At 70.1% G+C, this 57,204-nt stretch carries 52 protein-coding genes and 2 pseudogenes (1 of these 54 only partly in view); 23 read left to right on the forward strand and 31 right to left on the reverse strand.

The features are described from left to right. The first annotated feature begins 95 nt into the window (after positions 1-95). Positions 96-959, forward strand: coding sequence for a hypothetical protein (locus tag AB0K12_RS37775; RefSeq protein WP_364572115.1), 864 nt, complete (start codon positions 96-98; stop codon positions 957-959). Here the strand turns inward: AB0K12_RS37775 and AB0K12_RS37780 are convergent. The 14 genes and pseudogenes from AB0K12_RS37780 to AB0K12_RS37845 form a co-directional block, all read right to left on the reverse strand. Beyond that, positions 949-2,133 (reverse strand): ISAs1 family transposase, encoded by a 1,185-nt coding sequence (locus AB0K12_RS37780; protein ID WP_364572117.1) that lies wholly within the window; start codon positions 2,131-2,133, stop codon positions 949-951. The two genes, AB0K12_RS37775 and AB0K12_RS37780, sit on opposite strands and share 11 nt — an antisense overlap. 420 nt (positions 2,134-2,553) lie before the next feature. Further along, complete coding sequence (locus AB0K12_RS37785) at positions 2,554-2,958, reverse strand: hypothetical protein (RefSeq protein WP_364572119.1); 405 nt, start codon at positions 2,956-2,958, stop codon at positions 2,554-2,556. Between the two features lie 377 nt (positions 2,959-3,335). Further along, a complete protein-coding gene (locus AB0K12_RS37790; RefSeq protein WP_364572121.1) occupies positions 3,336-4,538 on the reverse strand; it encodes a Wadjet anti-phage system protein JetD domain-containing protein in 1,203 nt (400 codons plus the stop codon). Further along, positions 4,538-7,981 (reverse strand): SbcC/MukB-like Walker B domain-containing protein, encoded by a 3,444-nt coding sequence (locus AB0K12_RS37795; protein WP_364572123.1) that lies wholly within the window; start codon positions 7,979-7,981, stop codon positions 4,538-4,540. The genes AB0K12_RS37790 and AB0K12_RS37795 overlap by 1 nt, the downstream gene beginning before the upstream one ends. Then, complete coding sequence (locus tag AB0K12_RS37800; protein ID WP_364572125.1) at positions 7,978-8,655, reverse strand: DUF4194 domain-containing protein; 678 nt, start codon at positions 8,653-8,655, stop codon at positions 7,978-7,980. Before AB0K12_RS37800 ends, AB0K12_RS37795 begins: the two co-directional genes overlap by 4 nt. After that, entirely contained in the window at positions 8,652-10,118 is a 1,467-nt protein-coding gene (locus tag AB0K12_RS37805; RefSeq protein ID WP_364572127.1) for a DUF3375 family protein, read from the reverse strand. Before AB0K12_RS37805 ends, AB0K12_RS37800 begins: the two co-directional genes overlap by 4 nt. A 1,242-nt stretch (positions 10,119-11,360) precedes the next feature. Next, positions 11,361-11,960 (reverse strand): annotated as a pseudogene (locus AB0K12_RS37810) (transposase family protein); the annotation flags it as partial. A 25-nt stretch (positions 11,961-11,985) separates the two neighbouring features. Continuing rightward, a protein-coding gene (locus AB0K12_RS37815) for an IS3 family transposase (RefSeq protein ID WP_364572427.1) occupies positions 11,986-13,211 on the reverse strand; the annotation gives its coding sequence in 2 pieces (ribosomal slippage) (positions 11,986-12,899 and positions 12,899-13,211; 1,227 coding nt in all). Between the two features lie 69 nt (positions 13,212-13,280). Then, positions 13,281-13,454, reverse strand: a pseudogene (locus tag AB0K12_RS37820) (IS5/IS1182 family transposase); the annotation flags it as partial. A gap of 565 nt (positions 13,455-14,019) precedes the next feature. Beyond that, positions 14,020-14,508, reverse strand: a complete 489-nt coding sequence (locus tag AB0K12_RS37825) for a cupin domain-containing protein (protein ID WP_364572129.1) — start codon at positions 14,506-14,508, stop codon at positions 14,020-14,022. A gap of 74 nt (positions 14,509-14,582) precedes the next feature. Beyond that, positions 14,583-16,118 (reverse strand): MFS transporter, encoded by a 1,536-nt coding sequence (locus AB0K12_RS37830; protein ID WP_364572131.1) that lies wholly within the window; start codon positions 16,116-16,118, stop codon positions 14,583-14,585. Continuing rightward, a complete protein-coding gene (locus tag AB0K12_RS37835) occupies positions 16,115-16,702 on the reverse strand; it encodes an alpha/beta fold hydrolase (RefSeq protein WP_364572133.1) in 588 nt (195 codons plus the stop codon). Before AB0K12_RS37835 ends, AB0K12_RS37830 begins: the two co-directional genes overlap by 4 nt. A 496-nt stretch (positions 16,703-17,198) precedes the next feature. Beyond that, the gene (locus AB0K12_RS37840) at positions 17,199-17,459 is read right to left on the reverse strand and encodes a hypothetical protein (protein ID WP_364572135.1); all 261 of its coding nucleotides are present in this window, start codon (positions 17,457-17,459) and stop codon (positions 17,199-17,201) included. A gap of 24 nt (positions 17,460-17,483) precedes the next feature. Next, positions 17,484-18,452 (reverse strand): NmrA/HSCARG family protein, encoded by a 969-nt coding sequence (locus AB0K12_RS37845; RefSeq protein WP_364572137.1) that lies wholly within the window; start codon positions 18,450-18,452, stop codon positions 17,484-17,486. Between the two features lie 94 nt (positions 18,453-18,546). Here AB0K12_RS37845 and AB0K12_RS37850 point away from each other — a divergent pair, with 94 nt between their 5' ends. Next, positions 18,547-19,020 (forward strand): MarR family transcriptional regulator, encoded by a 474-nt coding sequence (locus AB0K12_RS37850; protein WP_364572139.1) that lies wholly within the window; start codon positions 18,547-18,549, stop codon positions 19,018-19,020. 257 nt (positions 19,021-19,277) lie between these two features. Here AB0K12_RS37850 and AB0K12_RS37855 read toward each other — a convergent pair whose 3' ends face one another. Next, the gene (locus tag AB0K12_RS37855; protein WP_364572141.1) at positions 19,278-19,628 is read right to left on the reverse strand and encodes a hypothetical protein; all 351 of its coding nucleotides are present in this window, start codon (positions 19,626-19,628) and stop codon (positions 19,278-19,280) included. A 57-nt stretch (positions 19,629-19,685) separates the two neighbouring features. Between AB0K12_RS37855 and AB0K12_RS37860 the strand changes: the two genes are divergently transcribed. The 6 genes from AB0K12_RS37860 to AB0K12_RS37885 all read left to right on the forward strand — a co-directional run bounded on the left by AB0K12_RS37860 (position 19,686) and on the right by AB0K12_RS37885 (position 25,387). Beyond that, on the forward strand, positions 19,686-19,883 hold the full coding sequence (locus tag AB0K12_RS37860; RefSeq protein ID WP_364572143.1) for a hypothetical protein: 198 nt from the start codon (positions 19,686-19,688) through the stop codon (positions 19,881-19,883). A gap of 126 nt (positions 19,884-20,009) precedes the next feature. After that, positions 20,010-21,215 carry a low temperature requirement protein A gene (locus AB0K12_RS37865; RefSeq protein WP_364572145.1) on the forward strand — a complete coding sequence of 402 codons (1,206 nt, stop codon included), beginning with the start codon at positions 20,010-20,012 and terminating at the stop codon, positions 21,213-21,215. 9 nt (positions 21,216-21,224) lie between these two features. Further along, entirely contained in the window at positions 21,225-22,955 is a 1,731-nt protein-coding gene (locus AB0K12_RS37870) for an FAD-dependent oxidoreductase (protein ID WP_364572147.1), read from the forward strand. Positions 22,956-23,170: 215 nt separating this feature from the next. Beyond that, positions 23,171-23,401, forward strand: coding sequence for a hypothetical protein (locus tag AB0K12_RS37875; protein ID WP_364572149.1), 231 nt, complete (start codon positions 23,171-23,173; stop codon positions 23,399-23,401). Next, a complete protein-coding gene (locus AB0K12_RS37880) occupies positions 23,394-24,404 on the forward strand; it encodes a ferritin-like protein (RefSeq protein ID WP_364572151.1) in 1,011 nt (336 codons plus the stop codon). The genes AB0K12_RS37875 and AB0K12_RS37880 overlap by 8 nt, the downstream gene beginning before the upstream one ends. Before the next feature lie 23 nt (positions 24,405-24,427). Then, entirely contained in the window at positions 24,428-25,387 is a 960-nt protein-coding gene (locus AB0K12_RS37885; RefSeq protein ID WP_364572153.1) for an alpha/beta hydrolase, read from the forward strand. Positions 25,388-25,455: 68 nt separating this feature from the next. On the opposite strand, the gene AB0K12_RS37890 is transcribed toward AB0K12_RS37885, so the two are convergent. Further along, positions 25,456-25,848: a helix-turn-helix domain-containing protein gene (locus AB0K12_RS37890; RefSeq protein WP_364572155.1), complete on the reverse strand. Its 393-nt coding sequence runs from the start codon at positions 25,846-25,848 to the stop codon at positions 25,456-25,458. 99 nt (positions 25,849-25,947) lie between these two features. On the opposite strand from AB0K12_RS37890, the gene AB0K12_RS37895 reads away from it, so the two are divergent. From AB0K12_RS37895 to AB0K12_RS37905, 3 genes are all read left to right on the forward strand, one after another. Beyond that, positions 25,948-26,355 carry a RidA family protein gene (locus AB0K12_RS37895; RefSeq protein ID WP_364572157.1) on the forward strand — a complete coding sequence of 136 codons (408 nt, stop codon included), beginning with the start codon at positions 25,948-25,950 and terminating at the stop codon, positions 26,353-26,355. A gap of 219 nt (positions 26,356-26,574) precedes the next feature. Continuing rightward, a complete protein-coding gene (locus AB0K12_RS37900) occupies positions 26,575-27,501 on the forward strand; it encodes a glucosyl-3-phosphoglycerate synthase (RefSeq protein ID WP_364572159.1) in 927 nt (308 codons plus the stop codon). Positions 27,502-27,590: 89 nt separating this feature from the next. Next, complete coding sequence (locus AB0K12_RS37905) at positions 27,591-28,799, forward strand: acyl-CoA dehydrogenase family protein (RefSeq protein WP_364572161.1); 1,209 nt, start codon at positions 27,591-27,593, stop codon at positions 28,797-28,799. Positions 28,800-29,007: 208 nt separating this feature from the next. Here AB0K12_RS37905 and AB0K12_RS37910 read toward each other — a convergent pair whose 3' ends face one another. Continuing rightward, positions 29,008-30,378 (reverse strand): glutamine synthetase family protein, encoded by a 1,371-nt coding sequence (locus AB0K12_RS37910; RefSeq protein WP_364572163.1) that lies wholly within the window; start codon positions 30,376-30,378, stop codon positions 29,008-29,010. Between the two features lie 101 nt (positions 30,379-30,479). Between AB0K12_RS37910 and AB0K12_RS37915 the strand changes: the two genes are divergently transcribed. Continuing rightward, the gene (locus AB0K12_RS37915) at positions 30,480-32,183 is read left to right on the forward strand and encodes a GAF domain-containing protein (protein ID WP_364572165.1); all 1,704 of its coding nucleotides are present in this window, start codon (positions 30,480-30,482) and stop codon (positions 32,181-32,183) included. Here AB0K12_RS37915 and AB0K12_RS37920 read toward each other — a convergent pair whose 3' ends face one another. Both AB0K12_RS37920 and AB0K12_RS37925 read right to left on the reverse strand, forming a co-directional pair. Continuing rightward, positions 32,184-32,618, reverse strand: coding sequence for a pyridoxamine 5'-phosphate oxidase family protein (locus AB0K12_RS37920; protein ID WP_364572167.1), 435 nt, complete (start codon positions 32,616-32,618; stop codon positions 32,184-32,186). A 179-nt stretch (positions 32,619-32,797) separates the two neighbouring features. Beyond that, complete coding sequence (locus tag AB0K12_RS37925; protein WP_364572169.1) at positions 32,798-33,838, reverse strand: PP2C family protein-serine/threonine phosphatase; 1,041 nt, start codon at positions 33,836-33,838, stop codon at positions 32,798-32,800. Between the two features lie 294 nt (positions 33,839-34,132). Between AB0K12_RS37925 and AB0K12_RS37930 the strand changes: the two genes are divergently transcribed. The 6 genes from AB0K12_RS37930 (at position 34,133) to AB0K12_RS37955 (ending at position 38,853) form a co-directional block, all read left to right on the forward strand. After that, complete coding sequence (locus AB0K12_RS37930) at positions 34,133-35,134, forward strand: hypothetical protein (RefSeq protein WP_364572171.1); 1,002 nt, start codon at positions 34,133-34,135, stop codon at positions 35,132-35,134. Continuing rightward, the gene (locus AB0K12_RS37935; protein ID WP_364572173.1) at positions 35,131-36,432 is read left to right on the forward strand and encodes a hypothetical protein; all 1,302 of its coding nucleotides are present in this window, start codon (positions 35,131-35,133) and stop codon (positions 36,430-36,432) included. Before AB0K12_RS37930 ends, AB0K12_RS37935 begins: the two co-directional genes overlap by 4 nt. Next, complete coding sequence (locus AB0K12_RS37940) at positions 36,429-36,815, forward strand: hypothetical protein (RefSeq protein WP_364572175.1); 387 nt, start codon at positions 36,429-36,431, stop codon at positions 36,813-36,815. Before AB0K12_RS37935 ends, AB0K12_RS37940 begins: the two co-directional genes overlap by 4 nt. 106 nt (positions 36,816-36,921) lie before the next feature. After that, entirely contained in the window at positions 36,922-37,863 is a 942-nt protein-coding gene (locus tag AB0K12_RS37945; protein ID WP_364572177.1) for a sulfite exporter TauE/SafE family protein, read from the forward strand. A gap of 18 nt (positions 37,864-37,881) precedes the next feature. Next, on the forward strand, positions 37,882-38,289 hold the full coding sequence (locus AB0K12_RS37950) for an Rrf2 family transcriptional regulator (protein ID WP_364572179.1): 408 nt from the start codon (positions 37,882-37,884) through the stop codon (positions 38,287-38,289). A 21-nt stretch (positions 38,290-38,310) separates the two neighbouring features. Continuing rightward, positions 38,311-38,853 carry a hypothetical protein gene (locus tag AB0K12_RS37955; RefSeq protein ID WP_364572181.1) on the forward strand — a complete coding sequence of 181 codons (543 nt, stop codon included), beginning with the start codon at positions 38,311-38,313 and terminating at the stop codon, positions 38,851-38,853. Here AB0K12_RS37955 and AB0K12_RS37960 read toward each other — a convergent pair. From AB0K12_RS37960 to AB0K12_RS37970, 3 genes are all read right to left on the reverse strand, one after another. After that, entirely contained in the window at positions 38,837-39,898 is a 1,062-nt protein-coding gene (locus AB0K12_RS37960; RefSeq protein ID WP_364572183.1) for an endo-1,4-beta-xylanase, read from the reverse strand. The two genes, AB0K12_RS37955 and AB0K12_RS37960, sit on opposite strands and share 17 nt — an antisense overlap. A gap of 126 nt (positions 39,899-40,024) precedes the next feature. After that, positions 40,025-41,131, reverse strand: a complete 1,107-nt coding sequence (locus AB0K12_RS37965; RefSeq protein WP_364572185.1) for a DUF418 domain-containing protein — start codon at positions 41,129-41,131, stop codon at positions 40,025-40,027. Positions 41,132-41,220: 89 nt separating this feature from the next. Then, a complete protein-coding gene (locus tag AB0K12_RS37970; protein ID WP_364572187.1) occupies positions 41,221-42,195 on the reverse strand; it encodes an aldo/keto reductase in 975 nt (324 codons plus the stop codon). A gap of 164 nt (positions 42,196-42,359) precedes the next feature. On the opposite strand from AB0K12_RS37970, the gene AB0K12_RS37975 reads away from it, so the two are divergent. The 5 genes from AB0K12_RS37975 to AB0K12_RS37995 all read left to right on the forward strand — a co-directional run bounded on the left by AB0K12_RS37975 (position 42,360) and on the right by AB0K12_RS37995 (position 49,478). Next, a complete protein-coding gene (locus AB0K12_RS37975; protein WP_364572189.1) occupies positions 42,360-43,967 on the forward strand; it encodes a S8/S53 family peptidase in 1,608 nt (535 codons plus the stop codon). Then, a complete protein-coding gene (locus AB0K12_RS37980) occupies positions 43,967-44,572 on the forward strand; it encodes a sigma-70 family RNA polymerase sigma factor (RefSeq protein WP_364572191.1) in 606 nt (201 codons plus the stop codon). Before AB0K12_RS37975 ends, AB0K12_RS37980 begins: the two co-directional genes overlap by 1 nt. Further along, positions 44,572-45,069: a hypothetical protein gene (locus AB0K12_RS37985; protein WP_364572193.1), complete on the forward strand. Its 498-nt coding sequence runs from the start codon at positions 44,572-44,574 to the stop codon at positions 45,067-45,069. Before AB0K12_RS37980 ends, AB0K12_RS37985 begins: the two co-directional genes overlap by 1 nt. 46 nt (positions 45,070-45,115) lie before the next feature. Further along, positions 45,116-47,698, forward strand: a complete 2,583-nt coding sequence (locus AB0K12_RS37990) for a CHAT domain-containing protein (RefSeq protein WP_364572194.1) — start codon at positions 45,116-45,118, stop codon at positions 47,696-47,698. 91 nt (positions 47,699-47,789) lie between these two features. Continuing rightward, positions 47,790-49,478 (forward strand): RyR domain-containing protein, encoded by a 1,689-nt coding sequence (locus tag AB0K12_RS37995; protein WP_364572196.1) that lies wholly within the window; start codon positions 47,790-47,792, stop codon positions 49,476-49,478. Positions 49,479-49,545: 67 nt separating this feature from the next. On the opposite strand, the gene AB0K12_RS38000 is transcribed toward AB0K12_RS37995, so the two are convergent. The 9 genes from AB0K12_RS38000 to AB0K12_RS38040 all read right to left on the reverse strand — a co-directional run. Then, positions 49,546-49,947: a hypothetical protein gene (locus tag AB0K12_RS38000; protein ID WP_364572198.1), complete on the reverse strand. Its 402-nt coding sequence runs from the start codon at positions 49,945-49,947 to the stop codon at positions 49,546-49,548. A gap of 38 nt (positions 49,948-49,985) precedes the next feature. Continuing rightward, positions 49,986-50,348: an STAS domain-containing protein gene (locus tag AB0K12_RS38005; RefSeq protein ID WP_364572200.1), complete on the reverse strand. Its 363-nt coding sequence runs from the start codon at positions 50,346-50,348 to the stop codon at positions 49,986-49,988. A gap of 138 nt (positions 50,349-50,486) precedes the next feature. After that, a complete protein-coding gene (locus tag AB0K12_RS38010; RefSeq protein ID WP_364572202.1) occupies positions 50,487-51,344 on the reverse strand; it encodes a class I SAM-dependent methyltransferase in 858 nt (285 codons plus the stop codon). A gap of 41 nt (positions 51,345-51,385) precedes the next feature. Continuing rightward, the gene (locus AB0K12_RS38015) at positions 51,386-51,982 is read right to left on the reverse strand and encodes a TetR family transcriptional regulator (protein ID WP_364572204.1); all 597 of its coding nucleotides are present in this window, start codon (positions 51,980-51,982) and stop codon (positions 51,386-51,388) included. Between the two features lie 59 nt (positions 51,983-52,041). Further along, positions 52,042-52,485, reverse strand: coding sequence for a CBS domain-containing protein (locus tag AB0K12_RS38020; protein ID WP_364572206.1), 444 nt, complete (start codon positions 52,483-52,485; stop codon positions 52,042-52,044). Positions 52,486-52,565: 80 nt separating this feature from the next. Further along, complete coding sequence (locus AB0K12_RS38025) at positions 52,566-53,228, reverse strand: TrkA family potassium uptake protein (protein WP_364572208.1); 663 nt, start codon at positions 53,226-53,228, stop codon at positions 52,566-52,568. After that, entirely contained in the window at positions 53,221-54,573 is a 1,353-nt protein-coding gene (locus tag AB0K12_RS38030) for a potassium transporter TrkG (protein ID WP_364572210.1), read from the reverse strand. The genes AB0K12_RS38025 and AB0K12_RS38030 overlap by 8 nt, the downstream gene beginning before the upstream one ends. Positions 54,574-54,735: 162 nt before the next feature. Beyond that, complete coding sequence (locus AB0K12_RS38035; protein WP_364572212.1) at positions 54,736-56,868, reverse strand: ATP-dependent RecD-like DNA helicase; 2,133 nt, start codon at positions 56,866-56,868, stop codon at positions 54,736-54,738. Positions 56,869-56,903: 35 nt separating this feature from the next. Then, on the reverse strand, positions 56,904-57,204 hold the end of the coding sequence (locus AB0K12_RS38040; RefSeq protein ID WP_364572214.1) for an acetate/propionate family kinase. The gene runs 968 nt beyond the window's last position; only the last 301 of its 1,269 coding nucleotides appear in the window; its start codon lies off the right edge, out of view — the gene reads right to left on this strand; the stop codon is at positions 56,904-56,906.

Genomic DNA, 57,204 nt, shown 5'->3' on the forward strand with positions numbered 1-57,204 from the left:
GCCACGAGCGTAGGTCCTAGCGTTGTGCGAACTTTGGTCGGTTCAGCACGGCAACCTACGCTCGTTCACTTTTACACCGCATCTCGGACGCGACCATGAAGGAAATCGTCCGATACGACTTCGTCAGCCGCACATGGTCGTCGATATACGCGATGCCTGATGCCGCGACCGACCAACAGGTGGACGGGGCGTTCGATGGACAAAGAATGGTCTTCGCCCTTCAACATTCGTTGACGACCTATGACGACTGGTCTGTTCACGTCTGGGATCAGCATACGAACGAGGTCCGCGTTCTCGATCAGGACGCTGGTTTCCGAGGTCCCCTGATCTACGTGGACGCAGCAGCAGGAAAGGCCGTCTGGAGCAAGGCTGTCGGAAAGAACATCGTCGAAGTGCACCTCTTCGATCTGGCGGCCTCCCGAGACCGAGTGATAGCCCGCGGTCAGATCGGAACCGCATGGATCGTCGGCGATCTCGTCATCTGGCCTCAGATCGTCAGACCGGGCTCTCAAGCCGTCTTCCAGGCGGCTTCGCTGACCTCAGGAAACCTTGTGGAAACGCCCGCAGGGCTTTCGAAGGTCGGACCATTGACCCAGATCGCGGCAAGTGGCTCGACGCTCGTGTGGATCGAGGGAAACTTCCGGGCCATTCGCGCGTGGCGAATCGGCTGGCCGGAGCCGCGGACGGTCTTCGACTCGGGCCGTGACCGCGGCATCGATGACGTGAACGTCGCCGGCGATATCGTCTCCTGGCATTCGCTCGAACCGGGTCAGCCTGTCTATCTCGGAGACATGCGGACGGGCTCGTGCACCCAGGTTACTGAGCGCAACGGATACACCGTCTCCAACAAGGACGCCATGGTGGTCATATATCCCGAGTCGAAGAGTTCCTTCGGAGCCTTCGTCGTACGGCCCTCGCAGCTTCCTCCCCTGCAGGGCCGAAGCGTTCTCAGGTCATGAGACCGAGTAGGTGCATGCCATCGGCGGGGTGGCTGCGGTAGTAGTCGGCGGCGGAGGCGATGTTGGTCCAGCCGAGCAGGCGGGCCAGGCCGATGGCCAGGTTGCGCAGGCTGGCCATGATCCGGGGTGCGGTGCCGGTGCGGACGCGGGAGGCGTCTTCGCGGTAGGTGACGTCGCGGATGTGGTGCAGGGCCTCGATGCTCCAGTGGCCGCGGATCAGCGCGGCGAGCTGGGCGTGGGTGACCCGGCCCGGTGGCAGGCTGGTGATCGCGTAGATCGTGACGATGGTGGTCTTGCCGGTTTTGTGGTCGGTGCGGCGGCGTTTGACCTGGATGGCCTGGGCGGCGTGAGGAAAGGGCAGGCCGGGCCGGGCGGTGCAGATCTTCATGCGGCGGATCTCGCGGCGGCCGTGGGCGGTCTCGTCGGTGCGGTCGTTGAGGATGGCCTCGCGCCAGGGCAGGGCCTTGAGCCTGCGCAGGAGCGTGGGCTGGTTGCCTTTGACGATGAAGAGGTAGTGGCCGCCGGCGGCGGTGATCTGGTGGGCGTGGTCATGCTGGGTGTGCAGGGCGTCGGCGGTGATCGCCACGCCGGTCAGGTTCAGGCTGCGCAGCAGGGGCGTGAAGGCGGGGATTTCGTTGCTCTTGGCCTCGATCTGGCGTTGGGCCAGGACGGTTTGGGTGTCGTGGCGGATGGCGGCCAGCAGGTGGACGACGCCGTCGCGGGAACGGCTGCCGCGCAGGGTTTTGCCGTCCACGGCCAGGCCGAGCAGGGGCGTTCGGGTGGGGGTTGCCTGTTCGGGTGGTTGGCAGGCGGCCAGTGAGGCGAGGTAGCCGCAGGTCGCGGTGTCGAAGGCGTCGCCGTCCAGGCGGGCCAGCAGCCGTCCGAGGGTGGAGGCGGCCGGTCGCGTCGTGGCCGGGAGGCCGAGTTGGACGCGCAGGCCGGGGTCGTACCCGGCGATGAACCTGGCGAGCTGCGCCAGCGATGTCGCTCCGCCGAGAACGGCGAGCAGGGTTAAGGCGAGGAGTGGTCCAAGCCGGTAGCGGCGTCCCCTGCGGCTGCGGGGGTCGGGCACGGTGTCCAGTACCGCGGCCAGGGTGGGCAGATCGATGGACGGGTCGGTGAGGGTGACGTGCTCCAAGTGGCGAGAGAGCACGTCGATCGGGGATGATGGCACGCGAACGCGGCCCCTGTTCTTGATCGACTGGCTAGACACCGACGATCATCAGGGGTCGCGTTTGTCATCTCCGCACCGGGGCGCCCTTACTCGGCCACTCGCTCCAGGGGTGCAGCAGTCTCACCAACCGAGAACGCAACGGCCTTGACCCGCTTTAGGAGAGCTCGACTCATTTCGAGTCCAACTTATCTACTCGTGGGCGATATGCGGCTGCTGTCCGACGTGTATTGGCGCCTCGACAACGACCTCTCGTTGTCCATTGCTCGACGGGTGTTTGGCCTGGTCTGTCAAAGCGATACTCGCGGCTGGAATCTTACAAGGCGTTCCCGCTCTTCATGTGCGGGTATCTGATCCGCTCGCGCGGTCGTTCGGGATTGCCTTGGCGCAGAAGAATGTCAGCAGTGCATCCTTGCTGCCCAGTCAGCTGTCTTGTACCGAATCGACATCAGCTGGCGCGCTATGGATCCCACGTGTGTACGCAAGATTCTTGTAACCGCGCGACTCCAGGGCCTTCTTCATCTCATCGGCGGCGATGATCATGTGCTCAGCGAGCTCATGCCGGAGCTGATCAGCAAGGTCAAGAACCTCGTCATCATCGTGGGCTCCTGCCACCTCCGATCCGTTCTTCAGAACTTTGAGCAGATACATCCGAGCGGCTTCAAGGCGCTCATGGGGAGTCTCGGCACGCCGAAGTGCCACGAGACGGTACTCGTCGTCGATCACGACTTCAGCCGCCATGCCAGAGAATCCCAGCTCACGGCCAGTGGCTATATCGTGACGATGAGACCGATTCTGAAAGAACAGGCGGTGGATCCAGGTTGTCAAGGACGAACGGTCACGTTGAGGACGCGGAGACGCAGGCATCGCAGAACCTCCCAAGCAACAGGCTCGGCCACATCGTAGAGTGCGACGCCGACAGAACGCGGCCGACTTCGTATCCCAGCATCACGTGCAGATTGAGAGTTTCCTGGCCGTGGAGAGCGTCACCGTAGCTTCGAAGAAGCCGGAAGACTCAACGGATCGAGAGCTGGGGCCCGGATTGGGTCGTACTGGCCGTCCCAGCCACAGCAGCAGCGGCCTCAACGCCAGCTCGGCGGTGTTATTCCCGGCGCACTGGGCACTCGCATATATGGAGTTCGTGCAGCAATGCAGCCACAGCAGCCTTGCGGACATCAGAGCCTCGGAACGCTGAGCGCTGGGCACTACCGCTCTTGATCAAGAGCGCTTTCGTCCATGGTGCGGCTCAGCTGGTCGAGGACGAACGGCGACGGGAGACGTTCCTGCTCTAGGCGCAGGTAGGCGCCGTGCTCCGCAGACAGTGCCGTCAGCGCGGAGATTTCGTCGTCGGTCAGGTTCGCATCGGGCTGATCGGCTCGTGTCTCGTCCGCTACGGCAAGAGCCCTGTGCTCTTCGAGCGTGACAGGGTCCATGAGGACGGAGGCGAGACGGGGCAGCCGGGTGCGTGCACGTGATAGCAGGGTGAATCCGGCTCGGTCGAGGTCTCCCCAGTACAGATGGCGCGCTCTGGCGAGCCACGCAATCTCGTTTAGGACATTGAGGTGATTCCCCAGTGAGTGAACGACGGCCGTTCGGGGCCGGTCGGGGATCAGGTACGCGGATTCCTTGTTTTCCACAATTAGGACTGTGTCGGGGCGGAGTGGCAGGGCGTCGATCTCCGGCAGGGGAGCTCTAAGATGTCTCAAGCCACCCACCAGTGCGCGGTCGGCAGGGTCGGCCAGGATTACATCGATATGAACGGGCAGCGCCTTCAGCCCGAGCGGGTCCAGGTCGCCCTGTTCAAGATCCTCGCCTGGCTCGTTGGCGGATGTTTGTTCGATGATGTTGAGGCAGGCCAGGACGAGCCGGCGGTTCCGGGCAAGCCACTTGGTTCCCATGCCGAGGACGGGCACCTGCCGGATTGTCAGTCCGGACTGTGGATTCTCGGTGAACCATTTGACGGCTTTGATCAGAATCTCGAAGTCGGCATTGTCCAGGTCAATTATCTGCTGGATATGGGAGCGCAGCCGCTTCTGGGCCACACCGGCTGGCAGGGCGCGAAGCTCGGCCCACCTTGCGTTTGCTCGCTGCCAATGATCAGTGAGACCTGGATCTAGGATGACGAGATCATCGATGGTGGGAAGGCATAGATGGGTGAATACCTCCTGGGCGCCTACGGTGGTGCGACGCGTGACCTTGCGTAGCTGGGCGGTGGGGTGATTTCTCGACCAGTCTCGCCAGCTCCGCATCCACCGGCCGACAGCGTCGAACTCGCAGACGATCGTCTCCGCTGACGGTGCGGAGAGGGGGAAGGAGAACTGGGCGTCGGCTTCGTTCAGCAACCACTCGCGCCAGTTCTTGCGGTACCGGATGCGCCCTTGGTTCCTGACATAGTCGGGATTGTGCATCAGTGATCTTCTTCCTCCAGTCGCAGGGCCTCGGTCATGGTCATCGGGTAGATGCGGACGCGGTTGGGGTTGTCGACATCGATATTGATGTAGGCGACGGACTCCACGTAATCCTCGAAGGCGGTCGCTTTCTCGCGGGGAGCGCCCACGATCAACTGGAAGCCGAGCGCTTGCAGGGCGGACAGGGACCGGCCGGTGTAGTCGCTGTCGGCTTTGACGAATCCTTCGTCGAGGATGATCGACGCATAGCTGGGTGGGCCTTCGCGTCCGTCGCCGAGTCGGAACCGCAGGGCGGCGCCGAGGATGAACGCGATGAGTTCCTGGCCTTCACCGCCGCTCATTCCGGAAACACCGTCATGGACGACCTTGACCCCGTCGGGACGGGTCTCGATGGCTCGGAACTCGACGTGCTCGCGAGCGTCGAATACGCGCCGCCGCCATGTGTCCCCGGCTCGTGACTGATCGTCGAGCTTGGCCAGCTGCTTGCGCAGGCGGGTGAACGATCTCTCCACCTGCTCGGCGTCCCGTTCCAAGTCCATGCCGACTGTGTTGTCGGTGTACCGAGTGATGACCTGCCGGAAGTCCCTGAGATCGCTACTCGGCCGCTCGACTGGTTCGATGCTCAATGTGGCATCCGCCCGGAACCTGACAGCGCGCAGCACTTCGTTGATCGGGTCCAGCCCTCGCTTGATGCTCCGTGCGTCATCATCGATCTGCACGAGCACCGCGCGCAGTTGCCGGTTCATGTCCTTGTCTACCTTCGCCAGCCAAGCGTTCTTCGCGCGCGGCAGGTCGTCGGTCACCAGTTGCCGATAGATCGCCAGCAACGCTGGCAGGGACTCGATCGTTCCATCTGTCTCACGCGCGGTTCGTTCGTCCAGATTCCGGTACGCGGCGATATGGGCTTTCACGGCAACCTCGAGCTTCTCTCGGTCCTCCTTATGCCGCTTGATCTGACTGTTGAGGTCGGCCACCGCGACGGCAAAGCTTTCCGCTACGCCGTCGATACCGGTCGGTGCCTTGAACGGGAGGGCAGCCAGCGCCGCACGCTCGTCGCCATCCAGCGTCGGTGCCGCGTCGACTATGTCCTTGGCGGCATCCATGATCGAGACGAGGTCGCCCCACTGCTTGTCGAGTTTCTCCTGATCTTCCTGGAGTCGCGTCACCTTGGTGCTTGCTGCCACCGATTCCTTGCGTTGCGTCTGGAGCAGGCCTATCAAATGTGTGACCTGAGGAGAGTTCGCTTGGGCGAGCTGGGTTTGGAGCTTGCCTATCCGCTCGTCTATGGCTGAGGTGTCGATGCGATCCCACGTGAGATCCGCGCGAAGCGCCTGCAGTTCCTTCAGCCTATCGCGGGTGTAGTCGCGTTTTCGGCTGACCGCATCCGCTGACGCATTGATGACGTGGAGCTCGCCCTTAATGGACTCGAGTTCGTCGTCCAGTTCCTTTAGCAGCCGACGAGTGTCCCACCCTATCCAGGGATATTGGAAGCGACGGTCGTCCTTCGTGAAGCGGCTCCGAGAGCCGGTTCGCATGCCAGCTGGGGTGATCGCGCCTCGCGCCCATGCGGGAGGACGGTTGTCGAGTTCTGCCTCTGTCTCGACGCACAGATAGTTCGCTGTCTCGTTCAACTCGCCTGCGAGCCATCCCTGAAACGGGTGGTCGGCGATGTCGAGCAGTGCCGGGATCCCATCGTTCACCGGGGCGGGACGTGACATGCCAGAAACCGCTGGAGTGATGGTGACCAGGCCTTCCATGTCGTGATCATGCACGTACTGGCGCACACGCGAGAAGTCGAGGCTGTCAACCAGCAGTGTGCTCGACAACGGCAGCAACAGTCCGACGACCGCCTTCTCCCATCGACGATGCTCGGGCTTGAGTTGGAGCAGTTCGCCCGCGTACACGAGCTTGTCGATCTTGAGATCCAAATTGGAGGCGATCCGCTGGCGGCGTGCGTCAGCGTTCTCCGGCACGAGGCTACGTCGCCTCCGTAGCCTGGCGATCTCGTCGCTCTTCGCCGCAGCGTCCTCATGGAGACGCGAGAGCCGGCCGGCGGTCTCGAGGACTGCCTCGGCGGCTTCCTTCAGCGCCCTCGTTTCCCGGGTGACGAGGTCGTCGAGACTTGCGTGCGTGAGCGTCACGTCGCCCGCTGACGTGGGCAGGGACAGGCCGAACTCAGAGAGACGGTTCTCGAACCTCCGCCGTTTGTCAGTGACGCGTTCCAGCTCTTTCTTCGCGTGATCGAGCTTCAGCCCGATGCTCTCGGAACGGTCGCCTCCCGCAGCGGTGACCTGTGCGAGGGTTTCCTGCTCGCGCTCCGCGGCGGCTTCGGCGTCCTTCGCGGCGGCCGCATGTTTCTCGTCCACTTCCGCTTTGGCGAGGCGGTTGTCGTCAACGGCGGTCTCTGCCCACTCGGCGGCCTTCTCCGCATGCCACACCTGTATCCGAGGCGGGCCGTCACTGTCACTTGTCAGCAGCCTGGTCTTGGCCGCATGGTCGGCGCCCGCAGCATGGTACTTCTCGGCGGTCACGGGAAGTGGCGCGAGCGTCTCGGTGCGGCGGCGCGCCGTCTCGAACTCGTCGTACAGCCGTGAGGCCTCGCGGTATGCCTCTAGCGCGACGTCCCATCGGCTCAGCGCGAGCGGCTGGGTCAGTACGAAGTCCTTGAACAGGGCGTTGATGGAGAAGATGCCTTTGGAGGCCTGGGCGCGCCGCAGCAACTGCAGGGCCAAGCGTTGTGACTCGTCGCTGGAGCCCATGCCCATGATCGTGCGCATCTTCGCGTGCACCCGCGCCTGCGAAGAGTCCACTACGTCGCCCCGGGACGGGTCGACGAGACGCTCCAGGGATGTCTTCGACAGCGGGGAGGCGCCCTGACGGACGGCGGTGATCCCGTCGAGTCGTGCAAGGTCGAAGTGATCGTTGATGAATCCGTACACTGTGGTGGCATTGATCGCCTCAGGCCCGTCGGCGTCGGGGCCGACCCACGCGAGGCGGAACGAGGTGGCGCGGCGCCCATCACCAGTCTCCCAAGTGATCGCGACACCGCTGGGAAATCCTGGCCCGCCCGGTGGCCGCAGGTAGTTCGTCGTCGCGGAACGCCGTTTCTCGTCCTGCCTCTGGTCGGTATGACCGCGCGCGTACGAATAGACGGTTCGCTCGCGCTTCTTGCCGCGGTCGTCGCGGGCGGCCTGATTGAACTCCTGCGGGTTCGGCAGGATCACCGAGGCCATCGCGTCTAGCAGGGTGGACTTGCCGCGCCCGGACGGTCCGAGGATCGCAGTGCCCGAACGAGCCACGGTCATGGTCTGCAACCCGGAGTATGCGCCCCAATTGAGTACCTGCACCTGACTGATGCGGAACTGGGCCGATTCGCTCTCGTGGGCGATGGCCCAAGGGAGGAAATCCTGTTCGGCCGGTGCGGTTGCCCGGATAATAGTCACGCGAGGTCCTTCTCAGCTTCGTCTTCCGCCGGATCTTCAGCCGCGTTGGCTGACTCGGCGGCGCGGATGAAGTAGCGCTCGAAGCGCAGCATCTCGTCGGCACCGAGCAGGGGCACGACGGCGGGCGAAACGGTGAACAAGTAGTCGGCGTCGGAGTCCTGTGTAAGCAACTGCAGCTCGATCACGGCACGGATGGCGCTGTCCACGCGTTGCTCGAATTTGGCCTCGTCGCCGTCGCCGTCCTCCCGGAACGGGCGGAGGAACTCCGCCACCTGGGCCCGGGTGATCATTACTGGGTCGTCCGTCGCGTCCGCGTACGCATGCTCCTTGCGAAGGTGTATCAGCAGCAGGGATGCATCCCGGGACAGCGGCTTGTCACGACGCAGCACCCTCGGTGCATCCTCGGCCGGGTCCTGTCGTTTGAACGCCACCTCATAATCCCTGTCGATGACGAGAAGCAGGAACATGTCCGCGAGGCGCTCACGGATCTCGTTCTCGTACGCCAGCAGGTCATCCCATACGGAACGGTTACGAGATCGGGTGATGAACCTCTTGGTCAGCAGCGTTGCCAGCGCCCGGCGTGCGGCAGCCGGCAGCTGAGACCCGCCGGGGGCTTCCGATTCGTCATTGTCGAGGTGGGACTCGTTCAGGTCGTCGTCGTTGTGCACGCTCACGGCATCTCCTTGGTGGGAACTGGGGCATCGAAGACGAGATGGGGAAGCGTGACCATCAGAGTGGCGGTCCGGTCTCTGGTCCGGTCTCCGGACAGTCGCACGGTCTCGTCGACGTGGAGGTTCACCTGCCCGTGCATGACCGCGAGGTCGAGCAGGCTCACCAGGGCACCCAGGCGTTGGAACTCGGCCGGGGTTGCTTCGATCACCTCGGCACCGGTCACCACCGATTGGTGGGCGAGTAGCTTGTTGATGGTCCGCCCGATCGCACGTGGGCTGGTGCCGGCGGCAAGCCGGAGGGCGGCTCGGTCTTCGACGGGCAGAGTTGTGTGCTGCTCGGTGACTTCCACGACCACCTCCTGCGGGCCGCGGTCGCGCCAAAGCTGGGTCTGGGAGACGTCAATGACGGCCAGGGGGCCGACGCCGAGCACATTCTGGGGCACATGCCGCTGTCCCGGCTCGGCCTGCACCCAGGTGGCGGCAGTGTGCAGAGTGCGGTCGGCAAGGTTGAGTAGCCGCTGGTGGCGGCCGTGAGCAGCTCGTGTCATGAAGCGACGCAGCGACGCGGACCAGCGCAGATAGCTGTTCTGCACGTCGAGTTCCGCAGCGAGGAGGGTTGAGAGCATGCTGTCGAGTTCCTGACGCTGCGTGGCTGTCATGTGCTCGCGTGCGAAATCCTGCGCGAGGATCTGCTCGATGTCCGCGCGGAGTTGTTCGGTCTGTCTGGACGACAGCAGTCGCGAGAACCCGAGGTAAGCCGCGCCCTGGCTCGTCTTCGACAGCAGATCGTTTTCACGGAGGTATTCCTCCACGAGGTCTGCTTTGGGCGGTCCATCAATCATTGCGCGGCGCGCGATCTCCTGGTGGCGATCCTCGACCATGGTCCGCAGTTGCTGGAAGTCTGCAGGCAGGGACCGCGTCATACCGAGAATCTCTCGTAGCTGCTGCGTCATCTCCTCAAGGGTGGCCAGTCGGACTCGTCCGGAGGCGATGTCGTCGCGCTTCTTGCTTAGCTCGGCGATCTGCTGGTTGATACGCCGTACCTGGGCGTCTCGGTCGGGATTTGTCATGTCAGCCAGGAGTCGTACCGCGTGCGCGATAGAGCCGAGGCGGGCGCTGCTCACCGTCGTTTCACCCTCGACGAGCTCGCGGATAAAGCGCAGCGCCCGCAGTGAGTGGGGCGACAGTCGGTACCTGAGGCGCCCACTGAGTGTTTCTGTCTCCAGCCAGCGCTTCTCGACCCAGTCGCGGCAGTGCTCAGCAGGTGTTACGTTGCTGCGCCACTCGGGGATCTGTTCGCGGGCCTCGGCGACTCGTTCATGGAACCACTCGGCCGAAACCGATCCGTCAGCTTGTTCGAGATGCGTGGCGAATAGGGGTAGCACCCAATCTCTCGAATATGCTTTGAGCAGCGTTAACGTGGGATTTGAGATCAGCGCCGCTTGGATTCGTTCGCTTGTTCCCATGATGTCCCAATCGCATTGCTCGCCATGCTTGCATTGCTGAGTTTGCCGCGACCCACTGACAATTTTCGGCTGGCTGCATGCCGGATTGATCGCTGTACGCGGGTGTGGCGGATTGACAGTTAGAGGCCCCGCAGTCGCGGCGAACCTGCCTCAGTCCAGCGACGAGACTCCGTTCAGGGCAAGGAACACTTGGTTGGCTATTTTCGAGAGTATTTTCGATAGCGAATTGCTTCGTTAGGTCTGAGAAGGGGTGCGCTCGGCCGTGGATGTCTTGTTTGGGTTATTGCTGCAGAAAAACACGTAATGCGTCGACTTTTCCGACTGGCGGGTACGGCAAGAGGCGATGGCCGACACGTTCGCTGAGAGCCATGTCAGCGGAAGCGCCCCACAGGTCGAGTACACTCTCGCCCGGCCGGGCCAGCCGTGCCGGTGCGAATCTGATGTCTGGCTGGACCCGCCCCAGTACTTCAGTCACTCGAGATCGTCTGCCACGTCTTCGACGCCTGATGCAGCAGAACTTGCGTGGGATGCCGGAGGGGGTTAGGCGTTGCAGAACCAGCCTTCTCGACCCAGCCGTGTCCCTTGACGCGGCTGTACGCGAAGCGGTACACCCACCCCTTGTGGCTGCCGTCGAATCTCTTCACGGTGAACGTTTCGCCATACCGCAGCCGTCCACACCTGTCTGAGCCCAGCAGCCCGCGCTCGATCTGGAAGTCGTGACACAGTGGCTCTTGTGCGGGCTGATCGCGTCAGCTGGTTGTTGACGAGCGCCGTTGTCGCGGGCACGGCCAGCGCGCTGGGCAGGTGGTTGTGCCCCAGCTGGCGCTTACGCACGCATTTGGCAGGATCGTAGGCATTGTTCGGTGCGTCCTGGGCGGTTGTAGTGGGTCGCCGGAGGCCTGGATAGCCTAGAACCAGGGTTTGACCTGGGAATACTTCCCCAAGATCATCCCCCATATATCCCCTGATCATGGTCGTACGGCTGCATGCGGGCACCGTCGGCTGCCTACCAAGGTCCAAAAAAGCAAAAGACCTGCGGCTGAGAAACCGCAGGTCAGGGGTCGAAAATGCCTATGTAGCCGAAGTGCCCCCGGCAGGATTCGAACCTGCGGCACCCGCTTTAGGTGAGCGGGGGCGCCTTGCACGCCTCCTGTCACGAATATCGTCCCGACCAGGCCGAGCAGTGGCTGAGTGATGGGCGTCGGGCGGTCATCATCGACGAGCAGACACACTGAGTGCTTTTCATCCCGCCTCGCGGCGCTGAAGGACGAGGATCGCTTTGACGAGCTGACCTGCGAGGAGTGGGCAACAGCGGAGTTTGCGCAGGATACGCCAGGTCTTCAGCTGTGCGATGGCCCGTTCTCCCGGTCCGCGGAGCTTGGCGTGGGCGGCGTTGGCAACTTTCTGTGAGGCGGGCTTGTTGCGGCCCTTGTAGGGGACGCGTACGTGCTCGCCGGCACCGACGTAGCCCTTGTCGGCGAGGGTGACCAGGTCGGCGGCCTTGAGGCGGCGCACGATTCCCCAGATCCGGGCGGCCTTGAGGTCGTGGACCGAGCCGGGCAGGGAGCCCGACGTCCACAGGGGTGTGCCGTCGGGAGCGGCCAGGACCTGGATGTTCATGCCGTGTCTGCGGTGCTTGCCGGAGTAGTAGGGCCGGTCGGCGGCCACGCGGTCGATGGGGATGAGGGTGCCGTCCAGCACCAGGTAGGGGTGGCCGGCCCGCTTGGCGGCGCCTAATGCCTGCTCCAGGCGGGGTGAGCGGCGGGCGAGCAGGGTGATGGCTTCGCGGATGTAGCGCCAGGCGGTCGCGATGCCGATGCCGAAGCCAGCGGCGACGGGGCTTCCCCCATGAACGTGAACACCGATTTCAGGCGGCAGACTCCAGGTTATCCGCCGTCTTCTCGTAGTCGATCGGGCTGAGCTGGCCGAGGCGGGAATGCCGCCGGATCGTGTTGTAGCGGGTGATCCAGCGAAAGACGGCCAGGCGGGCGGTGCGGGCGTCGGGCCAGCGATGTGCGCCCTGCAGCGTCTCGCGTTTCAGGCTCGCGTTGAAGGACTCGGCCGCCGCGTTGTCGGCGCTGATGCCGACCGCACCGCGCGAGCGGGTGACACCGAGCCGGTGACAGGTCCGCGCGAACTCCCGCGAGCAGTACTGCGCCCCGTTGTCGCTGTGAAACACCGCCCCGTCCAGACGGCCGCCCCGGGTCCGGGCCGCGGCCTGCAGCGCATCGACGACGAGCTCGGTGCGCATGTGATCGGCGATCGACCAGCCCACCAGCCGACGCGACCACAAGTCCACCACGGTGGCCAGGTAGAGAAACCGGCCACCACCCACGGGCAGATAAGTGATGTCGCCGACGTAGCGGGTGTTCGGCCGCTCGGCGGTGAAGTCACGCTGGAGCAGATCCGGCACCGGCGCCGCGTCCGGCTCCGGGATCGTGGTGCGGACCTTCTTACGCAGCCGCAGCCCCACGATGCCGTGCTCGCGCATCACCCGCTCCACCCGCTTGTGGTTGACCTTCATCCCGGCCGCGCGCAACGCGGCCGTCACCCGGGGCGAGCCGTAGGTGCCGTCATGCTCGACATGGATCCGCCGCGCCTGCTCGGCCAGTTGCTCATCGGCCTGGCGGCGGGCCAGCCGCGCCGCGGCGCCCTTCAACCATCGGTAGAAACCCGAGCGTGACACCTGCAGCACCCGGCACAACCGCTTCACTCCGTAGAGCGCCTTGTGATCTTCAACAAACTGGAAGCGGTTCACCAGTTTGTCTCGGTCGCGAAAAGCTTGGCCGCCTTGCGCAGGATGTCGCGCTCTTGCTCCAGCTCACGGATCCGCGCCCTGAGCTGCTTGTTCTCCTCTTGCAGCACGTCGTCCGAGGGTACGGGCCCGGCCGAGATGTTCTTGCCGGTCCCGGCCCCGCCGGCCGGTCGCTGCCCGCCTTCACCCCGAGCCTGCGCGGCGCGTACCCACACCCGCAGCGTCTCGCGGCTGACCCCCAGATCCCGCGCGATCGACGTGATCGTCCGATCCGGCCTCGACAGCACCAGCGCCACCGCGTCGGCCTTGAACTCGGGCGGGTAGTTCTTCATCACCATCAGGGACATCTCTTCCCCTGGACCTCAAGATCCAGTCTCCAAGGTGTCCACGTTCAAGGGGAAAGGCCCGACCTCTGCCAGGGTCTCGCCTTTGCGCAGGTGGACGAGGACGAGCAGGGCCTGCTGGCCGGGGTTGAGGCGGCGCCACGGTGAGTTGATCGTCTTGCGGTGCCGGCGCAGGATGCCGGACAGATAGGACAGGGTCTGAGGTGACAACGGCAGCGCGGCGCGATAGAACAGCATCTCGGAGCCTCTGGTGTAAAGGTTGATCTTGGTCGACAACCCTTCTACCAGGGGCTCTTCTACTTGTCGATCAAACTCTGTCGCAGAGCATGCCCGTGACCTGCGCCTTCAGGTTGGAAAACACTCACTCGAGCGGCAGCTACATATCTCCTATTACAAGACATATTGGACTCCAGAGTGCGCCCGCTCTTCAGGGGCGGGTGCCGACCATGGGATTGAGGGCGAGATCGTTCCTGGGCTCACTGTTGGGCCATGCGGCGTGGTGCGCGATCGCCTGACGGCCGTCATGGAGGTTTCATGCCTCACGCCGGCCGCTGAAGACCGGCCTGGTCGATGGCTGGGGCTGGCTGGAGTCGTTCAACGGCATGGTTCCGGAGGACGTTCGGGTCCTGGCCAACGAAGCGGGCCTGTTGGCGTGGGTCTCGCCCGGCCTGCCCGCGCCCACCTGCGCGCACTGCGGCCCACAGACTGCCGGACGGCGAGGTCCCGCCCCGTGACGTCCCGGCGACGACCGGTGTCACGGGCGGGGCCCGCCTGTCGGTGGCTTTCTTGTCTGCCGCCGCTCCTACTCCACGAAGTACGAGTCGTGCTTGTCGAAGAACGTGGCACGCTCCTCCTCCGAAGCGTGTGCCAGGTGCGACACCTGCTCGAAGTACTCCTCGCGTGGGGCTCCCGGGGTGAACAGCAGCAGCATGTCGGCCGGAGCGTCAGAGTCGTTCCGGAAGGCGTGCAACCCGCCCTGCGGCACGTGTAGGAAGTCTCCCTTGCGGGCGTCGACCCACCGCACACCGTCGAACACGCGCACCGTGCCGTCCAGGATGTAGAACGATTCCGAGATCCGCTTGTGGAAGTGCGTCTCAGGGCCGCCCGCCCTGGGCCGCATCTCCACCCGGTACAGCCCGAACTCACCTCGGGTGGTGCCGGTGGTCGCCAGATAGTGGAGGGCGTCCTTCCCGATACCGCTCTCACCGATGTCCGGCGGTGTGGTGGCCGGACGGAAGACAGCGCTGACCTCACCGTTCTCACCCCAGTACCTCTGCTCCGGGTACGACATGTCTTGATCCTTTCCTGTACGGCATGACCGGCGGGCATCCACCGGTGTGACGGCCGGAAACCCCCGGCCGGGTCTCAGTCGATGGTCTGTCGATGGGCGAAGCGGGACACCAGCGGCGGTTCCATCAGCCAGCCGTGGGTCCGCCCGTGTGGCCGGTGCGAGGCCGCGGCGGTCTGCTGCAGCAGGCCGAAGGCGATCGACGCACCGATGGCCATCAGGCCCGCGCACAGCGGCATGGCCCGGCTGAACGACGTAGCGAAGGCTGCGTCCGAACGGTAGGCGTCCGGTCCCATCCCGACCAGTAGCGGCAGTGCCGCCACAGCCACCAGCCCGGCCGCCCGGGCCGCGGCGTTGTTGATGCCGCTGGCCAGCCCGGCGTTCGAGGCGCTCACCGAGGAGAGCAGGGTCACGGTCAGCGGAGCGACCATGACCACCATGCCGGCTCCCATCACCAGCAGGGCGGGGAGGACGTCGGTCAGGTAGGACGCGCCCGGCCCCACCCGCAGCATCATCAGCATGCCCGCCCCGCACACGAGCGGGCCGATGGTGAGCGGGATCCGCGGCCCCAGACGCTGGGCGAGCACCCCGGAGCCGGTGGAGAACAGCAGCATCAGCAAGGTGCTGGGCAGCATCGCCGCACCGGCCGCCAGCGCCGAGTAGCCGACGACGATCTGCAGGTGCAGAGAGGTCAGGAAAAAGAACCCGCCCGTGCCCGCGTACACGCACAAGGTGATCAGGTTGACGGCGGTGAACTGCCGGGAGGAGAAGATGGCGGGCGGAATCATCGGGTCGGCACTGCGCCGTTCCACGGTGAGGAAGGCGGCAGCCGCCGCCACGGCGCCGACGGCCGCGACGACGGGCACCGGACCGCCGTGGCGCGCCTCGGTCAGCGCGTAGGTGGCCAGAGCGAGCGCCAGGGCGCCCAGGACGGCGCCGGGTACGTCGAAACCGAGCCGCCGCCGGACCCCCGCGCCGGCCGCGACGGCGGCGTCCTTCGGGGGCGTGCCCACGGACTCGGGGACATGGCGCAGCGCGACGGGCACACACAGCAGCGCCGGGACGATGCTCAGCAGGAAGGTCCAACGCCAGCCGGGGCCGTCCACCAACCACCCGCCCAGGAACGGCCCGAGGGCCGCGCCGATACCACCGAAGCCCGACCACAGGCCGATCGCGCGCGGCCGGTCGTCCGTGTGGAAGGATGCCTCGATGATCGCCAGTGAGCCGGGGGTGAGCAGTGCACCGCCGGCGCCTTGCAGGGCCCGGGCAGCGATCAGCGTGGTGGTGTCCGGAGCCAGGCCGCACAGCAGGGAGGCCGCCGCGAACCACACGATGCCCACGACGAAGATGCGCCGCCGCCCGAAACGGTCGCCCAGGGACCCGCCCAGCAGGATGAGGCCCGCCAGGGTCAGCATGTAGGCGTTCACCGTCCACTGGAGGACCGCGAGGTCGGCTCCGAAGTCGTCGCCGATATGCGGCAGCGCGACGTTGGTGACGGTCGAGCCGAGCAGGACGACACTGGACCCCAGCACGGTGGCCAGCAGGGTCCACCGGCCACGGGCACTGGTGACGCGGAGGGAGACGGCGCCGTCTGCGGCGGGGGAGTGAGTCATGGCGCCTCCTTGCGTCGTCCGGTGAAGCGCTCGCGGCCGGCGTTCTCCCGCCGCGGCTCGCGTACGTCACGAACGGCCGCCGCGAAGGGAACGGTGATCGCGGGCTGCTTGGCGAGACGCGCCTCGAGTCCCGTGTACGCCTCGGCGCCCGGCGCGAGACCGAGCCGGTGACGGTACGGATGGATCATGACCGAGACCAGGCCGAGAACGCGCTCTGGCCACAGTGCCGCGGCGATCTTCGCGGCGCGCCCGCCCCGGTCGTGTCCAGCGAGATAGGCGCGCTCCACGCCCAGGGCGTCCATGAAGGCGACGACGTCCGCGCCCAGCGCGGCCCGCTGACCCGATCGCGGAGTCGAACCGGGAAGAAACCTCGTGGGCCCGTGGCCCCGCAGATGGGGGACGACGACCTGGAACCCGCTGTCCGCGAGCAGCGGCGCCACGGCCACGTAGCTCTGGATGCCGTAGGGAGAACCGTGCGGGAGCAGCACGGTGTCGTTCTCCGCGGAGCCCGTCCCGTAGTAGGCAACGTCGAGTACGTCGGTGCTGACCCGGCGGAGCGGAGCGAGTGTGTGGTGTTCGGACATGCGAGCCTCTGGTTTCTGCTGCCAAGGGGACAGCCACGGTCTGCCGGGGAAGCGGTGACGCTCGGACGAGGGCGGCGATCGGCGTGGGTATCGATGCGCGTGCCCTGCTCGGTCGGCACCAGCGCCCCACGCTCCGCGTCAGTGAGGATCGTGGCCTGGCGCCACACGGCCACCAGGTTCAGACGCTGCCGTTCCTCACCCGCGGCGAGGGCGTTGCCGAAGTAGTCGATACGCGCTTCCATGACGGATCTCCCTGGGTACGGACCAGTTACTCCCTAATGACCGGGCGCTTCCCGCATCTGTGACAACCCGCGCGTACGCCGGCACCGAACACGTGTCGAAGACAACCTGTGTTTGCGGCCCCGCCCTCGAGAACCGCCGACGTGTTCTCCCCCGAGACGGTGAATGATCGTTCCAGACTTCCGCCTGCCTCTGGTGGTCGCGTCAACACTCAGAGTGACGATCCGGCCCGGGCGGAGTGGCCGGCGTCACTCCGTCAGGGCTGGTGCGGGGTGGTTTCCTCCTGGAAGTCGCACCCCGGGTTCGGCGCGTCCACCGAGAGCGGCGCGCCGTGCGGGATCACGTACGGCACTTCCATGACGACGGGCTTGTCGTCCCGGTTCTGGCCGATGTGGACGCGGTCGGAGCCGCTGGGCTCGACGATGGTCCGCCCGGCCTGGACCGTGGCGCTGACGCCGCTGCTCGGGGCGGCGTTCGCCGCGCCGGGAAGCAGGGCGAGGCGCGCGGCGGCGACCACGCGCGGTGAGGGGACGGGTGCCCGTCAGCGCGGGATGGTGTCGCGGTGGGCGGCCAGCCACGTGTCGAACGACTGCAGCCTCGGGTTGAGCTCGCGCAGCAGCTCGAAGTCGATGAGCTCGGCGATGTCGGGAGCGGCCGCGATCAGGTACTGGAGCATGTTGCCGACCTCGCCCGCGCCCGGGAACCCCGCGGCCCGGATCATGTCGGGGCTGACCGCCTGGTAGGTGACGGGCTCGCCGAGCGCCACGCTCAGCGCGGCGGCGTACTGCGCGCCGGTGAGCACGGACCCGGCGACGCTCACCCGCCTGCCGGCCATCGCGATCCCGTGGCGGAAGATCCCCAGCGCGGTCCTGCCGACGTCATCCGCGGCCTGCGCGGCCACCCGCGCCTCGCCGAACCCGAGCGGCAGCACCAGCGCTCCCGTCTCGTCACGCCGTGGCGCGAACATGTCCCGGAACGCCTCGTAGTAGACGTTCGCCTGCAGGAAGGTGGTGGGCACGCCCGACTCCAGGAAGAACCGGTCAGCCTCGGCCTTGCCGTCGGCGTGCGGCACCTTGTACGAGCCCTCGAAGCTCGGCGTCCCGTCACCCGGCCGGAAGTAACCGCGGGTGTCGGACAGCGTGGACCAGACGAAGTGCCGTACGCCGGCCTCCTGCCCCGCCCGCGCCGCGTTGCCGGCCTGCTCCTGCTCCTTGGTGGTCGCGGGCCGCGCCCGCTCCTCCTCGGGCGTGCGAGGCTCCCAGAAGTTGGTCACCACGAAGGCGCCGTGGGCGCCGTCGAACGCCTTGCGCAGGCTGCCCGCGTCGTCGAGATCGGCCCCGACGACCTCGGCCCCGAGCGCGGCCAGCTCCCTGGCCCGCGCCGAACCCGGGTCCCGGGTCAGGGCTCGCGCGGCGAACCGCCCACTGCGGTCGTCGAGGATCGCGCGGACCAGCCCGCCCCCTTGCGCTCCGGTCGCGCCCACCACGGCGATGATCTGCTGCTCGCTCACAGAGACAAACCCCTCACGTGTCCAGGTTGATGTGTCAACCCGGCCACCCTACAGCGCCAGGTTGATACGTCAAGCAACGGGTAGAGTGGGCATCGTGGGATGGGAACAGGAACTCGGCGAGGCCGACCGGATGTGGCGCACGTACATCGAAATGAGCAAGCACCTCGGCTCGCACCTGCAGCAGCACCTGCAGCGCGAGTGCGACCTGTCCGCCGCCGACTTCGAGGTCCTGGTCCGGCTCACGGAGTCGGAGCGGCGGGAGATGCCCGTCGCGGAGGTGGCCGCCGCGACCCAGTGGGAGAAGAGCCGCCTGTCCCACCAGCTCACCCGGATGGCGCAACGCGGGCTGGTCGAGCGAGTGGACTCCAACGACCGCCGCTACCCCGACGTGCGGCTCACCGACAAGGGCTACGCGGCGATCAACAAGGCTGTCCCCGAGCACACCGAGATGGTTCACGCCCTGTTCATCGACGTGCTGGGGCCCGAGCGGCTGGCCGGCTTCGCGCAGGCCTGCGCCGACGTGCTCCGCGCACTCGACGAGCACCGGGAGCGGGACTGCTCGTTGTGATCATGCACCCGCGCCGGGGAGAGCACCGCTAGGGTGTGGCGCAAACGGAGATCATTCGTGCCCCGATCACCCCTGCTCCCCTGGGTGGCCGCGCCGGCCGCCGCCGCGTATCCGACCTGGGACGCTCATCAGGCCGAGTACGGGGGGCCTACCACGTCCGCGGCTGCGTGGGGCTGTCCGGCGGATACGGCTTGTCCTCGGCGCCGGCGAGGCTGACCACACCCGGCTTCCCGTCACACATGGCCCGGGCTACCCGGTCAACCGTGTGTAGAGCCTCCCGCGTGGCCCGTGCGGCCCTTTCCCTCCGCTTCGCTGCTGCGACCTGAAGGAGAAGACACAAGTCGCAACCTCTCCCGTTCGTCATCGATCCCACCGGTGCCGACCGGCATGCTGACTACCGAGCCCTCCGGCAGCAGCCGGATCGCGGTGTCGACCGCCTCGCGTTGTTCGGCTGCCGTCTCGGGGCCGGCAGAGAGGTCCGTCGTCTCGGGAAGCCAGGGGCCGGCGGAGGACTGACCCCCGCCGAACGAGCGGTCCATCTCCTGCGCACAGCCTTCGACCACCCCTAGCGCCGGACCTCCCAGGTCCTCCACCTGGGCGAAGACCATGCGCGGCTACTCCTTCGACGCGCCCGCAACCACCTTGCCACCGAGCGGCGCCACCAGGTGAGCACCACCGCGCACCGGCGCCTCGTACGGACCTTCGTCGCCGCCGCGCAGTCCGGCGACCTCGCCGGACTGGAAGAACTGCTCGCCGCCGACGTCGCCCGCCAGGTCCGGTCGGCGTCGGCCCGCGGCCCGTTCGCGGATCCCCGCAGCCGGCTCCTGTCTGATCCGTCAGGCGGATGCGGAGCTCGTGCGTGATCCGGCCCGAGGCCGGCCAAGGAGCGGCCTTCCGCCTTGTGGCAACCACCGCCTTGTGGCAACCACCGCGGCGATCTGTCACAGATCGCGACGCCGTCCGGTCTTTCTTGGCGTACCGGACGCCGCATGAGCGACAGGAGCGTGAGCGTGCCCTCAACCAGGACCACCATCCGGATACGGGTCAGGATGAGCTCGCGGCCCATCGACGAGCCGCATCGCGCGGCGAGCCAGCTCGAGCTCCTCTTCGATCTCACCTTCGTGATCGCGGTCGCGGCCGTCACGGCGCAGTTCGCGCACGCCATCGCCGAAGGTCATGGCCTGAGCGGGCTGGTCCCGTTCCTCCAGGTGTTCTTCGCGATCTGGTGGGCGTGGATGAACTTCACCTGGTTCGCCTCGTCCTACGACACCGACGACGTCCTCTACCGGCTGCTGACCATGGTGCAGATGGCGGGCGTGCTGGTGCTCGCCGCCGGTGTGCCCGCCGCGGTCGGCCACGCCGACCTCGGGATCATCACGCTGGGGTACCTCATCATGAGGATCGGGCTTGTCGCGCAATGGCTGAGGGCCGCGTTCGAGGACCCGGCGAGCCGCCGTACGGGGCTCCGCTACGCCGCGGGCATAGGGCTGGTCGAGTCGGGCTGGCTGCTCCGGCTCGCTCTCGTGGAGGCGGGCCTCCTGCCGGCGTCACTCCAGCTGCCGTTCTTCGCCTGCCTGGTCGTCCTGGAGCTGGCGGTGCCGTGGTGGGCTGAGCAGGTCAGGGCGACCACCTGGCACCCGCACCACATCGCCGAGCGCTACGGCCTGTTCACGATCATCCTGCTGGGCGAGAGTGTCCTGGCCGCGAGCAGAGGGGTTGAAGGTGCGCTCGCCGCGGGTCCCCTCGTCGTCATCGCCGGATCCGGTCTCGTCCTGCTGTTCGCCCTGTGGTGGTTGTACTTCCTGGTCGGGGCAGGGGAAGGGCTCAGCGAGCGGCGTCATCGCTCGTACTGGTGGGGGTACGGCCACTTCGGCGTCTTCGCCGCGCTGGCGGCTCTTGGCGCCGGGCTCGAGGTGGCTGTGGAGCAGAGCGGGCACCAGGTGGCGGCGTCGCCGGTGGCGATCGGCTACGCGGTCGCCATCCCGGCCGGGGTGTATCTCATCCTGCTCGGGGCGGTGCACGCGCTGGTCGACGCCGACTCCGTCATCCCACGCCCTGCCGTGGCAGGGTGCGTCGGCGCCGTCGCGGCGTCGCCGCTCGCGGCGCCGTGGATCGGGGTGGCCGCCGTGGTCGCGCTGATCGCGGCCGCCTGCGTCGCGCTGGTCGCCGTCGCCATGTGGGCGGCACGTAACTGAAGGAGCATCATGCACGCATCAGAACACACCATCGCCACGTCCGTCCTGGTCATCGGGACCGGAGGAGCCGGGCTGCGGGCGGCCATCGAGCTCGCCGAGCGCGGGGTGGACGTCCTCGCGGTCGGTAAACGGCCCAAGGCGGACGCCCACACCTCGCTCGCGGCGGGCGGCATCAACGCGGCCCTCGCCACGATGGACCCCGAGGATACCTGGCAGCAGCACGCGGCCGACACTCTCAAGGAGAGCTACCTGCTGGCCAACCCCGAGACGGTGCGCATCGTCACCGAGGGAGCCGCTCGTGGCATCGAGGACCTCGTGCGGTACGGCATGCCGTTCGCGCGCGAGCAGGACGGGCGGATCTCCCAGCGCTTCTTCGGCGCCCACACCTTCCGGCGCACCTCGTACGCGGGGGACTACACCGGACTCGAGATCCAGCGCACGCTGATCAACCGGACGACCCAGCTCGACGTCCGCGTACTCGACACGGTTTACATCACGCGGATTCTCGTGCGTGACAACGCGGTCTTCGGCGCGTACGGGTTCGACCTGACCGACGGCAGCCGCTACGTCATCCATGCCGACGCGGTGATCCTGGCTACGGGCGGCCACACCCGGATCTGGCGCCGCACCTCCTCTCGCAGGGACGAGAACACCGGCGACTCCTTCCGCCTGGCCGTCCTGGCCGGCTGTCGCGTCCGCGACCCCGAGCTGGTGCAGTTCCACCCATCTGGTCTCATCGCGCCGGAGAACGCGGCGGGCACGCTCGTCTCCGAGGCGGCACGGGGCGAGGGCGGGATTTTGCGCAACCGGCTTGGCGAGCGGTTCATGTCCCGGTACGACCCGAAGCGGATGGAGTTGTCCACGCGCGACCGGGTGGCGCTGGCCGCCTACACGGAGATCAAGGAAGGTCGCGGCACCCCGGACGGCGGCGTGTGGCTGGACGTGTCGCATCTGCCGCGCGAGACGATCATGACGCGGCTGCCTCGCGTCTACCAGACGCTCCTGGAACTGCAGATGCTCGACATCACCAAGAAGCCGATCGAGATCGCGCCGACCGCGCACTACTCGATGGGCGGCGTCTGGGTACGCCCCGAGGACCACGGCACGGGCGTCGACGGCCTGTACGCGATCGGGGAGGCGGCCAGCGGCCTGCATGGCGCCAACCGCCTGGGCGGCAACTCCCTCATCGAGCTCCTCGTCTTCGGCCGCATCGTCGGCCAGGCGGCGGCGGAGTATTCCGCAAGTCTCGACGCCCAGCGCCGCTCCGCCGAGGCGCTCGCCGCGGCGCGGGAGGAAGTGGACGAGCTCCTGTCCGCCGACGGCCCGGAGAACGTGCGGTCGCTGCAGCGAGCGCTCCGGGACATCATGACCGAGCGCGCCGGAGTGGTACGCGACGAGGGCGGCCTGCGAAAAGGCCTCGCCGAACTGGCCGCGGTAGAGGCGCGCATCAGCGGGATAGGGGTTCACCCGGACATCGCCGGCTTCCAGGACCTGGCCCACGCCTTCGACCTGAAGTCCGCGGCACTCGCCGCGCGCGCGACCATCGAAACCGCGATCGAGCGCCGCGAGACCCGCGGCTGCCACAACCGCTCCGACTACCCGGATCTCGACCCCGCACTGCAGGTCAACCTCGTGTGGTCGGGCCCCGGATCGGTGGCGCGGGAGAGCATCCCGCCGATTCCCGCCGAGATCGCGGCGCTCATGCGCGAGGTCTCGACCGCGGGAAAGCTCGTCGAGTAGCCGGATCCTGTCACAAGTGCCGGGGCTGTCCTGTCTTAGCTGGCGATCGGGCCACATCACTGAACGGGCGAGTCGTTGTGACCGCGTTGGCGATGGTCGCCGAGCGCTCGCTGCCCGCCTGGGCGACCGCTGTGCCGCCTGTTCGCCACCGGCCAGATCGCCGTCCGCCTGATCCAGGCGGTCAGCAGGCCCGCCGTACAACCCATGGAGGAGACATGTGCACCCCGAACGGTGAGAACGAGTTCCTGTACGAACTCCACGTTGAGATCGAGGAGGAGCTGGTCATCGCCGAGGCCAGCCACCCGGAGGAGGAGATGGAGCGGCCGGTCACCGAGTGGCTGTACGACCCGACGGACGTCGAGCGCGAGGAGATCGCCCTGCGGGTGCTGCGCGACGCGGTCGAGGTGCTGGAGGACGGCTCGAGGCCGGGTGGCGACGTTGCCTGAGCCACGGATCGACACGCTCGGCAGCCTCCGCGAGCACCTGCAGTGGGCGATCGAGCTGGAGCACGCGACGCTGCCGCCGTACCTGACCGCGCTGTACTCCCTCGACCCGGAGCGCAACCCGGCGGCCGTCGAGGTGGTGAGCGGCGTCTTCGTGGAGGAGATGCTGCACCTGGCGCTGGCGGCGAACCTGCTCAACGCCGTCGGCGGCACGCCGCGCCTGGACATGCCCGAGATGCTGCCGCCTCACCCCCGCAAGCTGCCGCACAGCGACCTGGAGCTGTCGCTGGTGCCGTTCGGCGCGGAGGCGCTGGAGATGTTCCTGCGCCTGGAACAGCCGGCGGCACCGAGCGCACCGCCGGAGGACGAGGGCTACGAGACGATCGGGCAGTTCTACGCGGCGATCGAGCAGGGGTTGCGCTACCTGTGCGACACGCTCGGCGAGAAGGAGGTCTTCTGCGGCGACCCGGCGCGGCAGGTGAGCGGCGCCCGCTTCCGTCACACCGCCGGATCGCTGTTCGCCGTCGAGGATCTGGAATCCGCGCTCGGCGCGCTGAGGGAGATCGTCGAGCAGGGGGAAGGCAACGCCCGCGGCGAGGTGTGGGACGGTGACCAGGACGTCCTCCACCCCGAGCGGAAAGAGGTCGCCCACTACTACCGCTTCCAGGAGCTCAAGCTCGGCCGCCGTTACCAGCCGGGCGACACCCCGAAGACAGGACCGAGCGGCGAGAAGGTCGGCGTCGACCCGGACGGCGTGCTCCCGATGACACCCAACCCGCGGCCCGCTGAGCCGGGCAGCGCCGAACGGGCGGCGCAGGATCTGTTCGACACCACCTACAGCATCCTGCTGAACCTGCTGGAGCAGGCATTCAACGGCGACCCGAGGCGGCTGACGGACGCCACCCGCACCATGTTCACGCTCAGGGCTCAGGCGCAGGCCCTGATGGCGCTGCCCGGCGGCGCCGGTCCCACCTTCTCCTACGTGCCGCGCGAAGCACGCGGCTGATCCCTAGCGAAAGAAGGCACATCATGAACAAGCACATCCTCGAGCCCGCCGCCTGGGAGCTGGCGCAGGCCACCTCGAAACCGCCGTTCCTGTACGAGCTCGGCCCCGAGGGCGCCCGCAAGGTGCTCGACGACCTGCAGGCCGCTCCGATCGCCAAGCCGGACGTGGACGACAAGTGGATCGTCGTCCCCGCGGAGGTCGGCGACGTGCGGGTGCGGATCGTCAAGCCGGTCGGCTCGACGGGCACGCTCCCCGTCGTCCTGTACGTGCACGGCGGCGGCTGGGTCATCGGCAACGCGGGCACCCACGACCGGCTCGTGCGCGAGCTCGCCGTCGGCGCGGGCGCGGCCGTCGTCTTCGTCGAGTACGACCGCTCGCCCGAGGCCCGCTACCCGGTGGCCCTCGAGCAGGCCTACGCCACCGCACAGTGGATCGTGAAGTCCGGCGCCGGGGAGGGACTGGATCCCTCCCGGCTGGCCGTCGCGGGCGACTCGGTCGGCGGCAACATGACCGCGGCGCTGACCATCCTGGCCAAGCAGCGCGGTGACGTGCGTTTCGTGCACCAGTCCCTGTACTACCCGGTCACCGACGCCGGCCAGGACACCGACAGCTACCGCGAGTTCGCCGACGGGCCGTACCTGACGGCCAAGGCGATGGCCTGGTTCTGGGACGCCTACACCACCGACCCCGCCCAGCGCGCCGAGATCACCGCCTCGCCGCTGCGCGCCTCCCTGGCCGACCTCGAGGGCCTGCCGCCCGCGTTCGTCGTCGTCGACGAGAACGACGTGCTGCGTGACGAGGGCGAGGCCTACGCCCGCAAGCTGATCGCGGCCGGGGTGCCCACCTCCAGCGTCCGCTACAACGGCACGCTGCACGATTTCATGATGCTCAACCCGGTCCGCGCCACCGAGGCCACCAGCGCCGCCATGGCCCAGGCCATCGACGTCCTCAAGGCCGCCTTGAAAGCCGGAGGGTCTCGGTGAGAATCGGCGCCGGTGCTGTCGCGGTTCAGGTGAGTGCCCCGGCAGGATCCGGACCTGCGGCACCGGCTTCAGGAGAGCCGTTCGGGGTCGTCGAAGTGGGTGCGGGCGGACTCGATGTGGCTGAGGAAGCGCTGCGTCCAGTCGCACATGGCGTCCACCGTCGCCTGCAGGCCGCGTCCCGCCTCCGTCAGGGTGTACTCGACGCGTGGCGGGACCGTCGGATACACGCGCCGTTCGACCAGGCCGTTGCGCTCCAGCATGCGCAGGTTCTGGGTGAGCATCTTGTGGCTGATGCCCTGGACCTGCGTACGCAGCTCGCTGAAGCGCAGGGTGCGTCCGCCGAGCGCCTCGATGATCAGCAGGGCCCATTTGTTGGCGACGTCCGAGAAGATCTCGCGCGCCAGGGAGTCGGCCCTGCGCAGATCAGCCGCTGCCGGGCCGTCGAACTGCTTGCTCACCATCAGGTGCCCCAGTCACGAAAAAGTGCGTTCTTCCACGTCACCGGACACTCTCCTACAGTTCCTGGGTAACCACAAGAGAGCTGAACCGAGGAGAAAGTCATGGCCGTCACATTGCTGAACCCGGACGGGCTGATCGAGTCGCCCGCCTACCGGCAGGTCGCGGTCGCGTCCGGGTCGCGGCTCGTCTTCATCGCCGGCCAGGTGGCCTGGGACGCCGACGGGAAGACCGTGGGCGCGGGGGATCTGGCGGCGCAGGTCGAGCAGTGTTACCGCAACGTCGCCACCGCTCTGGCGGGGGCCGGGGCCACGTTCGAGGACGTGACGAAGCTGACCGTGTACGTCGCGGGCTGGAGTCCCGAGCAGATGCCGCTGTTCATGGAGGGGGTGTCGCGGGCCATGGCGGGGCTGGGGGTGACGGCGGCGCCGCCGGCCACGTTGCTGGGGGTGGCGGCCCTGCACGTACCGGAGCATCTGGTGGAGGTGGAGGCGATCGCCGTCCTCGACTGACCGAAGGCTCGTCTCCTCATCGGACGGCCACCACCGTCGCCGGAAAATGCTCTTCCAGACGCCCGCGAAGCTTGTCCCGCTTCCGGCTGTCCCTTTGTGGTGGCGTTGCCCGGCCCGCGGATCCCTTCAAGCCGGCTTGACCTGCGAGGGCGACGGGTCCAGAGGCCGGATCGGCACTTCGCTTACGCTGATTAATTGGGATACGGAGGGAGGGGTCGCATGCTTCCTGAAGTGCACGGATGGTTGCGACGCCGCACTTCGTCCGCCGGGGACTGGCCGGTCCAGGACCTGGTGGCCGCCAAGGGGGAGACCACGGTCAGCGTGGTGCTCCCGGCCCGCGACGAGCGGGAGACCGTGGGAGAGATCGTCGGAGTGATCCGGCGGGAGCTGGCTCCGCTCGTTGACGAGCTCGTGGTCATCGACTCGCGTTCGACCGACGACACCGCCCGGGTGGCCGCCCGGGCCGGAGCCAGGGTGCACGCTCAGGACGAGATCCTGCCGCAGCTCAAGCCGATGGACGGCAAGGGGGAGGCGCTGTGGAAGTCGCTGGCGGTCACGTCGGGGGACGTGCTCGTCTTCGCCGACGCTGATATCCGGAATTTTCGTGCTTCACTGATCCTCGGGGTCTTGGGGCCGCTCCTGGCGGACCCGAGCGTCGTGTACACGAAAGGGTGTTATGACCGTCCCCTGCACGGCACCCCCAACGGCGGCGGCCGCGTCACGGAGCTGGTCGCCCGCCCCCTCATCAACCTGCACTGGCCGGAACTCGCCGGTTTCGTCCAGCCCCTGGCCGGGGAGTACGCCGGCCGCCGCTCCGCGCTCGAACGCGTCCCCTTCCTCACTGGGTACGCCGTGGAGCTGGGCCTGCTCATCGACCTGCTGGAGCTGGCCGGGCTCGACGGGTTCGCGCAGGTGGACCTGGGCTCGCGCGAGCACGCGCCGCAGTGCACCGAGGCGCTGGGGCGGATGTCGTCCCAGATCATGCTCGCCGCCTGGTCGCGGCTGGAACGCCAGGGCCGCATCACCGCGGCCGCCGCGCCGTCGCTGCGGCTCACCCAGTTCAGAAGGGGCCCGGAGGGGCACGAGGTGCTCGTCCGCGACATCGGCATCGGCGAACGCCCGCCGATGATCACCGTGGCGGCCTGAGGCCGTCACCGGAGCGCCGTGCCCGCGAGGCTACTCGCCGGTAAGGTGTTACCACCGGTAACGGCGACGCGGTTCGAGAGGTGCGGCACATGGCGGGTTTCTGCCCGGAGCTCAGCGACGACGTCAGGGAGGTCCGCGACTGGGTGCACGCCTTCGCCCGCGACGTGATCCGCCCCGCCGGCGCCGAATGGGACGAACGCGAAGAAACCCCATGGCCGGTCATCCAGGAGGCCGCCAAGGTCGGCCTGTACTCCCTTGACTTCTTCGCCACCCAGTGGTTCGAGGAGAGCGGGCTGGCGCTGCCCGTGGCGTTCGAGGAGCTGTTCTGGGGCGACGCCGGCATCGGCCTGTCGATCACCGGCACCGGCCTGGCCGCCGCCGCCCTCGCCTCCAACGGCACCCCCGAGCAGGTGGGGGAGTGGCTGCCGCAGATGTTCGGCACCGAGAACGACGTCAAGCTCGGCGCGTTCTGCGCCTCCGAGCCGGACGCCGGCTCCGACGTCGGCGCCATCCGTACGCGCGCCGTCCGCGACGGCGGCGACTGGGTGCTGAACGGCGCCAAGACCTGGGCCACCAACGGCGGCATCGCGAACGTCCACATCGTCGTGGCCTCCGTGGACCCGTCACTCGGCACCCGCGGCCAGGCGTCCTTCATCATCCCGCCCGGCACGCCGGGACTGTCCATGGGACAGAAGTTCCGCAAGCACGGCATCCGCGCCTCGCACACGGCCGAGGTCGTCCTGGAGGACGTACGGGTGCCCGCCGCGTGCCTGCTCGGGGGCGAGGAGAAGCTGGAGGCGCGACTGGCGCGCGTACGGAAGGGGGAGCGGGCCGGCGAGCAGGCCGCGATGCGCACCTTCGAGACCACCCGCCCCGTGGTCGCCGCCATGGCGGTCGGCATCGCCCGCGCCGCCTTCGAGTACGCCAGGGACTACGCCCGCGAACGCACCCAGTTCGGCCGCAAGATCGGGGAGAACCAGGCCATCGCCTTCCTCCTCGCCGACATGGCCACCCGCGTCGACATGGCCCGCCTCCTCACCTGGCGCGCCGCCTGGATGGCCCGTAACGCCCGCCCCTTCGAACAGGCCGAAGGCTCGATGTCGAAACTGGTGGCAGGAGAGACGGCGGTCTGGGTGACGGAACAGGCCATCCAGATTCTGGGCGGCGCGGGCTACACCCGAGAACACCCGGTGGAACGCTTCCACCGCGACGCCAAGATCTACACCATCTTCGAAGGCACCTCGGAGATCCAGCGCCTCATCATCGGCCGCGCAGTAACCGGCCTCCCCGTCCGCTGAGACTTCGTCACGAAGACCGCACAGCCGGCCACGACCTGAGCCGGGTCCTGACCCCTGAACCAGGGACGCCGCGCCATTCAGGCCGCCTTTTCTGCGGATTCCACCGCTGTCCGACTTGCGTCATCGATCATAATTCAGTGAAGACGGCCGGCTCCGGCTTGCGAGCATTCGAAGTCTTCCCACATGTTTCCTGCCCAGGTCGCCCGGGTCAGTAGAGCCAGCGGTAGCGCCGGATCACCTCGTCAGGGTCGAGATCCGCGGCCCGCGCCGCGTCCGACAGGCGCACCACCCGGAAGGCGTCCGTCAGCTCCTCGCCCAGCGCCGCGCGGATGCGCCCGTTGCCCAGCAGGGCGCCCAGCTGCTGCTCCACCGTGGAGGGCAGGCGGCGGATGCCGTGCTCGGCGCGGCGGGCCTCGCTCCACCCGCCCGGGTTGTCCTGCACGGGGGCGGGCGGCGTCAGCGCGTCCTCGATGCCGCCGAGGCCGGCGGCGATCACCGCGGCCAGCGCCAGGTAGGGGTTGGCGGCGGCGTCGGACGGCTTGAGCTCGACGTTCGCGTGACCGGGGCCCAGCAGCGGGGTCGTGGGGACCAGGCGGAGCGCCGCCTCGCGGTTCTCGACGCCCCAGAACGCGTACGCGCCGCACCAATAGCCGGGACGCAGCCGCTGCAGCGACGACAGGCTGGGCGCGGTGACCGCCACCACGGCGTGCAGGTCGCGCAGCAGGCCCGCGAGGTACGCCGCCCCCTCGGCGGTCGTCCCGGCCGGGCCGTCGCCGCCCGACAGCAGGTTGACCCCGGCCCGCGAGACCGAGGTGTGCAGGTGCCAGCCGTTGCCGACCTGCCCTGGCGTGACCAGGGGAGCGAAGCTCGCCCGCAGCCCGTGCGCCCTGGCCGCCGCGTGGATGGTCTGGCGGGCCAGCAGCTGGCGGTCGGCCGCCGTCACCGGGTCGGCGGGCGCCAGGGACAGCTCGAACTGACCAGGCCCGTATTCGCCGTGGAACTGGCCGATGGGCACGCCGTTGTGGTGCAGGTCGCGCAGCAGCTGCTCGGCGAAGCCGTCGACGGCCAGCAGCTTGGCCGGGCCGTAGGAGGGGCCGTCGTAGACCGGGCGGCCCTCGGCGTCGTCGGCCCTGCTGAGGTGGAACTCGATCTCGTAGCCGGCCAGGAACTCAAGGCCCAGCGCCGCCGCCCGCTCGACCTGCCGCTCCAGCACGCCACGCTGGTCGTACGGCCACGGCGACCCGTCGGCCGCCACCTGCCGGCCCGGCACCCAGGCGAACCCCGGCTGCCCCGCCAGCCGGACCATCCGGCCGGCCACCGGCACCAGCCGGATGTCGCCGGAAGGAGTGCCCAAGGGCGCGTGGCCGAAGCAGATGCCGTCGTGGGAGTCGAACACCGCGAACAGCGGCGTCACCCCCACCCCGCGCTCGGCCACGGCGTCGAACGCGGCGGCGGGGACCGTGCGGGAGCGCGGGATGCCGTTGTTGTCGGCCCACACGATCGTGACCCCGGCGACGCCGAGCGGGCCGAGGCCGCCCGCTTCGTCCTGTGCCGCACCGGCGATGGCTTGGTCGAGCATCGGACGCCCCCTCGTGACCCTGAGTGATTGCCCGCTCACTCTACTGTCTGCGGGGGTCACCTGGTCGCCCCCCCGGGGGCCCCTGGTGCGACACTGGCCGTATGTCGGAGAGCGAGCATCGTCCGCTGCTGCCGCACATGCGGCTCGACGAGCTGCTGGCGGAGCTGCAGACCAGGCTGAACGCCGTGCTGGCCACCCGCGACCGGGTGCACGCGCTGCTCGACGCCGTGGTGTCCGTGGGCAGCGACCTCGACCTCGAGACCGTGCTGCGCCGCATCGTCGAGACCGCCACGAAGCTGGTCGACGCCGGTTACGGCGCGCTCGGCGTGGTGGGCGAGGGCCACACGCTCATCCAGTTCATCCCGGTCGGGCTGAGCGAGGAGGAGATCGCCCGCATCGAGCACTGGCCGCACGGCCTCGGCCTGCTCGGCCTGCTCATCAAGGACGCCAGGCCGCTGCGGCTGGCCCGCATCTCCGACCACCCCGAGTCCTACGGCTTCCCGCCCGGCCATCCGCCCATGGGCAGCTTCCTCGGCGTCCCGGTGCGGGTGCGCGACGAGGTGTTCGGCAACCTCTACCTGACCGAGAAGCGCGGTGGCGGCGAGTTCGACGAGGACGACGAGGCCGTGGTGATCGCGCTGGCCAGCGCCGCCGGCGTGGCCGTCGAGAACGCCCGCCTGTACGAGGAGTCGCGCCGCCGCGAGACCTGGCTGCAGGCGTCCGCCGAGGTGACCACGAGCCTGCTGTCCGGCGCCGACACCCGGGTGGTGCTGACCACCATGGCCGCCCGCGCCCTCGAGATGTGCGACGCCGACGTGGTGCTGGTCGTGCTGCCCGATTCGGCGGGCACCACGCTGACCGTCGAGGTGGCCGAGGGCGACAGGGCCGAGGAACTGCTGGGCAACACGTACGCGATGTCCGGCACGGCGGCCGGCGAGGTGTTCACCCGGGGCGAGCCGCGCGCCGAGCGCGACCTGCGCGAGGCACCCGACACGGCCGCCGCCGCCCGGCGCGTCGGCCACGGGCCGGGGCTGTTCATCCCGCTCGGCACCGCTCCCCGCGTGCGCGGCGTGCTGACGCTGGCCAAGCGGAGCGGGCGGCTGCCGTTCAGCGACGCCGACCAGCGCATGCTGGAGTCGTTCGCCGGGCAGGCCGCCATCGCGCTGGAGCTCGCCGAGGTGCGCCGCGACGCCGAGCGCCTCGGGCTGCTCGAAGACCGCGACCGCATCGCGAAGGACCTGCACGACGTGGTCATCCAGCGGTTGTTCGCGACCGCGATGACGCTGATGAGCACCGTACGCCTGGTCGACAGGCCCGAGGCGGCCAAGCGGCTGCAGCACGCCATCGACGAGCTGGACGAGACCATCAGGCAGATCCGCTCGTCCATCTTCGCCCTCCAGGGGCCGCGCGAGGACGTCGCGCCGGGCCTGCGTGCCCGCATCGTCGGCCTGGTCGAGGGCGCGGGCGCCCACCTGGGCTTCACGCCCGGCCTGCGCATGGAGGGCCGGCTCGACACGCTCGTGCCGAGGCCCGTCGCCGAGCACCTGCTCGCCGTGCTGCGCGAGGCCCTGTCCAACGTCGTACGCCACTCCCACGCCAAGCGGGCGGAGGTGCGGGCCGAGGTCGCGGACGGGCGGCTCACCCTCGTCGTCGCCGACGACGGCGTCGGCCTGGGCGACAGCGGGCGCCGCAGCGGCCTGCGCAACATCGAGGAACGCGCGGCGCGGCTGGGCGGGGCGGCCGAGCTGGAGACGCCGGCCGCGGGCGGCACCCGGCTGATCTGGCGCGTCCCCCTCGACGACTGATCAGGCAGGGCCGCACACCGCCTGCGCCGGCACCAGCACGAACCCGGTGACGATCTCCGGCTGGATGCGGATCACCTGGTCGATCTCGCCCGCCACCCACGGGCGTACCAGGCCCTTGAGCATGGCCGCCTCCCCTGGGTCGGTCACCGTCGTCGCCACCCCCGTCACGATGACGCTCCAGCCGAGCCGCTCGTAACTGTCCAGCTCGTCGGCCTCGTACGCCACCACCGCCTCCGTCACCTGGTCGCCGATGACCATGCCGGGACTCGACCTGATGACGATGCCACCGTCCAGCACCGCGTGGTTCACCGGCCTGACCGCCGGCAGGGCGTGGCGGGTGAAGACGATGCGGCCGTACGGCACCCCCGCCAGCAGCCGCATCGCCTCCGACGCGGGCAGCTCGCGCAGGCGCCGCCCGTCTTCCTGGTACGTCATCCCGCCAGCCTGCCTTTTCCGCCGCGCACACAGGTAGGGACGAAAGTCCCTTTCCGCTGCGGGAGGAGGTCATCTCACCGCGCCGTAAGCTCGGATGACCGGCCGCTCGGCAGGAAATGCGGGGCAATCGGGTGCCCGCGTCGCGGACGCGAGCAGCGGCGTCCGCTCCGCTCTTGAGGTCAGTGGCCGGGGCGGTGGAGGAGGAGCATGGCGGCGTCGTCCAGGAGGGGGCCGCCCGTGTGCGCCACCAGGTCGGCGCGCAGCGCGTCCAGCGCCACCTGAGGGTCCTCGCGCCGCAGCAGCCCCGCACGCTCCTCCAGCGGGTAGAACTCGCCCGCCGCGTTCCTGGCCTCGATGACGCCGTCGGTGAAGAACAGGATGCGGTCGCCCCGGTGGAACGGCACCCGGTGCGCCTTGGTCTGCGAGGCGTCGAAGGCGCCGAGCCCGAGCGGCAGCCCCTGCTCGGGCGGCTCGGCGGTGGCGATGCCGCCGTCGGCGTGGATGAGCAGCGGCGGCGGATGCCCGAAGTTCACCAGCGACACCTCGGTGTCGTGGATCTCCGCGATGATCGCCGTGACGAACTGCTCGCTGTCGAGATGCCGGGCCAGGCTCGCCTCCAGGCGCTCGCCGATGTCGGCGAGGTCGGTCTCGTCGTAGGCCGCCTCGCGGAAGGCGCCGAGCACCCACGCCGCCGTCTCGACCGCCGCCAGGCCCTTGCCCTGGACGTCGCCGATCAGCAGCCGGACGCCTTGCGGGGTGGTGACCACCTCGTACAGGTCGCCGCCGATGCGCGCCTCGGCCGCCGCCGACGTGTACGACAGCCCCACCCGCAGATCCCCGGCCCGCCGCGGCACCGGCCGCAGCAGCACCCGCTGCGCCGCCTCCGCCACCTGCCGGACGCTGGCCAGCTCGCGCTCGCGCTGCAACCGCAGGCCGGCGGCCAGCATGCTCGCACCCGTCACGCCGGCGATGCCGATGAGGGTGAGGTTGTTCTCCCAGGTGAACAGCATGTCGTTGTAGATCGCCATGGGTACGCAGATGCCCAGCGCGACCGCGCCCACGAAGGCGGTGCGGCGCACGCCGCCGGACACCGAGGCGAACGCCGGCCCGAGTGTGAGCAGCGGCAGGAAGACCAGGGCACGGCCGGCCAGCATGTCCATCACCGCGACGCCCGCCATGACGACGAAGGGCAGCCAGCGCAGGACCCGCAGAGAGCTCATCCCACCCCCGACATCGACCATCGATCGCTGCTGACGTACCAGCATCGCGCAGGGCGCGGGCGGTTCTCAAGCGGGGCTCACCGGAGAACCACCACAGACGGCCATTTATCCCAGCAATTCATTCTGTTACGTGTTCATCACAGCACCCTGCGTGGGATTCGCGGCCGAATATCGGGGCGCGCCATTTCGGGAAAGGAGGCTAGATTCTTGAGGGGAGAAAGGAGTCGCAAGGTGGCCATGGCCGACGCCGGCATTCGGCGATTACTGGTGGATTCAGGTGAGCCGCGGTCGTGGGTGTCCCCGCGGACCGATCTGATCACGGCCCTGTTCGGCGTCTGGTTCGGCGTCGGGCTGATGATCGACGCGTGGGCCCACACCAACCTGTCCGAGCTGGAGACGTTCTTCACGCCGTGGCACGCGGTGTTCTACACCGGATTCGCGGTGGTGGCGGGCTGGATCATCTGGCAGGTGTGGCGCAACGTGCGCGCCGGGCGTCAGGGGCTGGCCGCCGTGCCGGCCGGATATCTCGCCGGACTGCTCGCGATACCCGCGTTCGCCGCGTTCGGATTCGCCGACATGATGTGGCACACCATTCTCGGCATCGAGACGAACATCGATATTCTCTTCAGCCCATCACATCTCGGGCTGATCGTGACGATGTTACTCATCATCACCACGCCGCTGCGTTCCGCCTGGAACGCCCCCGACATCGGCGAGAGCCCCACGCTCGGCCGCCTGCTGCCCGCGCTGATCGGGCTCGCGTTCGCCGCCACGCTGGTCTCGCTCTTCCTGTCGTACGCCGACGCCATGCAATACCGCCCCACGTCCATCGTGGAGGCGTTCTCCGCCGTCGAGAACTCCGGCGCCGGCGGCCTGGCCGCCGCCATCGTCGTCAGCAACGTCATCCTGCTGGCCCCCGTGCTGCTGCTCGCCCGGCGCTGGCGGCTGCCGTTCGGCGCCATCACGATCATGTACGCCATCGTCGTCCTCATGCCCGGCGCCCAGACCGAGTTCGAGAACGTGCCCGTCCTGCTCTCCATCGTGGCCGGCGGCCTCGTCGGCGACGTGCTGATGAGCCGGCTGCGCCCGTCGGCCGAGCGGCGCGGCGCCTACTGGGCCTTCGCCGGGCTGTCGGCGTGCGCCACCTGGTCGCTCTACATCGCCTTCGCCTCGGTCGCCGCCGGCCGCCTGCCGTTCGTGGCCGAGCTGTGGACCGGCGCGCCGATCGTCGCCGGGCTCGTCGGGCTGGCGCTCGGCGCGATGTTCCTGCCCGACGCCCGCCCAGCGCGGGCATGATCCGAGCGCTGTGCCTGGCCGCCCTCCTGGTGCTGGCGATGGCCGCGCCCGCCGCCGCACACAACGTCACGGCGGGCGCGGACCTGCGGTTCGCGCAGACCATCGCGGGGGCCGAGGTCACGGTGATGATCAAGGGGACGTCCCGGGTGCCGGGGCCGCTGCGGATCGGGGTCATCGCGTACGAGCCGGTCGCCGGGCCGTCCATCGCCCTTGAGGTCCGCTCGGTCGAGGACGGCCGTACGGTCACCGGCACCGCCCGCGCCGCCGCCGACCCGGCGTACACCGCGCTGCGGGTCGAGCGCACCGGGCCGCACGAGCTGAAGCTGAGCGCGGGGGACGAGGTCGCCGTGCTGCCGTTCCGCGTGCTCGTCGACCGCGGCTCGCCGGGCGACTTCCTCATCTACGGCGGGCTGTTCGTGGCCGCGCTGCTGCTGGTGGGCGGCCTGCTCACCGGGGCGCTGACCCGGCCCGGCCCGGCGATGGGGCTGGCCGCCGTCTCCGCCGCCGGGGTGACGGTGGCGGCCATGGTGATCGTGTTCGAGCCGCAGCTGCCGCCCGCCCCGCCGGACGGGGCGGCGCCCGCCGTCACGCCCGCCGTCACGCCCGCCGGCGGGCGGCCGTACGCGCAGGCCAGGGTCGCCACGGAGCCGGCGCGGCCCGGGGCGGGAGAGGAGTTCACGCTCCGCATCGACCTCGTGGACGGCTCCACCGGGCGTCCCGTGGACGACCTCGTCGTCCATCACGAGGCGCTCGCCCACGTGATCGTCACCTCCGAGGACGGGCGCTTCTTCCGTCACGTCCACCCCTTGCGCACCGCTCCCGGCCGCCTGGAGGTCCGCCTGCGGGCCGGCCGTCCCGGCCGTTACTTCGCCCACGCCGAGCTGGAACGCGAGGACTCCGGCGGCCAGCTCGCCACCACGTCCTTCGAGATCGGCACAGGAGAGATCGGCACAGGGGGAGAGGTGGCCACCACGAGCCCGGACACGGAGGCGGCCCCGGTGCTGCGCCCGGCGGTCCCCGTCGCGGGACGCCCGACCACGATCGAGCTGGCCGCCCCCGCCGGCGTACGGCCGTGGCTCGGCATGGCGGGACACCTGATCGTCCGCAACCAGGACGGCTCCTTCCTCGGCCACATCCACGAGATGGGCGCCCCAGGCCCCCGTCTGCGCTTCACCTTCAGCTTCCCGGAGGCCGGCCGCTACCTCGCCTGGGCCCAGTACGCCGTCTCCGACCGCATCGTCACCGCCCCCTTCACCGTCGACGTGACGGACGTTGATGCGAAGGAGGGCGGCCGATGAGGCGCATGCTCATCGCCGCCGCGCTGGTGGCCGTCGCGGCGGCGCTCTTCGTCGTGGGCAGGAGCGCGTCGGCCCAGCCGGTCCGCGTGACCACGACCGGCGCCCATTACGCCGCCACCGTCGTCATCGGCGACCCGTCCCCGGGCCGCGGCACGGTGGAGGTCGTGGTGGAGCGCGGAGACGCCGACGCGGTGCACGTTTCGGCGGTCATGACCGACATGGGACACGCCACGCCCGAGCTGACCGCCACCGAGAGGAGCCCCGGCCACTTCACCGCCGAGGGCGACTTGTTCACGATGACCGGCGGCTGGGAGCTGACCGTCCGCCTGGACGGTCCATCCGGCACGGAAGACCTCACGGTCAGAACCCTGATCACCGACTGACCCTGGTTCGCCCCTGGGCTTTGTCTGGATGGGGGTTGACAGATGGGCGCCCGGTCTAAAGTATTATTCCTACTTCTATAGTAGGAATGGTAGGGAGAGGGAGATCGTGCGAGCGCTCATCCTGCTCGGGCTGGTCGGCCTCGCGGCCCAGCTCGTCGATGGCAGCCTCGGCATGGCGTACGGCGTCACGTCGACCACGCTGCTGCTGGCCATCGGCACCAACGCGGCGGCCGCGTCCGCCACCGTCCACCTTGCCGAGATCGGCACCACACTGGCCTCGGGCATCTCCCACTGGCGCTTCGGGAACGTCGACTGGAAGGTCGTCGCCAAGATCGGCATCCCCGGCGCCGTCGGCGCGTTCGCCGGCGCGACGTTCCTGTCGAGCCTGTCCACCGAGATCGCCGCCCCGGTGATGTCCATCATCCTGCTGTCGCTCGGCGTCTACATCCTCATCCGCTTCACCGCGTTCGGCCTGCCGCGCGGGAACCTGGGCAAGCCGCTGCGCAGGCGGTTCCTGGCGCCGCTCGGGCTGGTGGCCGGGTTCGTCGACGCCACCGGCGGCGGTGGCTGGGGCCCCGTGGGCACGCCCGCCATCCTGGCCAGCGGCCGCCTGGCCCCCCGCAAGGTGATCGGCTCCATCGACGCCAGCGAGTTCCTCGTCGCCATCGCCGCCAGCGTCGGCTTCTTCGTCGGCATCGGCTCCGAGAACATCGACTTCGCCTGGGTGGCCGTCCTGCTGCTCGGCGGTGTCATCGCCGCGCCCATCGCGGCCTGGCTGGTCCGCCACATCCCGCCGCGCATCCTCGGCTCGGCCGTCGGCGGCGTCATCATCCTGACGAACGTCCGCACGCTGCTGCGCAGCGACTGGATCGACGCCTCCAGCGGGGTCCAGACGGTCGCCTACATCGTCATCGCGCTGCTGTGGGCGGGCGCGATCGCGTACTCGGTGCGCGAATACCGCCGCGACAAGGCCAACGAGTCCGTCGAGGCGGTGGAGAGCGGGCTGCGGGAGCGCGGCGCGGAAGAGGAGGAGACGGCCTCGGCCTGAGGGCCGCCCAGACCCCAGATGAGAATCTCCGCCCGAACGCAGTACGCCCTCGGCGCCATGCTCGCCCTGGCCACGGCCGACCGTCCGGTGCACGCCGAACGCATCGCCGCCACCCAGGAGATCCCGCGCCGGTTCTGCGACAACATCCTGCTCCAGCTCCGCCGGGCCGGGCTGCTCCGCAGCCGGCGCGGCCCGGACGGGGGCTACTGGCTGGCCCGGCCGCCGGGGGAGATCGCCCTCGCCGACGTCATCCGCGTCACCGAGGGCGCCGAGCCGGATGCCAGGCCCTTCCCCCGCGCCGCGGCCCCGCTGGCCGCCATCTGGGACCGCCTGCGCAGCCACGAGAACGCGCTGCTCAGCGAGATCACCCTGGCCGACGTGGCCGCCGCGGGCGAGGACCACGACACGCCCGCCGAACCTGTCTGAGCCCCGTGGCAGGGTGGGGGTGTGCGTTTCGGAGTGCGGGAGTTCGAGCTGGCCCTGATGCATCGCATGCGCGACCTCAACCCGGGACGGGTCGAGGAGGCGCTGCGGGACATGGGCGCCTCGCGGGCCGAGGTACGCGCGGCGCACGCGCACTGGACCCGGCTGGCCCACGCGCCCAGGGCGCCCAAGGGGGCCGCGGCGCTGCGGATGGCGCTGGGGCCTGCGCCCCACCGGGGGAGCAGGCCCGCCGGCAGCCTCACCTGCGACGTCCTGCGCTGGCCGCTCCCGTCGTGGCCGGGGCTGATGTACGAGGCGCTGCTCGGGCCCGGCGGCGAGCTGTGGAACCAGTGGTTCGTCCGCCCCTCGGGCCCCGCCCCGTCCCGCCTGGAGCCCTGGACGTGCGTGGTGGCCGACCTCGCCGCTCTTCCCGGGGCCGTACAGCTGGAGGGCCCGGCGCCGCACCACTGGACGGTCGACTTCCCGTCCGGCGGGCGGACACACCGGGCCCGTTTCGTCTACGGCCTCCTGCAGCGCCTCGACGAAGGCGTCACTTCCGGCCCTTGACCGACAGCAAAGCCCCATACGCCGGCTTCGGCGCGTAGTTCTCGTCCAGCAGGGTCGCGGCCCCCTCGCCGTCGAACCAGCCCGGCACCCACGAGTGCAGGTCGGTGAAGCCCCAGACGGTCAGTTCGCGGCAGGCGCGGACGCTGAGGCAGTCGGTGAGCGCGCGCCGGTAGTAGTCGGCCTGGGTGGCGAGCTTCTCCGGGGTGACCGGCAGCACCATGCGGACGTCCAGCTCGGTGACCGCGACCTCCAGCCCGAGGTCGGCGAAGCGTTGCATGACGTTCGCCCAGTCGCCGGGGTAGTCGTACTGGATGCCGAGGTGGCCCTGGAAGCCGATGCCGTGGATCGGCACCCGCTTGGCCTTGAGGTCCTTGACGATGTTCAGGGTGGTCTCGATCTTGGGGGCGTTCCACTCGAGGTTGTAGTCGTTGATGAACAGCTTGGCGTGCGGGTCGGCCTTGTGGGCCCAGCGGAAGGCGTCGGCGATGTAGCCGGGGCCGAGGTGGGTCAGCCAGATGCTCTGCCGCATCGAGCCGTCCTCCTCCACGACCTCGTTGACCACGTCCCAGGCGCGGATCTTGCCCTTGTAGCGGCGTACCTGGGTGGTGATGTGGTCGCGCAGGATCTCGCGCAGCTCGGTCGCGTCGATGGAGCCGTCCTCGACGCCGCTGGTCAGCCAGGCGGGCAGCTGGTTGTGCCAGAGCAGCGTGTGGCCGCGGATCTGCTGGTGGTTGCGGCGCGCGTTCTCGACGAGCGCGTCGGCGTCGTCCCAGGTGTAGACGCCCCGCTCGGGCTCGACGGACTCCCACTTCATCGCGTTCTCGGCGGTGACGTGGTTGAACTCGCGGTTCAGGGTCGTGCGGTACATGGGCTCGTCGCGCAGCGAGGCGATGTCGACCGCTGAGCCGATCTTGATGTGCAGTTGCTGGGCGAGCTGGCGCAGGTCCTTGGCAGGACGCGGATGGTGCCCGGGGCCGGGGTGCGCGCTCGCGGGACTCACGGGTACGGCGAGCACGAGCGCCAAGGCGAGGATCAAGGGTTTCACCGAACGAACCTCCGAATGCCGGAGCAGGGGTGCCAGGGCGATTTCCGAAAGTTTCGGAACTGTGTCGATAATTTCACCGACTGCCGGAACGTTAAGCGCTGCGGAAGACCCCGTCAACACCCGGTTTCAGGCCCGTACCTGCTCCCGCCCCCGCCACGGCGCCTGGTACGCCCACTGCCAGGCCAGCTCCAGCGGCCCCCGGTCGAACCTGCGCAGCCACCACGACGCCAGCACCATGAAGGACAGGCAGATCACTGCCCACGCACCCGGCACCCACCAGGGCCGCAGCCCGTCCAACCGTCCGGCGAGCCCCAGGCCCCACTCGTAGCAGAGCACGCTCGCGGCCAGGTTCTGGAACACGTAACAGGACAGCGCCGTGCGCCCCACCCCGGTCAGGCCCCGCCGTACGACGCCCGGCGCCCCCTTCATGCCCAGCACGACGTGCGTGACCAGCGCCAGCAGGCCCAGGGCGACCAGCGGCGCGGCGACGTACCGATCCACCATGAACCAGCTCGGGCCCGCGAAGGACGTGACCAGGTTCAGCGGCACGCCGAGGCCGAGCCCCACGGCCATCAGCCGCACCCGCAGCGCAGCCCCGCGCTCCTCGAACGCGCCCGCGCGCATCAGCCGGGCCCCGAGCAGGAACAGCACGATCCCCAGCGGCACGATGATCACCAGCTCGGCGCGGAAGACCGCGACGTTGTCCAGCCGCATCCGCACCTGGCCGAGCCAGTCGCGCGGCGGCACCCCGCCCGACACCGGCGGCGCCATGGCCAGCGCCGCGGTGACCAGCGCGACGATGGCCAGGTGCACGGCGCCCGCCGCGACCATCCACGCGGTCACCGCCCGCTCGCTCCGCCCGATCAGGTACGCCACCACCATCGAGGTCAGCGCGTACCCCATGAGCACGTCGAACTCGAAGACCAGCACATAGTGCAGGACGCCCTCGCAGAACAGCAGCGCCGCCCGCCACAGGTAGCGCCCGGGCCAGGGCGTCCCTCTGCGGGCGGCGCTGCGGTACTGCAGCTCCAGACCCACCCCGAACAGCAGCGTGAGCAGCCCGAGGAACTTGCCGTTCGCCAGGAAGCGCAGGAAGGTCTCCACCGCGCCGGTCCCGGGCCGCAGGAACCCCAGCGGACCCTCCGGCGCGGTGAAGAGCCAGATGTTCGTGCCGAGCGTGCCCATGATGGCCACCCCGCGCAGCACGTCGAGTGCGTCGATGCGTCGCGTCACACACTCCACTGTGCTGGCCGCGCGCGGCCAGGCCGTCGTCCCGAGGGGCGAAATACCGGGTACATCGATCGATGTACCCGGTCGTCCGCTCAGGAGGAGACGCCGGCCTCCTTGGCGGCCTGGTCGATGGCGGCCAGCTCGTCGGCGGTGAAGTCGAGCCGGTCCACCGCCGCCACGTTCGCCTCGAGCTGCTCGGGGCTGGAGGCGCCGACGAGCACCGAGGTGATCCGCGGGTCGCGCAGCGCCCAGGCCAGCGCGAGCTGCGCCACCGTCTGCCCGCGCGAGTCGGCCAGCTTGGACAGCGCCCGTACGAACGTCAGCACCTCGGGCGTCACCCGGTCCGCCGTCAGGAACCGGCCCTCGGCCGCCCGCGAGTCGGCCGGGATGCCGTCGAGGTAGCGGTCGGTGAGCAGGCCCTGGGCCAGCGGCGAGTACACCACGCAGCCCACGCCCTCCTCCTCCAGCACGCCGAGCAGCGCGTCCTCGATGCCTCTGTTGAGCAGCGAGTACGACGGCTGGTGCACCAGCAGCGGGGTGCCGAGCCCGCGCAGCAGCCCGGCCGCCTCGGCGGTGCGCTCCGGCGAGAAGTTGGACACGCCGACATAGAGCACGCGGCCGGTGCGGACCATGTGGTCCAGCGTGGCCACCTGCTCCTCCAGCGGCGTCTCCTCGTCGTCGCGGTGCAGGTAGAAGATGTCCACGTAGTCGAGGCCGAGCCGGGCCAGCGAGCGGTCCAGCGTGGCCAGCAGGTGCTTGCGAGAGTTGCCCTTCCCGTACGGGCCGTCCCACATGGGGTTGCTGCCCTTGGTGGTGACCACGACCTCGTCGCGCAGCGACCGGGGGAAGATCCGGCCGAACGCGGACTCGGCGGCGCCGATGGGCGGGCCGTAGCGGTCGGCGATGTCGAAGTGGGTGATGCCGAGGTCGAGCGCCTTGTGCAGGATGGCGCGCTGGCTGTCGAGTGGCTTGCCCTCGCCGAAGTTGTGCCACAGGCCCAGCGAGACGGCGGGGAGGAGCAGGCCGCTGCGGCCGCACCTTCTGTACGGCTGGCGTTCGTAGTCCAAGGGTGACCTTCCGCAATAAAGGGGGTGAAACGTTTTACGCGTCCAAGTTAAGCACCTCCGCTCCCGCCGCCGCGCGGTGGATCGTGATGCTTCCGTTACCGGCGGCGGGGTATCGCCGGGCGCGATCCGCTCTCGTACGCCACAGAGGCGAGAACGGAGGCGCCATGACCATCGACCACATCCCGGAACCGGCCAGGCACGGCCAGGGTGAGCCGTTCGGGCCGGCCTGGCAGGGCATCACGCTGCCCCGCGAGCTGCTGGACCGGCACGGAGCCAAGGTCCTCGACCCCTGGGCCGTCGGCCTCGACCCGGGCGAGGCCCGCCCCGACTCCACGGTCTACCGCGCGGACGTGCTGCTCGTCCCCGGGCAGCTCCTCGCCGTCCGCGAGGCGACCGACCGGATCGACGAGGCCCTGTCCACCGTGGGGCTGAAGCTGTCGCGGGAGAGCGTCGACCGCGCCCGCGACAGGGACTTCGGCGACCGGACCGTCTGGCTGCCCGCCGTCCTGGAGATCGCCGACGGCGCCCACGACGTCAAGGCCGACGCCTGGCCCGCGCTACGCGCCGTGCGCAGGGCCCTGAGCGACCCGTCGTACGCCGAGCCGGCCGCCGCCGCCCTCCGTTCGCAGATGGACCAGATCTCCCTCGACCACCTGTTCGTCGGCTCGGCCACCAGCGGGATCGGCTCGCTCGACCTCGGTGGCGAGCCCGCCACCAGCGGCCACGCCGTCACCGAGCAGCCCGGCACGGGAGGCGCCCCCGGATACGGGCGCATCCCGCTGACCGTGGTCGCCGGGCCGCCCCGCCGCCGCACCCTCGAAGAGCTGGGCGGCCCCAGGATCACCGTCGTCATCCTCGACACCGGCGTCGCCACGCACCCCTGGTTCAGGCCCGTCACCGACCCCGACGCGTTCCTCACCGTCGATCCCGACGGGCAGCAGCAGATCGAGGACACCCACCCCGCCTACGCCGGCCGCGACATCGCCAGGCTGGAGGGCTACGAGGACCTCGGCCAGGTGCCCAACCCGCTCATCGGCACCCTCAACTCGCACACCGGGCACGGCCTCATGCTCGCCGGGATCATCGCGCAGACCGCGCCCGACGCCCGCGTCCTCAGCTACAAGGTCATGCACAGCGACGGCGTCGTCCCCGGCGAGGCCCTGCACGCCGCGCTCGACCGCCTCCTCGACCTCATGGACGGCGGGCAGCCCGTGGACGTGCTCTGCTGCTCCTTCGGCGGCTTCTCCGAGTCCGGCGACGCCGCCATGCAATCGCTGTTCACCAAGGTCAACCAGCTGCGGGCGCGCGGCGTCACCGTCGTCAACGCGGCCGGCAACTACGCCACCACCCGGCCCTTCTACCTCGCCGCGCTCTCCGAGACCGACGTGCCAGGGCCGCCGCTCGCGCCCATGCTCGGCGTGGCCGCCAAGAACCCCGACGGCACCGTCGCCATCTTCAGCAACGACCACCCCGCCGTACGCTGGCGGGCGCCCGGCGCGATGGTCGTCAGCACCTTCCCGCCCGCCCACAGGGGCGCCCACAACGCGCCGCTCAGCGTCGGCGAGCGGGCCGCGCTCGACTGCGACGCCGTGGGGCCGTTCTGCGGCTGGAGCGGCACGTCGTTCGCCGCGCCCATCGTGGCCGGCGTCATCGCCGCCGAGCTGACCAAGACCATCGGGCAGGTCGGCGTCGACCCCGTCGAGCGGGCGCGCACGGTCATCGAGACGATGATCAACGACAAGACGGCGCGGCCGGAGATCACCCCGATCTGATGGCCGGAGACCGCGCACTCGACCGCCCGCCGGGCACCCGCTCCCAGCGGCGCGAACGGCTGGCCACGCTGCTGCTCGAAGCCCGTACGGGCAACAGGGGCGCGCTCGACGCCATCGTCGCCGAGCTGACCCCCGTGCTCTGGCACACCGCCAGGAACCAGGGCCTCAGCCCGCAGGCCGCCGAGGACGTCATCCAGACGACCTGGCTCACCCTGCTGCGCCACCTCGACGCCATCTCCGTGCCAGGCGCGCTCATCGAATGGCTGGTCACCACCACCCGGCGCGAGGCGTGGCGGGTCAGCGCCGCCGCGCGCAAGGACGACCTGCCCGGCGACGACGCCTTCGAGGACCTGCCCGACAGCGTGCTCACCCCCGACGAGCTGCTCGTGGACGACGAACGGCGGCGCGCGCTCTGGCACGCCGTCGAGAGCCTGCCCAAGAGGTGCGCCGAGCTGCTCAGGATCATCGCCTTCGTGCCCCGCCCCCACTACGACGCGGTGGCCGCCGCGCTCGACATGCCGATGGGCAGCATCGGGCCCACGCGCGGCCGGTGCTTCGCGAAGCTGCGCCTCCTGCTCGCGAAGGATCCGGATTGGAGTCCTTGATGAACACCGCAGAGGGGAGCGGCGCTCCCCACCTGACCCCCGAGGACGAGCTGCTCGCCGAGCAGATCGCCGACGTCTACCGCATCGTCGATCCCGTGCCCGCCACCCTGGTCGAACGCCTGCAGTTCGCGCTCGCCCTGGAGTCGCCCGACTTCGCCGTGCTGCGGCCGCACGAGGAGTCCGCACTGCCCGCCGGCGTGCGGGGCGGCGAGGACAGCCGGACGATCACGTTCGACAGCGAGATCCTCACCATCATGATCAGCGTGAGCGCGCGCGACGAGCACGCCGTCCGCGTGGACGGGTGGCTCGCGCCGCCCGGCGAGCACCTGGTGGAGCTGCGCACCGGCTGCGGCGCCCACGTGGTCAGGGCCGATGACCAGGGCAGGTTCGTGCTCGACGTGGTGCCCCGCGGTCTGTCGCAACTCGTGGTACGCCAGGGGCTTGATGACCCGGCGCGGGCGACGATACTGGCGGTGACGCCCTCACTCATCCTCTGACCCCACCCTCTGACCCAACCCCCTCTGACCCCACCGCGAGGCGGCCTTGCGCGACAGCGGTTTCGCGGCGATCCGCGAGCAGGTCGAGCACCTGCACAAGCTCAGCGTCGAGGCGACCGACAACGGCCGCCCCGCCCAGGCCGCCCGCCGCCTGCGCCGCGCGCTCGCCCTGCTCGGGCACTCGGACGCCGACCCCGCTGACCCCGCCGACCCCGCCGACCCCGCTGAGCCCGCAGACCCCGCAGAGCCCGCCGAGCCCGCCGAGCCCGACGGGCTGCCGGCCAGGCTGCTCACCAGCCTCGCGCACGCCGAGGCCGAGCAGGGGCACACCGGGCTCGGCATGGAGCTGCTCGACGCCGCGCAGCGCCGGGCGCCGCCGCACGAGCTGGCCATCGTGCACGCCCAGCGCGGCCTGCTGCACCTGCGCCTCGGCGCCGGCGCCGAGGCGCTCGCCGAGCTGGACGTCGCCGCGCCCCTGCTCGCCGCGGCGGGCGAGCGGGTCGAGCTGTCCAGGGTGCTGCTCAACCGGTCCGTCATCCACCTCATGGCCGGCCGGGTACGTCAGGCCAGGGACGACGCCCGCAGGAGCGCCCAGCTCGCGCACGCGGCCGGGCACCGGGTGCTCGCCGCCAAGGCCCTGCACAACGACGGTTACTGCGACCTGCTGCTCGGCGACGTACCTGCCGCGCTGCGCGTCTTCGCCCGCGTCGAGAGCCTCTACCAGGACGTCAACCCCGGCTTCCTGCCCGTGCTCGCCGTCGACAGGGCCCGCGCGCTGCTCGCCGTGGGCCTGACCGACGAGGCCGGACGCACCCTCGACGGCGCCATCGACGGCTTCCGCCGGCAGCGGCTCATGCAGGACTACGCCGAGGCCCAGCTGGCCCGCGCCCAGTGCGCCCTCGACGCGGGCCGCCACGCCGAGGCCAGGGACCGGGCCCGGCGGGCGGAGACCTACTTCCGCCGCCGCGGCAGCACCGCCTGGGCGCTGCGCGCGGTCCTCATGCGCCTGCGCGCCGACCTCGCCCGTGGGGTGGCCTCTGGCGCGGTGGCGCGGCGGGCGGGGAATCTGGGGGAGCGGTTCGCCGCGCTCGGCATGCGGGACGACGCCGAGATGGCCAGGCTGGTCGCGGTTCGCGCTCTCATCGCCGCCGGGCGTCCCCCCACCGCCTTTCCCGAGGGCGGGCGGAACGTGTCGCTGGAGGTGCGGCTGATGCGGCACCTCGCCGGCGCCGAGCTGGCCGGCGCGTCCGGGCAGCGGGGCCTGGCGCTGCGCCGCGCACGGGAGGGGCTGGCGCTCATCCACTCCCACCGGGGCCGCCTGGGCAGCCTCGACCTGCTCACCGGCGTCGCCGCCCTGGGCGCCGACCTCGCCGGCCACGGCCTGCGCGCGGCCCTCGACGGGGGACCGCCGCGGCAGGTGTTCGCCTGGTCGGAGCGGTGCAGGGCGCAGGCGTTCCGGTTCCGCCCGCCGCAGCCGCCCGAGGACGGCAGGACCGCCGAGGCGCTGGCCGAGCTGCGCCGGCTCGCCCAGCAGATGCACGCCGGCGAGGCCGCGGGCCGCCGCGACCCCGCGCTGCGCCGCCGCTGCCTGGAGCTGGAGCAGGTGATCAGAGAGCGCGGCTGGCAGCTGCCCGGCGTGGGCGAACGGCTGGCACCCGCGTCGGCCTCCGCGGTGGAGTCGGCGCTGGCCGAGGACGACCTGGCGCTGGTCAGCCTGCTCAACGTGGACGGCGGGCTGCTGGCCCTGGTCCTCGTACGCGGCCGGTGCCACCTGCACCGGCTGACCGCGTACGAACCGGTGGCCGAGGCCGCGCGGCGGCTGGCCGGTGACCTGAACGCCCAGGCGGGACGCAACCTGCGGCCCGCGCTGAAGGCCGTGATCGAGGCGTCCGTGCAGCGGCAGCTCGCCGTCATCGGTGACGCGCTCGCGGCGCCGCTGCGCCAGGCCCTGGACGGCGCCCGCGGGATCGTGCTGATCCCCACCATGGGGCTGTCCGCGGTGCCCTGGGGGCTGCTGCCCCACCTGCGCGGCAGGCCGCTGGCGGTGGCGCCGTCCGCGCTGGTGTGGCTGGCGGCCAGGGGCTCCGCCGCGCCCGACGACGGCCCGCCCGTGCTGGTCGCCGGGCCCGGCCTCAAGCACGCGGAGCGCGAGGTCGAGCGGCTGGGCGACGTCCATCCCCAGGCACGCCGCCTGACGGGGGAGCGGACCACGGTGGCGGCCACGCTGGAGGCGCTCGACGGCGCGTCCCTCGCCCACCTCGCCGCCCATGGCCACCACGAGCGCGAGAACGTGTTCTTCTCCCGGCTCGTGCTCGCCGACGGGCCGCTCATGGCGTACGACCTGCAGCGGCTCGCCCGGGCGCCCGGCCACGTCGTGCTGTCGGCCTGCGACGTCGGCCAGGCCGTGGTCAGGGCGGGCGACGAGCTGCTCGGGTTCACCGCCGCCCTGCTCTACCTCGGCACCGCCACCGTCGTCTCCAGCCTCACCCGCGTGCCCGACCAGGTGGCGGAACGCGTCATGACGGCCTACCACCAGGCCGTCGCGGAAGGGGCGCGCCCCGCCGACGCCCTCGCCACCGCCTCACTCGGCGAACCCGCGGCCACCTTCGTCTGCTTCGGCGCCGGGTGATCGTCTCCGCGAAGGCGGTAACACCGGGGACACCCGTTGCTATGAAGGAGCGGACGGTCCTTGTCGTCTCAGGCTGCGAAAGCGGGGCGGGATGCGAGAGACGGGCTCCATCAGGTCATCGGTGATGGCCGGGTTCGGGTTCCTGGCGCTGGTGTCGCTGGTGCTGGGGTTCATAGGCCTGCGTACGCACCTCGCCGCCGCGACCCCCGCACCCACCCTCCTCGACCTCGTCTACTACGACCTCCAGCTGTTCGTCATCGACCCCCAGCCGCTCGGCACGCCGGGCCCGCTGCCGTGGCCGCTGGAGGTCGCCAGGTTCACCGCGCCCGCGGTCACGATCTACGCGCTGGCCGAGACCGTACGCCTGCTGCTCGGCGCCGAATACCGCAGGCTGCGGGCCCGCGAGGCGTCCGGGCACGCGGTCGTCTGCGGCACCGGCCCGCTGGGACAGGCGCTGACGCAGCGGCTGCGCGAGACCGGCCGCACGGTCGTCGTCATCGGCGGCCCGGCCGGCGACCCGCAGCGGGCGCGCGGGGTGTTCCACGTCGCGGGCGACGCCAGGAATCCGCAGGTGCTGCGCGCGGCCGGCGCCCAGCGGGCCCGCGTCGTCTACGCCTGCGAGGACGACGCCACCGCCAACGTCGCCATCGCCGCCGCCGCGCACGGCCTCGGCAGCGGCTCACCCGTGTCGGCCTACGCGTACGTCCCCGACCCCGGCCTGTGCTCCGCGCTGCGCGCCCGCCGCCTCGGCTCGAAGGGGCCGCACGAGCGGCGGCTCGACTTCTTCAACCTGGAGGAGCTGGCCGCCCGCGTGCTGCTGCTGCGTGACCCCGTCACCCACGAGGGCCCCGTCCTGCTGCTCGGGCTCAGACACTTCGGCGCGGCCCTGCTGGTCGAGCTGGCCCGCCAGTGCCGGCTGCGCGCAGGGGCCCGTGTCCCGGTCCGCGTGATCGCCCCCGGCGCGACGGCCCAGGTGGAGGCGGTGTGCAGGACGTACCCGTTCGTCGCCGACCACTGCGCGGTGACCGCGCACGACGCGGGCGCCGACGGGCTGCGCCCGCTCCTGGAGGACATGAAGGAACGTCCCCGGCGCGTCTACGTCTGCTACGGCGACGAGCGCGACGCCCTGACCGCCACCCTCACCGTCGCCCCGCTGTGGACCGGCGCACCCATGATCGTCCGGGTGGGCCAGCGTAGGGTGTTCGCGGACGCGTTCGGAAGCGCGGGGCTGCTCGACGACGTCGCCGGCACACTGCGGTTCTTCGCCGTCACAGAAGAGGCGGGACGACCCGAATTGATCGACGAGGACGTGATCGAGCGCCTGGCGCGGGCGATCCACGAGCGATACCTGATGGGGTGCGCCGAGCGCGGCGAGACCTCTGAGCAGAACGCGTCCATGGTGCCGTACGAGGCGCTGACCGAGGCCAAGAAGGGCCAGAACCGCGACCAGGCCGCCCACATCGGCATCAAGCTCCGCACGATCGGCGCGGTGCCGGCGCCGAGCACCGACGCGCCGGCCACGTTCGCGTTCGAGCACGACGAGGTCGAGCTGCTGGCCGAGCTGGAGCACCGCCGCTGGATGTCCTACCTCCTCGACCGCGGCTGGACCCACGGCCCCACGCGCGACGACGCCAGGAAGCAGCACCCGGACCTCCTCGACTGGGAATACCTGTCGGAGGAGGCGCGCGGCAAGGACCGCGCGGCCGTCACCGGCCTGCCCGCCCTCCTGGAGGACGCCGGATTCCGCATCGTCCGCGTCCCGCAGCATGGCGCTTCGTGAGCTCGGCCATGAGCCAGGCCGTGACAGGACGACGCTAGCAGCTGCGGTGGCGGCGGTCAGGGCGCTGTCAGCGCAGCTGGACGCCGATCAGGCAGGTGTCGTCGTCGGTGTCGGAGGTGGAGTGGGTAGCAGGTCGTCCAGGCGGTGATCCAGCGTGGCGGCGCCCGGGACGATGGGTCGTACAGCGCGCACACCGCAGCTGCAGGGCCAGCCTGTTGCGGGCGGCCGACTGCTGCTCGGTGTGGGCGAGCTGGTCGCGGGTGACGGACAGCGCGACCTCCGTCCAGTGCTGGGAGGAGATGTCCTGGTACGCGCCGCGTGCCGCCATCAGCCGGCCGTCCGGGCCGAAGACCGGCTCGGCCACCACCCGCATGTGCCTGGCCACGCCGTCGGGGCGCCGCAGCCGGAACGCGACGGCCGCCATCCTGCGGTGGTGCGGCACCGTGCGCAGGAACCGGCCCACCGCCACCGCGCACTATCTCAGCATGTAGCGGCGGGAGAAAACCGTCAGAGGTAATGGCCCGCCGAGGTGAGCGCGGCGACGGCCGTCTCCACCGTGTCGTGCACGGGGACGTACGCCGTCACGCCGGTGATCTCGAAAAGGCGGGCGGGCAGCGGCTGCACGCCCGCCAGATGCACGGTGCCGCCGTTCCTGAGACAGTCGGTGGCGCAGCGCAGCAGCACGTGCAGCCCCGAGCTGTCCATGAACGGGACACCCGACAGGTCGAACACCATGCCCCGTGCGAGATCGACGGGCAGGTCACGGACGTAGGCCTCGAGCTGGGCTCGGTTGGTGGCGTCCATCTCGCCATTGACGGCGATCACGATCACCCCGCGCGGGCGCTGGTGCGCCAGCTTCAATGGCGGCATCTACGGCTTCTCCGCTTTCGCCGGCGGAATACGACCATCCAACGAAGAATAATCCGCAAAAGTGTCGCAGGATATCCCTGGATTTCCGTCAAAAGCGGGATTTTCTGCCGGGTTGCGAGAGGGGCTCGGGCGAGAGGTTCAGGCGGTCGTGCGCGGTGCCGTAAGCAGGGTCGTGCGCAGGGTCGTGCGGAGGGTCGTGGTGACGGTGACCGTCGCGTACGGCATCACGAACCGGCCGCCCAGCGCGTCCACCGCCGCACCCATGCCCGCCAGCAGCTCCTCGCGCTGCGCTGCGGGCAGCCTGCTGTGGCCGCCGAAGGTGGGCAGCGCGTCCAGCCACTCCTCCCGCGTGTACGTCCGCTCCCAGTCGTCCCGCCACCGCTCGGGCTCGTGGAACGCGCCGCACGCCCCGATGCCCTCGCTCGCCTTCCCGGCCATCACCGCGTACGCCTCCAGCGCGGGCCCCGCCGCGCCCACGGCCGCCATCTGCGGCAGCACCCGCCGGTAGACCTCGGCGAAGGCGTCGGCCACGGCGGGCGGCGGCTGCATGACGTTCCAGAACAGCGCCAGCCGGCCGCCGGGCCGCAGCACCTCGGCCGCCTTGGCGGCGCCCGCCACCGGGTCCACCCAGTGCCAGGTCTGCCCGGCGACCACCGCGTCGAAGCGGCGCCCGCGGGCGTCCCAGGTCTCGAACGGCGCCACCTCGGCCTCCAGGCCGCGCTCCCGCGCGAGCCTGACCATGCGCTCGTCCACGTCCACGCCGAGCACGCGGCAGCCGGCCGCCTGGAGCTGCCGGGCGGCGATGCCGGTGCCGCAGCCGACGTCGAGGACGTCGGGGCCGGGTGCGGAGCCGGCTATGCGGGTGATCAGGGGCTCGGGGTAGCTCGGGCGGGCGCGGTCGTAGCGGCCGGCCTCGGTGCCGAAGGACTCGGCGACCTCGCGGATCTGATGGGTCTCCTGCCCGGAGGGGAGGCCGGGCTCTGGGATAGTGGGCATGCGCCCACAGTAGGTGGGCGACCGCCCACTCGGCAACGCGCTCAGGCCCGTTTCGCCACGGGCGGACGCAGCAGCGACAGCATCGTCGTCACCAGGACCTTCTCCACCTCGTCCGGCGCCAGCCGGGCCGCCTCGAGCTCCTGCGCGGCGCTGTGCAGGATCGCGAAGAACGCCGTCACCAGCCACTGCAACGGCAGGTCCGTACGGAAGTCACCGGCCTCCCGCCCCCGCGCGATCAGCCGCTCGACCCGGCGCAGCGGGCGCTCGTGCCGCTCCCTGATGCGCTCGGTGGGCAGCGCGCGGTCGGCGGCGAGGAACAGCCGGCGATGACGGTCGAGCACCTCCCACGACGAACGCAGCAGGCCCTCCATCGCCTCGGGCGGCGGCGCGGTGTCGATGCGGTCGTCCTCCAGCACGCCGTCCGCCATGCGCACCGCGTGGTCGAGCACCGCGTCCACCAGCGCCTCACGGGAGGGGAAGTGGCCGTAGAGCGTCACCCTGCCCACCCCGGCCTCCCGCGCGATATCGGCCACGCTGGCCCCCGGGTCGGCAGTGAGCAACCGCGTGCCGGCCTCCAGGATCGCGGCGATGCTGCGCTCGGCGTTCGCACGCCGGGCCGGAACGGGCTGTCGAGCCACGGCCTTCACCATGACCCCACCCTACGTCGCCCGGTCCGTTATCCCTGGTAAGCCCGGTTTCACAGCTGGAGCGCGTGGTCGAGCAGGCATTGCAGGGTGACGGCGCCGATCAGCCGCTTGTCGGCCACCACCGCCACGAGCGGGCTGTGCGTCCGCGCCATCAGCGACGCCAGCTCCAGCACGGTCGCCTTCGGACCGGCCACCGGCAGCTCGCGCGGCTCCTCCGGCAGGCACTGGCGCACGGTCCTGCCGTCGAGCCGATGCAGGAACCGGTCGGCGTGCGCCTCGTCCACCACCCTGGCCAGCGCCGGGTCGTCCTGGCAGTAGGCCGGCACCGCCAGCCGCAGCACCTGCGTGCCCGGCAGGATGCTGTGCGGAAGACCGTCGTCGCCGACGAGGATGAGCCCCGGCAGGTCGCGGTCGGCGAGCAGCCTGGCCGCCTCCAGAGCCGGGGTGTCGAGGGTGACCGTCGGGAACTCGACGGCGAGATCGCGTGCGCGCATGCGATGACCTCCCTTATCAGGGTGAATGCCCTCTGCGTGGGGCGGTCCAGCGTCCGGTCACGAGCTTGTCACCCCACCGGTCAGGGCAGCTCGGCGAAGCGCTCCACCTGCTCGGTGCGCCCGGAGACGAGCACGATGTCACCGTACGACAGCTCCGTCTCGGCCGTCGCGTACGTGAACTCCTCGCCAGGCGGCTTGACCGCGACGATCGTCACGCCGTACTTGCGGCGCAGGTTGGACTGGCCGAGCGGGATGCCGACGTAGTCCTTCGGCGGGCTGGTCTTGGCCAGCGCGAAGTTCTCGTCGACCTGCATGTAGTCGAGCATGCGGCCGCTCACCAGGTGCGCGACCCGCTCGCCCATGTCGTGCTCGGGGAAGACCACGTGATGGGCGCCGATGCGGCTCAGGATGCGGCCGTGCTGGGTGCTGATGGCCTTGGCCCAGATGTCGTTGATCTCCAGCTCGACCAGCAGCGACGTGGTGAGGATGCTGGCCTCGATGTCGCTGCCGACGGCCACCACCGCCTGGTAGAAGTCGGGCACGCCGAGCTGGCGCAGCGCCTCCATGTCGGTGGCGTCGGCGGTCGCGATCTGGGTGATGCGGCCCGCCAGGCTCTGCGTGATCTTGGGCCGGTTGTCGATGGCCAGGACCTCGGTGCCGCGCCGGGTGAGCTCCAGCGCCAGCGACGTGCCGAACCTGCCCAGGCCGATGACGACGACCGGGTCGCCCTTGTAGTCAGCCAACGATGACACGCTCCTCTGGTAGCTCGTAGTGCCGGGCGCGCCTGTTGAGGGCCAGCGCGGAGCCCAGGGTGAGCGGGCCGATGCGGCCCACGAACATGAGCATGACGAGCAGCAGGTGCCCGGCCGTGCCGACGTCGGCGGTGATGCCGGTGGACAGGCCCGCCGTGCTGAACGCCGAGACCACCTCCAGCATGACCTGGTCGAGGCTGTGCGGGGTGAGCGCGAGCAGCACGTACGTGGCCACACCCACCAGCCCTACCCCCAGCGCCGTCACCGTGACGGCCTGCCGCTGGTTGGTGTCGGGCAGCCGCCGGTGACCGACGTTGACCCGGCTCTCGCCGCGCAGCTCGGCCCACACCACGAACGCCAGCAGGCCCGCCGTGGTCACCTTGATGCCGCCCGCGGTGCCGCCGCTGCCCCCGCCGATGAACATGAGCAGGTCGGTGAGCAGCCAGCTCGACGGGTACATGGCCGAGACGTCGAGGGTGTTGAACCCGGCCGAGCGCGGCATGACGGCGGTGAAGAACGCGGCCAGCAGCTTGTCGGGCTCGTCGAGCGCGCCCAGCGTGCCGGGGTTGCGCCACTCGGTCATCAGGAAGACGAGGGTGCCGAGCACCAGCAGCGTCACGGTGACGCCGAGCGTGATCCTGGTCAGCACGCTCCACTTGTGCGGGTGACGCCAGGTGCGGGCCAGCTCGAACACGACGGGGAAGCCGAGCCCGCCGACGATGCAGGCGAACGCCACGGTCAGGCAGATCCACGGGTCGGTCACGAACCTCATCAGGCTGTCGGGCCACAGCGCGAACCCCGCGTTGTTGAACGAGGCCACCGCGTGGAAGCCGCCGAGGTAGAGCGCCCGGCCGAACGGCTCACCGTACGCGATCATGAACCGGCCGGTCAGCACCACGGCGGCGACGCTCTCGCACAGCAGCGTGAACAGCACCACCTTGCGGATCACCCGGCGGATGTCGCTGGCGCTGAGCGCCTTGGTCTCGGCCTGCGCCACGATCTTGGCCCGCAGACCTAAGCGGCCCGAGACGAGCAGCGTGAACACGGTGGCCATCGTCATGATGCCGAGCCCGCCCACCTGGACCAGCCCCGCGATCACCAGCTCCCCGAACACCGACCAGTGCGAGGCGGTGTCGACCACCGCGAGACCCGTCACGCACACCGCCGAGGTGGCCGTGAACAGCGCGTCGACCAGCCCGGCCGGCTCGCCTGACGTGGTGGCGGCGGGCAGCGCGAGCAGGGCCGTGCCCGCCGTGATGGCCAGGCCGAAGCCGAGCACCACGACCTGCGCGGGCTGGTGGAAACGGGACGTCAGCCAGGCGACAACACGGTTCATGCACGTGCCCCGATGTGACGAGCACGGCTACGGTCACGCATTCGTGAACGCCTCCCCCGACCGTCCGGCCGGCAGTCCCTGCCGACCAGACCTCCGGCGTACCGACGCACTACCGTAACACCGCCGCCGGGCGGCGGCGCACCGGCCGCCGGGTGGTCTCGCTCACCCGTCGAGAGCCAGCGTGAGCCGCCTGGCCAGGCCCGTGTCGCGGCGCCTGCCGAGGCGGTGGACGGCCAGCTCCAGCGCCTCGCGCCGGCCTACCAGCACCACCCACGCCTTGGCTCGCGTCACCAGCGTGTAGAGCAGCTTGCGGCGCAGCATGACGCCGCCCGACTCGGCCACGATCGGCGCCACCACGAACGGGTATTCGCTGCCCTGCGAGCGGTGCACGCTGATGGCGTAGGCGTGGGTGAGATCGTCGAGCTCGTCGAAGCCGTACGTCACCTGCTCGCCGTCGTCGGTGCGGATCTCGACCGCGCGCTCCTCGCGCACCACGGCCGTCACCGTGCCGGTCTCGCCGTTGAAGACGCCCTTGTCGTAGTTGTTGCGGATCGGCATGACCCGGTCGCCCACCCGGAACACCGTGGACCCCGACCAGTGCTCGGGCTTGTCGTCGGCGGCCGGGTTGAGCTGGTCTTGGATGAGCCTGCCGAGCGCGGTGGCGCCGGTCTCGCCCTTGCGCATCGGGCACAGCACCTGCACCTGGCCAGGATAGACGCCCTGCTTGCGGGGGATCGCCACCATCGCAAGGTGGGCCACCCGCCGCGCGACCTGCGCGGGGTCGTCGAGCTCCTCGAACCAGAACCCGCCGCCGCCCGGCGTCGCGGGCAGCCGCCCCGCGCGGATGCGGTGGGCCGCCTGGACGATGCCGCTGCCGCCGGCCTGGCGGAAGACGTGGGTCAGCTCGACACGCGGGATCGCGGTGACCCTCAGCAGGTCGGCGAGCACGTCGCCGGCGCCGATGCTGGGCAGCTGGTCGCTGTCGCCGATGAGCAGCAGATGGCTGCCCGGCCGCACGGCCGCGGTGAGCCGGGTGGCGAGATGCAGGTCGAGCATGGACGCCTCGTCGACCACGATCAGGTCGGCCTGCGAGGGCCGCTCGTCGAACAGCGTCTCGGGATCGGGGTCGGGCTGCTGGGCGAGCATGCGGTGGATGGTCATCGCGGGCAGCCCGGTCAGCTCCGACAGCCGCTTGGCGGCCTTGCCGGTGGGCGCCGTGAGCGTGACCGTGCCGCCGGCGGCCCGCACGACGGTGGCGATCGCCTTGACCGTGTGGCTCTTGCCGCACCCCGGCCCGCCGGTGATGATCGAGACGGTGCTGGTCAGCGCCATGGTGACGGCCGCGCGCTGGTCGTCGTGGAGCCCAGGGTCCTCGTGGAACGAGCGCAGCGGCAGCGTGGAGCGGGCCCGCAGGAGCGCGGTGAGCTGCGCGGTCAGCGCCACCTCGCGGCTGTGCACGTGTTTGAGGTAGGCGACCGGCTCGTCGGGCCTTTCCGGATGGGTCTCGACGACCAGCCGCCGCTCGCCCGCCAGCGCGTCGACCATCGGCCGCACCAGCTCCTGGTCCTGCTCGATCAGCTGCGCCGCCTCCCTGACCAGGACCTGCACCGGGACGAAGCAGTGGCCGTCGCGGCTGCCCGCCGCCTCCAGCCGGTCGAGCAGCGCCGCCTTGACCCGCTGCGGGCTGCGCTCAGGCACCCCCGCGCGCAGCGCGATGCGGTCGGCGATGCGGAACGCGATGCCCCTGACCCGGCCGATGAGCTGGTAGGGGTCGGTGGCGAGGACCTCTTCCGCGTCTTTGCCGAACACCTGGTGGATCTTGGCGGCGAGCAGCGGGCTGACCCCGAGGCCCTGCAGGGTGACCATGAGCGCGGCGATCGCCTTCTGCTCCTGCCACGCCTGGACGATCTGCCCCTGCCGCTGCGGCCCGATGTTGACGACCTCGGTGAGCCGCTCAGGCTCGCCGTCGATGACCTTGAGGGTGGCCTCGCCGAAGTGGTCGACGATCGCGTACGCCAGCTTCGGCCCGATGCCCCTGATCAGCCCCGACCCGAGATAGGCGCGGATGGCGCGGACCGACGACGGCGTGACCCGCTCGCAGCCGCTGACCGCGAAGCGCCGGCCGTGGCGGGCGTGCCTGCCCCACTCGCCGAACAACCGCAGCGTCTCGCCCGGCTGCACCCCGGCCAGCGCCCGGCCGGTGGCCACGAAGTCGGGCTCGCCGTCGGCGCTCATGCGCGCGACGGTGTATTCGTCGTCACGGACGTAGACGAGCTGCTCGACGCTGGCCTCCACACAGGAGATCCAACCACCAGGCACCGACAACCCGGCTAACCGGCCGCCGTGTCCGCCGGAGGGTCGTCGAGCGTGCTCAGGCACTCGCGGGCGAGCTGCAGCTCCTCGCGTACCTGGACGACCAGGACGGGCACCTTCGCCCCGTACGCGCTGACGGGCCCGTCGTCGCTCCGCTCGCGCAGCGACGGCGGCTCGACGCCCAGGACGCCCAGCCGGCGGCAGACCGCCTCGCGCACCTCCGGCTGGTTCCAGCCGATCTCCCCGGTGAACACCAGCGCGTCGATCCGCGGCAGCGCGGTCGCCGCCGCGGCGATCTCCCCGGCCACCCGGTGCGCG

It is taken from the genome of Nonomuraea sp. NPDC049419 (assembly GCF_040676995.1).
GTDB classification, from domain to species: Bacteria; Actinomycetota; Actinomycetes; order Streptosporangiales; family Streptosporangiaceae; genus Nonomuraea; species Nonomuraea salmonea.

Bases quoted from the DNA above. Each gene is read 5' to 3' on its own strand.
- AB0K12_RS37775 (WP_364572115.1), top strand. From the start codon at position 96: ATGAAGGAAATCGTCCGATACGACTTCGTCAGCCGCACATGGTCGTCG.
- AB0K12_RS37790 (WP_364572121.1), bottom strand. From the start codon at position 4,538: ATGCACAATCCCGACTATGTCAGGAACCAAGGGCGCATCCGGTACCGC.
- AB0K12_RS37805 (WP_364572127.1), bottom strand. From the start codon at position 10,118: ATGGGAACAAGCGAACGAATCCAAGCGGCGCTGATCTCAAATCCCACG.
- AB0K12_RS37825 (WP_364572129.1), bottom strand. From the start codon at position 14,508: ATGTCGTACCCGGAGCAGAGGTACTGGGGTGAGAACGGTGAGGTCAGC.
- AB0K12_RS37830 (WP_364572131.1), bottom strand. From the start codon at position 16,118: ATGACTCACTCCCCCGCCGCAGACGGCGCCGTCTCCCTCCGCGTCACC.
- AB0K12_RS37835 (WP_364572133.1), bottom strand. From the start codon at position 16,702: ATGTCCGAACACCACACACTCGCTCCGCTCCGCCGGGTCAGCACCGAC.
- AB0K12_RS37855 (WP_364572141.1), bottom strand. From the start codon at position 19,628: ATGGTCTTCGCCCAGGTGGAGGACCTGGGAGGTCCGGCGCTAGGGGTG.
- AB0K12_RS37865 (WP_364572145.1), top strand. From the start codon at position 20,010: ATGAGCGACAGGAGCGTGAGCGTGCCCTCAACCAGGACCACCATCCGG.
- AB0K12_RS37870 (WP_364572147.1), top strand. From the start codon at position 21,225: ATGCACGCATCAGAACACACCATCGCCACGTCCGTCCTGGTCATCGGG.
- AB0K12_RS37875 (WP_364572149.1), top strand. From the start codon at position 23,171: ATGTGCACCCCGAACGGTGAGAACGAGTTCCTGTACGAACTCCACGTT.
- AB0K12_RS37885 (WP_364572153.1), top strand. From the start codon at position 24,428: ATGAACAAGCACATCCTCGAGCCCGCCGCCTGGGAGCTGGCGCAGGCC.
- AB0K12_RS37890 (WP_364572155.1), bottom strand. From the start codon at position 25,848: ATGGTGAGCAAGCAGTTCGACGGCCCGGCAGCGGCTGATCTGCGCAGG.
- AB0K12_RS37895 (WP_364572157.1), top strand. From the start codon at position 25,948: ATGGCCGTCACATTGCTGAACCCGGACGGGCTGATCGAGTCGCCCGCC.
- AB0K12_RS37900 (WP_364572159.1), top strand. From the start codon at position 26,575: ATGCTTCCTGAAGTGCACGGATGGTTGCGACGCCGCACTTCGTCCGCC.
- AB0K12_RS37905 (WP_364572161.1), top strand. From the start codon at position 27,591: ATGGCGGGTTTCTGCCCGGAGCTCAGCGACGACGTCAGGGAGGTCCGC.
- AB0K12_RS37910 (WP_364572163.1), bottom strand. From the start codon at position 30,378: ATGCTCGACCAAGCCATCGCCGGTGCGGCACAGGACGAAGCGGGCGGC.
- AB0K12_RS37915 (WP_364572165.1), top strand. From the start codon at position 30,480: ATGTCGGAGAGCGAGCATCGTCCGCTGCTGCCGCACATGCGGCTCGAC.
- AB0K12_RS37920 (WP_364572167.1), bottom strand. From the start codon at position 32,618: ATGACGTACCAGGAAGACGGGCGGCGCCTGCGCGAGCTGCCCGCGTCG.
- AB0K12_RS37925 (WP_364572169.1), bottom strand. From the start codon at position 33,838: ATGAGCTCTCTGCGGGTCCTGCGCTGGCTGCCCTTCGTCGTCATGGCG.
- AB0K12_RS37935 (WP_364572173.1), top strand. From the start codon at position 35,131: ATGATCCGAGCGCTGTGCCTGGCCGCCCTCCTGGTGCTGGCGATGGCC.
- AB0K12_RS37940 (WP_364572175.1), top strand. From the start codon at position 36,429: ATGAGGCGCATGCTCATCGCCGCCGCGCTGGTGGCCGTCGCGGCGGCG.
- AB0K12_RS37950 (WP_364572179.1), top strand. From the start codon at position 37,882: ATGAGAATCTCCGCCCGAACGCAGTACGCCCTCGGCGCCATGCTCGCC.
- AB0K12_RS37975 (WP_364572189.1), top strand. From the start codon at position 42,360: ATGACCATCGACCACATCCCGGAACCGGCCAGGCACGGCCAGGGTGAG.
- AB0K12_RS37980 (WP_364572191.1), top strand. From the start codon at position 43,967: ATGGCCGGAGACCGCGCACTCGACCGCCCGCCGGGCACCCGCTCCCAG.
- AB0K12_RS37985 (WP_364572193.1), top strand. From the start codon at position 44,572: ATGAACACCGCAGAGGGGAGCGGCGCTCCCCACCTGACCCCCGAGGAC.
- AB0K12_RS37995 (WP_364572196.1), top strand. From the start codon at position 47,790: ATGCGAGAGACGGGCTCCATCAGGTCATCGGTGATGGCCGGGTTCGGG.
- AB0K12_RS38005 (WP_364572200.1), bottom strand. From the start codon at position 50,348: ATGCCGCCATTGAAGCTGGCGCACCAGCGCCCGCGCGGGGTGATCGTG.
- AB0K12_RS38010 (WP_364572202.1), bottom strand. From the start codon at position 51,344: ATGCCCACTATCCCAGAGCCCGGCCTCCCCTCCGGGCAGGAGACCCAT.
- AB0K12_RS38020 (WP_364572206.1), bottom strand. From the start codon at position 52,485: ATGCGCGCACGCGATCTCGCCGTCGAGTTCCCGACGGTCACCCTCGAC.
- AB0K12_RS38030 (WP_364572210.1), bottom strand. From the start codon at position 54,573: ATGAACCGTGTTGTCGCCTGGCTGACGTCCCGTTTCCACCAGCCCGCG.